The sequence below is a fragment of the Chitinibacter sp. FCG-7 genome (assembly GCF_040047665.1).
GTDB lineage: Bacteria > Pseudomonadota > Gammaproteobacteria > Burkholderiales > Chitinibacteraceae > Chitinibacter > Chitinibacter mangrovi.
The window spans coordinates 1721658-1775434 of record NZ_CP157355.1; the positions used below are offsets into that span (position 1 = coordinate 1721658).

General features: G+C 55.3%; 63 protein-coding genes and 1 pseudogene (2 of these 64 cut by a window edge). 34 read left to right on the plus strand and 30 right to left on the minus strand.

The features are described from left to right. Positions 1-6: the final stretch of a hypothetical protein gene (locus ABHF33_RS08195; protein WP_348946506.1), read on the plus strand. Its footprint begins 534 nt before the window's first position; 6 of the gene's 540 nt are visible here — the last part of the coding sequence; its start codon lies beyond the left edge, outside the window; it ends in the stop codon at positions 4-6. 106 nt (positions 7-112) lie between these two features. Here the strand turns inward: ABHF33_RS08195 and ABHF33_RS08200 are convergent, their stop codons facing one another. Together ABHF33_RS08200 and ABHF33_RS08205 are read right to left on the minus strand one after the other, a co-directional pair. Beyond that, positions 113-307, minus strand: a complete 195-nt coding sequence (locus tag ABHF33_RS08200; RefSeq protein WP_348946507.1) for a hypothetical protein — start codon at positions 305-307, stop codon at positions 113-115. Between the two features lie 11 nt (positions 308-318). Beyond that, positions 319-1086, minus strand: a complete 768-nt coding sequence (locus tag ABHF33_RS08205; protein WP_348946508.1) for a sporulation protein — start codon at positions 1084-1086, stop codon at positions 319-321. Positions 1087-1287: 201 nt separating this feature from the next. On the opposite strand from ABHF33_RS08205, the gene ABHF33_RS08210 reads away from it, so the two are divergent. The 9 genes from ABHF33_RS08210 to ABHF33_RS08250 all read left to right on the plus strand — a co-directional run bounded on the left by ABHF33_RS08210 (position 1288) and on the right by ABHF33_RS08250 (position 11398). Then, on the plus strand, positions 1288-1527 hold the full coding sequence (locus ABHF33_RS08210) for a sulfurtransferase TusA family protein (protein WP_348946509.1): 240 nt from the start codon (positions 1288-1290) through the stop codon (positions 1525-1527). A 1-nt stretch (position 1528) separates the two neighbouring features. Then, positions 1529-2578: a dihydroorotase gene (pyrC, locus tag ABHF33_RS08215; protein ID WP_348946510.1), complete on the plus strand. Its 1050-nt coding sequence runs from the start codon at positions 1529-1531 to the stop codon at positions 2576-2578. A gap of 488 nt (positions 2579-3066) precedes the next feature. Further along, entirely contained in the window at positions 3067-3564 is a 498-nt protein-coding gene (locus tag ABHF33_RS08220; RefSeq protein WP_348946511.1) for a hypothetical protein, read from the plus strand. A gap of 97 nt (positions 3565-3661) precedes the next feature. Beyond that, on the plus strand, positions 3662-4414 hold the full coding sequence (locus tag ABHF33_RS08225) for an SDR family NAD(P)-dependent oxidoreductase (protein ID WP_348946512.1): 753 nt from the start codon (positions 3662-3664) through the stop codon (positions 4412-4414). A 278-nt stretch (positions 4415-4692) separates the two neighbouring features. Continuing rightward, positions 4693-6282 (plus strand): cryptochrome/deoxyribodipyrimidine photo-lyase family protein, encoded by a 1590-nt coding sequence (locus ABHF33_RS08230; protein ID WP_348946513.1) that lies wholly within the window; start codon positions 4693-4695, stop codon positions 6280-6282. Positions 6283-6551: 269 nt separating this feature from the next. Further along, complete coding sequence (locus tag ABHF33_RS08235; RefSeq protein ID WP_348946514.1) at positions 6552-6923, plus strand: hypothetical protein; 372 nt, start codon at positions 6552-6554, stop codon at positions 6921-6923. A 177-nt stretch (positions 6924-7100) separates the two neighbouring features. Beyond that, entirely contained in the window at positions 7101-7964 is an 864-nt protein-coding gene (locus ABHF33_RS08240) for a hypothetical protein (RefSeq protein WP_348946515.1), read from the plus strand. Positions 7965-8213: 249 nt separating this feature from the next. After that, complete coding sequence (locus ABHF33_RS08245; RefSeq protein ID WP_348946516.1) at positions 8214-8681, plus strand: ASCH domain-containing protein; 468 nt, start codon at positions 8214-8216, stop codon at positions 8679-8681. Positions 8682-9886: 1205 nt separating this feature from the next. Then, the gene (locus tag ABHF33_RS08250) at positions 9887-11398 is read left to right on the plus strand and encodes an AAA family ATPase (protein WP_348946517.1); all 1512 of its coding nucleotides are present in this window, start codon (positions 9887-9889) and stop codon (positions 11396-11398) included. Between the two features lie 159 nt (positions 11399-11557). Here the strand turns inward: ABHF33_RS08250 and ABHF33_RS08255 are convergent, their stop codons facing one another. Continuing rightward, positions 11558-11944: a VOC family protein gene (locus ABHF33_RS08255; protein WP_348946518.1), complete on the minus strand. Its 387-nt coding sequence runs from the start codon at positions 11942-11944 to the stop codon at positions 11558-11560. 180 nt (positions 11945-12124) lie between these two features. On the opposite strand from ABHF33_RS08255, the gene ABHF33_RS08260 reads away from it, so the two are divergent. Further along, positions 12125-13012 carry a fructosamine kinase family protein gene (locus ABHF33_RS08260; RefSeq protein ID WP_348946519.1) on the plus strand — a complete coding sequence of 296 codons (888 nt, stop codon included), beginning with the start codon at positions 12125-12127 and terminating at the stop codon, positions 13010-13012. Here ABHF33_RS08260 and ABHF33_RS08265 read toward each other — a convergent pair. After that, entirely contained in the window at positions 13009-14178 is a 1170-nt protein-coding gene (locus ABHF33_RS08265; protein ID WP_348946520.1) for an alpha/beta hydrolase family protein, read from the minus strand. The genes ABHF33_RS08260 and ABHF33_RS08265 overlap by 4 nt on opposite strands. A 144-nt stretch (positions 14179-14322) precedes the next feature. Between ABHF33_RS08265 and ABHF33_RS08270 the strand changes: the two genes are divergently transcribed. Both ABHF33_RS08270 and ABHF33_RS08275 read left to right on the plus strand, forming a co-directional pair. After that, the gene (locus ABHF33_RS08270) at positions 14323-14856 is read left to right on the plus strand and encodes an ankyrin repeat domain-containing protein (protein ID WP_348946521.1); all 534 of its coding nucleotides are present in this window, start codon (positions 14323-14325) and stop codon (positions 14854-14856) included. Between the two features lie 150 nt (positions 14857-15006). Beyond that, complete coding sequence (locus ABHF33_RS08275) at positions 15007-16071, plus strand: bifunctional transcriptional activator/DNA repair enzyme AdaA (protein ID WP_348946522.1); 1065 nt, start codon at positions 15007-15009, stop codon at positions 16069-16071. Between the two features lie 110 nt (positions 16072-16181). On the opposite strand, the gene ABHF33_RS08280 is transcribed toward ABHF33_RS08275, so the two are convergent. After that, positions 16182-16826, minus strand: coding sequence for an NAD(P)-dependent oxidoreductase (locus tag ABHF33_RS08280; protein WP_348946523.1), 645 nt, complete (start codon positions 16824-16826; stop codon positions 16182-16184). 121 nt (positions 16827-16947) lie between these two features. Between ABHF33_RS08280 and ABHF33_RS08285 the strand changes: the two genes are divergently transcribed. Together ABHF33_RS08285 and ABHF33_RS08290 are read left to right on the plus strand one after the other, a co-directional pair. Further along, positions 16948-17829, plus strand: a complete 882-nt coding sequence (locus tag ABHF33_RS08285; RefSeq protein ID WP_348946524.1) for a LysR family transcriptional regulator — start codon at positions 16948-16950, stop codon at positions 17827-17829. Between the two features lie 134 nt (positions 17830-17963). After that, positions 17964-18212 carry a hypothetical protein gene (locus ABHF33_RS08290; RefSeq protein ID WP_348946525.1) on the plus strand — a complete coding sequence of 83 codons (249 nt, stop codon included), beginning with the start codon at positions 17964-17966 and terminating at the stop codon, positions 18210-18212. Positions 18213-18396: 184 nt separating this feature from the next. Here ABHF33_RS08290 and ABHF33_RS08295 read toward each other — a convergent pair whose 3' ends face one another. The 3 genes from ABHF33_RS08295 to ABHF33_RS17005 all read right to left on the minus strand — a co-directional run bounded on the left by ABHF33_RS08295 (position 18397) and on the right by ABHF33_RS17005 (position 19564). Further along, on the minus strand, positions 18397-18687 hold the full coding sequence (locus tag ABHF33_RS08295; protein WP_348946526.1) for a putative quinol monooxygenase: 291 nt from the start codon (positions 18685-18687) through the stop codon (positions 18397-18399). 111 nt (positions 18688-18798) lie between these two features. Further along, positions 18799-19395 (minus strand): SDR family NAD(P)-dependent oxidoreductase, encoded by a 597-nt coding sequence (locus ABHF33_RS08300; protein ID WP_348946527.1) that lies wholly within the window; start codon positions 19393-19395, stop codon positions 18799-18801. Further along, positions 19349-19564: an SDR family NAD(P)-dependent oxidoreductase gene (locus tag ABHF33_RS17005; RefSeq protein ID WP_432803977.1), complete on the minus strand. Its 216-nt coding sequence runs from the start codon at positions 19562-19564 to the stop codon at positions 19349-19351. Before ABHF33_RS17005 ends, ABHF33_RS08300 begins: the two co-directional genes overlap by 47 nt. A 97-nt stretch (positions 19565-19661) precedes the next feature. Here ABHF33_RS17005 and ABHF33_RS08305 point away from each other — a divergent pair, with 97 nt between their 5' ends. Continuing rightward, positions 19662-20540 carry a LysR family transcriptional regulator gene (locus ABHF33_RS08305; RefSeq protein WP_348946528.1) on the plus strand — a complete coding sequence of 293 codons (879 nt, stop codon included), beginning with the start codon at positions 19662-19664 and terminating at the stop codon, positions 20538-20540. Between the two features lie 319 nt (positions 20541-20859). On the opposite strand, the gene rpiB is transcribed toward ABHF33_RS08305, so the two are convergent. From rpiB to ABHF33_RS08365, 12 genes and pseudogenes are all read right to left on the minus strand, one after another. Continuing rightward, entirely contained in the window at positions 20860-21312 is a 453-nt protein-coding gene (gene rpiB, locus ABHF33_RS08310; protein ID WP_348946529.1) for a ribose 5-phosphate isomerase B, read from the minus strand. Between the two features lie 54 nt (positions 21313-21366). Next, positions 21367-22702: pseudogene (locus ABHF33_RS08315) on the minus strand (serine hydrolase domain-containing protein). A gap of 71 nt (positions 22703-22773) precedes the next feature. Beyond that, entirely contained in the window at positions 22774-23556 is a 783-nt protein-coding gene (locus tag ABHF33_RS08320; RefSeq protein WP_348946530.1) for an ABC-2 family transporter protein, read from the minus strand. A 102-nt stretch (positions 23557-23658) separates the two neighbouring features. Further along, the gene (locus ABHF33_RS08325; protein ID WP_348946531.1) at positions 23659-24108 is read right to left on the minus strand and encodes a GNAT family N-acetyltransferase; all 450 of its coding nucleotides are present in this window, start codon (positions 24106-24108) and stop codon (positions 23659-23661) included. A 1-nt stretch (position 24109) separates the two neighbouring features. Then, complete coding sequence (locus ABHF33_RS08330) at positions 24110-24703, minus strand: hypothetical protein (RefSeq protein ID WP_348946532.1); 594 nt, start codon at positions 24701-24703, stop codon at positions 24110-24112. 3 nt (positions 24704-24706) lie between these two features. Continuing rightward, positions 24707-25057 carry a hypothetical protein gene (locus ABHF33_RS08335; RefSeq protein WP_348946533.1) on the minus strand — a complete coding sequence of 117 codons (351 nt, stop codon included), beginning with the start codon at positions 25055-25057 and terminating at the stop codon, positions 24707-24709. Positions 25058-25070: 13 nt separating this feature from the next. Beyond that, positions 25071-25835, minus strand: a complete 765-nt coding sequence (locus ABHF33_RS08340; protein ID WP_348946534.1) for a class I SAM-dependent methyltransferase — start codon at positions 25833-25835, stop codon at positions 25071-25073. A gap of 12 nt (positions 25836-25847) precedes the next feature. Then, positions 25848-26633, minus strand: a complete 786-nt coding sequence (locus tag ABHF33_RS08345; RefSeq protein ID WP_348946535.1) for an ABC transporter permease — start codon at positions 26631-26633, stop codon at positions 25848-25850. Then, positions 26630-27655 carry an ABC transporter ATP-binding protein gene (locus ABHF33_RS08350; RefSeq protein WP_348946536.1) on the minus strand — a complete coding sequence of 342 codons (1026 nt, stop codon included), beginning with the start codon at positions 27653-27655 and terminating at the stop codon, positions 26630-26632. Before ABHF33_RS08350 ends, ABHF33_RS08345 begins: the two co-directional genes overlap by 4 nt. 204 nt (positions 27656-27859) lie before the next feature. Further along, entirely contained in the window at positions 27860-29221 is a 1362-nt protein-coding gene (locus tag ABHF33_RS08355) for an alpha/beta hydrolase (RefSeq protein ID WP_348946537.1), read from the minus strand. Between the two features lie 11 nt (positions 29222-29232). Continuing rightward, complete coding sequence (locus ABHF33_RS08360; RefSeq protein WP_348946538.1) at positions 29233-29535, minus strand: PQ-loop domain-containing transporter; 303 nt, start codon at positions 29533-29535, stop codon at positions 29233-29235. Then, positions 29528-30478, minus strand: coding sequence for a phosphotransferase (locus ABHF33_RS08365; RefSeq protein ID WP_348946539.1), 951 nt, complete (start codon positions 30476-30478; stop codon positions 29528-29530). Before ABHF33_RS08365 ends, ABHF33_RS08360 begins: the two co-directional genes overlap by 8 nt. 109 nt (positions 30479-30587) lie before the next feature. Between ABHF33_RS08365 and ABHF33_RS08370 the strand changes: the two genes are divergently transcribed. Next, positions 30588-31445 (plus strand): helix-turn-helix transcriptional regulator, encoded by an 858-nt coding sequence (locus tag ABHF33_RS08370; RefSeq protein ID WP_348946540.1) that lies wholly within the window; start codon positions 30588-30590, stop codon positions 31443-31445. A gap of 120 nt (positions 31446-31565) precedes the next feature. Here ABHF33_RS08370 and ABHF33_RS08375 read toward each other — a convergent pair whose 3' ends face one another. After that, a complete protein-coding gene (locus ABHF33_RS08375; protein ID WP_348946541.1) occupies positions 31566-32078 on the minus strand; it encodes a biotin/lipoyl-containing protein in 513 nt (170 codons plus the stop codon). A gap of 240 nt (positions 32079-32318) precedes the next feature. Here ABHF33_RS08375 and ABHF33_RS08380 point away from each other — a divergent pair, with 240 nt between their 5' ends. From ABHF33_RS08380 to ABHF33_RS08390, 3 genes are all read left to right on the plus strand, one after another. Then, positions 32319-33512 (plus strand): acetate/propionate family kinase, encoded by a 1194-nt coding sequence (locus ABHF33_RS08380; RefSeq protein WP_348946542.1) that lies wholly within the window; start codon positions 32319-32321, stop codon positions 33510-33512. A 172-nt stretch (positions 33513-33684) separates the two neighbouring features. Next, the gene (locus ABHF33_RS08385) at positions 33685-34464 is read left to right on the plus strand and encodes a BPSS1780 family membrane protein (RefSeq protein WP_348946543.1); all 780 of its coding nucleotides are present in this window, start codon (positions 33685-33687) and stop codon (positions 34462-34464) included. Continuing rightward, positions 34461-34832, plus strand: a complete 372-nt coding sequence (locus tag ABHF33_RS08390; RefSeq protein ID WP_348946544.1) for a diacylglycerol kinase — start codon at positions 34461-34463, stop codon at positions 34830-34832. The genes ABHF33_RS08385 and ABHF33_RS08390 overlap by 4 nt, the downstream gene beginning before the upstream one ends. Positions 34833-34927: 95 nt before the next feature. Here ABHF33_RS08390 and ABHF33_RS08395 read toward each other — a convergent pair whose 3' ends face one another. Genes ABHF33_RS08395 through ABHF33_RS08405 form a run of 3 tightly spaced genes read right to left on the minus strand, consistent with a single transcriptional unit; the run spans position 34928 to position 37098 of the window. Continuing rightward, positions 34928-35338, minus strand: coding sequence for a DUF2721 domain-containing protein (locus ABHF33_RS08395; protein WP_348946545.1), 411 nt, complete (start codon positions 35336-35338; stop codon positions 34928-34930). After that, complete coding sequence (locus tag ABHF33_RS08400; protein ID WP_348946546.1) at positions 35328-36101, minus strand: LytR/AlgR family response regulator transcription factor; 774 nt, start codon at positions 36099-36101, stop codon at positions 35328-35330. The genes ABHF33_RS08395 and ABHF33_RS08400 overlap by 11 nt, the downstream gene beginning before the upstream one ends. Next, the gene (locus ABHF33_RS08405) at positions 36070-37098 is read right to left on the minus strand and encodes a sensor histidine kinase (RefSeq protein ID WP_348946547.1); all 1029 of its coding nucleotides are present in this window, start codon (positions 37096-37098) and stop codon (positions 36070-36072) included. Before ABHF33_RS08405 ends, ABHF33_RS08400 begins: the two co-directional genes overlap by 32 nt. A 68-nt stretch (positions 37099-37166) precedes the next feature. Between ABHF33_RS08405 and ABHF33_RS08410 the strand changes: the two genes are divergently transcribed. After that, entirely contained in the window at positions 37167-38666 is a 1500-nt protein-coding gene (locus ABHF33_RS08410) for a YifB family Mg chelatase-like AAA ATPase (RefSeq protein WP_348946549.1), read from the plus strand. Between the two features lie 14 nt (positions 38667-38680). Here ABHF33_RS08410 and ABHF33_RS08415 read toward each other — a convergent pair whose 3' ends face one another. The 3 genes from ABHF33_RS08415 to ABHF33_RS08425 form a co-directional block, all read right to left on the minus strand. Continuing rightward, positions 38681-40738, minus strand: coding sequence for a putative bifunctional diguanylate cyclase/phosphodiesterase (locus tag ABHF33_RS08415; RefSeq protein WP_348946550.1), 2058 nt, complete (start codon positions 40736-40738; stop codon positions 38681-38683). Continuing rightward, entirely contained in the window at positions 40735-41649 is a 915-nt protein-coding gene (locus ABHF33_RS08420; protein ID WP_348946551.1) for an EAL and HDOD domain-containing protein, read from the minus strand. Before ABHF33_RS08420 ends, ABHF33_RS08415 begins: the two co-directional genes overlap by 4 nt. Before the next feature lie 178 nt (positions 41650-41827). Further along, a complete protein-coding gene (locus ABHF33_RS08425; protein WP_348946552.1) occupies positions 41828-42742 on the minus strand; it encodes a LysR substrate-binding domain-containing protein in 915 nt (304 codons plus the stop codon). A 102-nt stretch (positions 42743-42844) separates the two neighbouring features. On the opposite strand from ABHF33_RS08425, the gene yfcF reads away from it, so the two are divergent. From yfcF to ABHF33_RS08460, 7 genes are all read left to right on the plus strand, one after another. Further along, positions 42845-43474, plus strand: coding sequence for a glutathione transferase (yfcF, locus tag ABHF33_RS08430; protein WP_348946553.1), 630 nt, complete (start codon positions 42845-42847; stop codon positions 43472-43474). A 4-nt stretch (positions 43475-43478) separates the two neighbouring features. Then, complete coding sequence (locus ABHF33_RS08435) at positions 43479-43742, plus strand: DUF2917 domain-containing protein (protein WP_348946555.1); 264 nt, start codon at positions 43479-43481, stop codon at positions 43740-43742. Further along, positions 43739-44419 (plus strand): glutathione S-transferase family protein, encoded by a 681-nt coding sequence (locus ABHF33_RS08440; RefSeq protein WP_348946556.1) that lies wholly within the window; start codon positions 43739-43741, stop codon positions 44417-44419. Before ABHF33_RS08435 ends, ABHF33_RS08440 begins: the two co-directional genes overlap by 4 nt. Continuing rightward, on the plus strand, positions 44416-44937 hold the full coding sequence (locus ABHF33_RS08445) for a DUF3291 domain-containing protein (RefSeq protein WP_348946557.1): 522 nt from the start codon (positions 44416-44418) through the stop codon (positions 44935-44937). Before ABHF33_RS08440 ends, ABHF33_RS08445 begins: the two co-directional genes overlap by 4 nt. A gap of 118 nt (positions 44938-45055) precedes the next feature. Continuing rightward, entirely contained in the window at positions 45056-47029 is a 1974-nt protein-coding gene (gene parE, locus ABHF33_RS08450) for a DNA topoisomerase IV subunit B (protein WP_348946558.1), read from the plus strand. Between the two features lie 133 nt (positions 47030-47162). Next, positions 47163-47747, plus strand: a complete 585-nt coding sequence (locus tag ABHF33_RS08455; RefSeq protein ID WP_348946559.1) for an SIS domain-containing protein — start codon at positions 47163-47165, stop codon at positions 47745-47747. A 41-nt stretch (positions 47748-47788) separates the two neighbouring features. Beyond that, positions 47789-48025 (plus strand): DUF6500 family protein, encoded by a 237-nt coding sequence (locus ABHF33_RS08460; RefSeq protein ID WP_348946560.1) that lies wholly within the window; start codon positions 47789-47791, stop codon positions 48023-48025. Between the two features lie 112 nt (positions 48026-48137). Here the strand turns inward: ABHF33_RS08460 and ABHF33_RS08465 are convergent, their stop codons facing one another. The 3 genes from ABHF33_RS08465 to thiD form a co-directional block, all read right to left on the minus strand. Then, the gene (locus ABHF33_RS08465; protein ID WP_157314839.1) at positions 48138-48641 is read right to left on the minus strand and encodes a DUF1993 domain-containing protein; all 504 of its coding nucleotides are present in this window, start codon (positions 48639-48641) and stop codon (positions 48138-48140) included. 54 nt (positions 48642-48695) lie between these two features. Then, entirely contained in the window at positions 48696-49274 is a 579-nt protein-coding gene (locus ABHF33_RS08470; protein ID WP_348946561.1) for a chloramphenicol phosphotransferase CPT family protein, read from the minus strand. Between the two features lie 66 nt (positions 49275-49340). Next, positions 49341-50219, minus strand: coding sequence for a bifunctional hydroxymethylpyrimidine kinase/phosphomethylpyrimidine kinase (gene thiD / locus ABHF33_RS08475; protein WP_157314837.1), 879 nt, complete (start codon positions 50217-50219; stop codon positions 49341-49343). Positions 50220-50313: 94 nt separating this feature from the next. On the opposite strand from thiD, the gene ABHF33_RS08480 reads away from it, so the two are divergent. The 6 genes from ABHF33_RS08480 to hemL all read left to right on the plus strand — a co-directional run. Continuing rightward, positions 50314-50478, plus strand: coding sequence for a rubredoxin (locus ABHF33_RS08480; RefSeq protein ID WP_348946562.1), 165 nt, complete (start codon positions 50314-50316; stop codon positions 50476-50478). A gap of 360 nt (positions 50479-50838) precedes the next feature. After that, the gene (locus tag ABHF33_RS08485; protein WP_348946563.1) at positions 50839-51729 is read left to right on the plus strand and encodes a M48 family metallopeptidase; all 891 of its coding nucleotides are present in this window, start codon (positions 50839-50841) and stop codon (positions 51727-51729) included. Positions 51730-51913: 184 nt separating this feature from the next. Then, positions 51914-52336 (plus strand): CopD family protein, encoded by a 423-nt coding sequence (locus ABHF33_RS08490; RefSeq protein WP_432803968.1) that lies wholly within the window; start codon positions 51914-51916, stop codon positions 52334-52336. A gap of 58 nt (positions 52337-52394) precedes the next feature. Further along, entirely contained in the window at positions 52395-52781 is a 387-nt protein-coding gene (locus ABHF33_RS08495; protein ID WP_348946564.1) for a DVU_2496 family lipoprotein, read from the plus strand. Then, positions 52781-53242 (plus strand): CYTH domain-containing protein, encoded by a 462-nt coding sequence (locus tag ABHF33_RS08500; protein WP_348946565.1) that lies wholly within the window; start codon positions 52781-52783, stop codon positions 53240-53242. The genes ABHF33_RS08495 and ABHF33_RS08500 overlap by 1 nt, the downstream gene beginning before the upstream one ends. A gap of 110 nt (positions 53243-53352) precedes the next feature. Further along, positions 53353-53777 carry the 5' end (the start) of a glutamate-1-semialdehyde 2,1-aminomutase gene (gene hemL / locus ABHF33_RS08505; protein ID WP_348946566.1) on the plus strand. 862 nt of this gene lie beyond the right edge of the window, so only the first 425 of its 1287 coding nucleotides appear in the window; it begins with the start codon at positions 53353-53355; the stop codon falls past the right edge of the window.

Sequence of the window (53777 nt, forward strand, 5' to 3'; positions counted from 1 at the left end):
CCTTGATGGGTATATCGCTGTAGCTATTTATCAAAATGGCCTGTAGCGATATACCCGTCCCGGGCGTCTATTGACGCTGGGTTTACGGTCGTAAACCAAACGTCAAGCAAGCCTAATCAAACCAGCTTTTCTTTTTGTAGTACGGTTTTTTGCCGTACTGCTTTTTGTGGCCAAATGGAGAATGCCCATCGTGATATTGCTGGCCATAGCCACCAAAGTGAGAACCCGAATGGCCACCTTTTTTCTTCATCACCCATTTGAGCAATAGCTCAAGCGCGCTGTAGAACAGCTTGGATTTGATGCTCATGCGATTGATCCTTAGCCGATGATATTACGCAATTGGCTTTCCCAATCGACGCGTTGCCAGTCATGGCCCATAAACAGCGCGCGATAGCTGTCGCCACTAAAGCGGCGATCGACCTCAACCAAGACATGCACGCCTTCGGTGCGGGCGATGCAAGTGATTTCAACTTCTTGCACACGGCCAAAGCCGCCTTGGCTTGGGCGGAATTCAAATTCCTGATAGCAGCCAATCGAGCTGTAAATATCATTGGCCCGCACGGTGCCAACCTCAACGTCGGTGCTGACATGCGCATAGCCCAGATTACCCATCGCGGCGATCAGGCGTTGCATGGCCGGTAGCGGATGCACATCGAGAAAATCGCGATCTTTCGCATCCAGCGCCGACTCAATCGCTAGGTCGGTATGTACCCACACTGCAGCACGGACTTGGGGTTGGTAAGGATACCCCGGGGTAGATAGCGCGATGCCATTGTTGACTGGGGTTTCAAGCGGCAGTGTTAGTGAGAACGGCAGACGCTGTTCTTGGCCTGCTTTGGCCACCAAGCGGTTTGACGCGCGAAATTTACCAATCGGCTGCGCAACGCGGACTTCACTATCGCCTGCTTCCTGTTCGGCCTCGGCCATCAAGACCAGATCAACGTATTCGATATCCTGATCAACGCTGCCGCCTTTGATCAGCACGTGGCCACTGAGCGTGCCGCCGGGAAACACACTGGCATTATCCAAAACGGTATCGACCGTCGCGCCACCCACACCGACCGAAGCTAACAATTTTTTAAACATCTTGCTTAACTCATCACAGAAACAGGCCAAATGGCCGCAGAGCTTAAGATGGGGTTGCTCAGGAAAGGTTCAATGGCCAAGCGGCTAAGCGCCCCAAATGGCGGCGTTCGCCTCCGGCGCTGTGCGTGATTTGTGCGAAACAAGCGTTGACGGCCTTGGTACAATAGCGACTGTTTAATTGCCGCCGCCAGAGTCTGCCCGATGTCGACCCGTCCAGAACCCAACCTTGCTACCGATTTATCGGGGCTCAATTGCCCCTTGCCGATTTTGCGCACCAAAAAAGCACTCGCCGCGCTGGAAAGCGGGCAATTGCTGCAAGTGACGTGCACCGATCCGGCCACGCCGACTGATTTTGCGGCATTTTGTAAACAAACGGGCAACGAGCTGGTCGAACACTGGCAAGCCGACGCTAAATTTCTCTTTCTAATTCGGAAACGCTGACATGACCCAAACGATTACCATCGCTCGCCCTGATGATTGGCATTTACACCTGCGTGATGGCGCGGGTCTGGCCAGCGTATTGCCGCACACCGCGCGTGAATTTGGCCGCGCGATTGTGATGCCCAATTTAAAGCCGCCGGTCACCAATGCCAAACTGGCGGGCGAATATCGCGAGCGCATTTTGGCCGCGCTGCCAGCTGGGGTTTCGTTCCAGCCCTTGATGACGCTGTATCTCACCGACAATACCACCCCAGAGGATATTGTTGCCGCGAAAAACAGCGGTTTTGTCCACGGTGTGAAATTGTATCCAGCGGGTGCGACCACCAATTCGGATGCCGGCTGTACCGATGTGAATAAAGTGCTGCCGACGATCGCTAAAATGGCCGAAGTTGGCCTGCCATTTTTGGTACACGGCGAAGTGGTTGATGGCGAAATTGATATTTTTGATCGTGAAGCGGTGTTTATCGACCGGATTATGAAGCCATTATTGGTGAAATTCCCCGATCTTCGCGTGGTTTTCGAGCATATCACCACCAAAGATGCGGCTGAGTTTGTCGCCAGCGCAGGCCCGAATGTGGCCGCGACAGTGACGGCTCACCACTTACTAATGAACCGCAACGCCATGTTGGTCGGCGGCATTCGCCCACATCTGTACTGCCTGCCAATTCTGAAACGCGAAGTGCATCGCCAAGCCTTGGTGCGTGCAGTCACATCGAGCGACGTGGCCATTCGCAGCAAGTTTTTCCTCGGCACCGACAGCGCACCGCACGCCAAAGGCGCGAAAGAATCATCGTGCGGCTGTGCGGGGATGTACACCGCCCACGCCGCACTGCCGCTGTATGCCGAAGTGTTTGAAGCGGCCAACGCGCTCGACAAATTCGAAGCCTTCGCCAGCATCAACGGTCCGACTTTCTACGGCCTGCCCGTGAGCGAAGAAAAAGTGACCTTGGTGAAAGAGAGCTGGACAGTACCGGCCGAATACCAGTTTGGCGATAGCGTGGTGGTGCCGCTGCGCGCAGGCGAAACCGTCGCGTGGAAATTGCAGGATTAAGCGGGCAGGGCAATACGACGGTGTTGAGGGTTGGCTTGTGGCTGTTATTGCCTCTCCCCGATGTACTTGATGTGAGAAAAAGCTAGCGCAGCAATGAATCAAGCAGCTCAACACCTATCGAGCAGCCCGCTAGGAAATGGTGATGTTCTCAATACGTGTTGATCCGAGCTGCGCTGCTGGATCTGGGGCTTATAAGCCCCTGTCGCCCATCGCCGAGGGAGTGGAGCGAGACAAATGGCTTTATCGTTTGGCTCGCGACCGACCGAGGGTAGCCCGGAGGGCCGCAGGCGGGGGTCGCCTTCTCTTGCTTACTTCTCTTGGCGAAGCAAGAGAAGTAAGTCCCCGTCGCGGATTGCGACTGTAAAACATCGCGTCGAAGGCGCTAAAAACGATCAACACAAATTGAGAACATTGCCGGAAAAATCAGGGTATTACCCTGCAGAAAAACCCCAGATTAGCCTTCAAGCCAATACCCCCTAGGATAAATCATGATTATTCATCGCACGACCAGCAGCCCCGGCTGGTGGCTTTCTGGCGCAGTTCTGCTGGCGCTGGCCTGGTGGGGCAAACCACTGGTGCTGTCCGACCAGTTTGAAAACCATTTTTATGGCCTGTTCTACTACTCGATCCTGGCTGGCATGGCGCTATTCTGGGCTTTGCCAAGTGAGCAGCGCTTTGCCAATGGGATATTCGAGCGCCGAACCATGCTATTGGGCCTGATCACGCTGCGCACACTGAGCGCGCCAGCCAGCGCATTTAGCGAAATCCGCCTTGAGCAAGACCCGAATCTGTTTCGCAAAGACACCATCTGGCTGATGGTCTGCAGCCAAAAAGCCGACGATGAGCAGAGCGGGCAAGTCGAGCGCTTTGCCTTTGCCAACTGGCCCGCCACCGCCCGCAATCTGGCCACCGCCCAGGCCACCGCCGCCGCACTATCCCAAGCCAGCGGCCTGCCGGTGATCACCGCCGAAACCCGCGCCGAATAAATCACAGCTCCCCAAGCAGGCCACTCGACAAATACCAATCAGTAGCACAATATACCAATGGGTAACTATTCGCACTGCAAGGTATCGGGAGGTCTGTATGGCTCACACAGCTTGGATTACTGGCGCCAGTGGCGCTATGGGTAGCGCGCTGGCGCGGCGGCTTAGCCAGCAGGGCTGGCGGCTGGTGCTCACGGCGCGCGAAGAGGGCGCACTGCTGGCATTGGCCGATCAGCTACCCCAGCCCGCGCTGGTACTGCCTGCCGATCTCACGCTGGCAGGCGCTGCTGAGCAAACCATCCAGACCGCCATCCAGCTCGGGTTTATTCCAGATCGGCTGGCGCATTGCGTCGGCAGCACGCTGATCAAGCCGCTGCATTTAAGTAGCGCCAATGACGCACAGCAGGTGTTTGCCGCCAACTATTTCAGCGCCTTTTATACGCTAAAAGCCTTTATTGCCTTGCAACTGCGGCAAAAAAACCCCGCCAGTGCAGTATTGGTCGGCTCGCTGGTCGCCAGCGCCGGATTTCCCAACCACGAGATCATCGCCAGCGCCAAAGCCGCCGTCGCCAGCTTGGCGCAAACCAGCGCCGCCACCTATGCCGAGCGCGGCATACGGGTGAATGCGATCATGCCGGGGCTAACCCGTTCGGTACTGAGCGCACGCATGACTGGCACCGACGAAGCCTGCGAGCGCAACGCCAAGATGAATCCGATGGGGCTGATCGGCAGCGGCGACGACAGCGCAGCGCTGATCGCCTTTTTGCTCAGCGACGACGCCCGCTGGATCACCGGCCAGCAAATCGGCGTCGACGGCGGCCATGCGGTCTTGCATCCTTTGCCGAAGATCTAGGGTATTGGCTGATAGCCAAATAATATCAATGCATACAAAGCAATACCCACATCAACCTCGCAATATGTGATGGGGTGTTGATGTGGCCGACCATGGTGATTTAACGATGAAAAGCGGTATTCGTAGGGTGGATTAGGCGGTTTTATGCCGTAACCCACCGGGACGCAGTATTAATTAGAGTAGCGTCATGGTGGGTTACGGCCGAAAAGCCGGTGTCGCTTTTAGCAAGATAGTGGCGGGCTAACCCACCCTACGCGTGATCAACACAAAATCTGAACATGCCCATCAACACCCCCATCCATCTGGTCTGGTTTAAAAAAGACCTGCGCCTGCATGATCACTGGCCGCTGTGGCAAGCCAGCCAGCGGGGGCCGGTGTTGGCGCTGTATTGCATTGAGCCTAGCCAGCAAAGCCAGAGCGACTACAGCGCAGGGCATTGGGGGTTTGCGCGTGAATGTCTGCAAGAGCTGGCGCATGATCTGCAGCGCTGCGGGCTGCGGCTGTATCTGTTTCATGGCGAAATGCGCGATGCCTTGCAATGGCTGCACAGCCAGGTGCCGCTGGCCGGGCTGTATTCGCATGAAGAAACCGGCAATCTGGCCAGCTTTGCGCGTGATCGGGCGGTAGGCGATTGGTGTCGGCAGCAGGGCGTGCCGTGGCAGGAATGGCCGCAAAATGGCGTGGTACGTCGGCTGCGCAATCGCGACCACTGGCATGGCTACTGGAGCGAGCGCCTCGCTGCCGCCACAGCGCCCAAAGTCACCAGCGCCCAAGACGCTGCGCTGGCGCACTGGCCGCAGCCGACGATTGAACAAATCGATCAAATCCCGCTGCGGCTATGGGATAGCGACTTTGCCGCCCGCCAGCACGGTGGTCGGCGCGCCGCCGTGGCCACGCTGCAGGCGTTTTTATTCGAGCGTGGCGGGCAATATCGCGGCGGGATTTCCAGCCCGCTCAAAGCGGTGTCGGCCTGCTCGCGGCTATCGCCGTATTTGAGCTTTGGCTGCCTATCGCTGCGCGAAATTGTGCAAGCCACGCGGCGGCGCGTCGCGCAATTATCGCCCGAGCAAGCCGCCGAGCAGCGTTGGCGCACCTCGCTGCGCAGCTTTGAAAGCCGGCTGCACTGGCATTGCCATTTCATGCAAAAACTCGAAAGCGAGCCCGAGCTGGAAATCGCGCCACAGCACGCAGGCTACGCCGGGCTGCGCGAAGCCGACTTTAACCCCGCGCATTTTCAGGCTTGGGCCAATGGCGAAACCGGCTACCCGCTGATCGACGCCTGCATGGCCATGCTGCGCCACACCGGCTGGATCAATTTTCGCATGCGCGCCATGCTGGTCAGCTTTGCCAGCTACAACCTGTGGCTACACTGGCCGCAACCCGCCGCCCGGCTGGCGCGGCTGTTTCTCGACTACGAGCCGGGCATTCATTACCCGCAAGTGCAAATGCAATCGGGCGTTACCGGCATCAACACGCTGCGCATTTACAACCCGATCAAACAAGCCCAAGAACACGACCCACGCGGCGCATTTGTCCGCCACTGGCTACCGGCGCTGCGCCGCGTGCCCGACTGGTGCATCTTCGAGCCATGGCAAATGCCGCCGGCGATTCAATTAGAAGCCGGCTGCATCCTCGGCCGCGACTATCCGTGGCCGGTGGTCGAATGGCAAAGCTCGCTGCACGCCGCCAAGCAAAAAATCAGCGACTGGCGGCGCAGCCAGCCCCAACTGCGCGAGCAAGCCAAAGCCGTCTACCAAAAACACGGCAGCCGCAGCCCAGCCCGCCACGGCCAACGCCGCAGCACCAAACGCACCGCCCTGAGTCAAACCCAGCCGGATTTGTTTGGCGAGCTGGAGGCGGGGGAGTAATTCGGCAAGCAACTCAAAGGGTTTCGACCTAGAAAGCTTGCTAATACTTAACCTCAGACTGATACATAGCATGGTATTTATCAAAAGTAGGGTGCACTGAGCGCAGCGAATTGCACCGATGATCATGCTGGTATTGGCCCGCAGCAATTACGCCCCACGCCGTACCCTGCTAGACAGCCCGCAGCCGATGCGCTACTAATGTGCAGTCTCAAAGGCTCAATCAAGCCCCAAGCCTTACCCCGCTCACCGCCCAAATTGTGGACGCCATCATGACGCTGTATTTCACCTTTATCGGCTACGGCAGCATTGTGCTGGCGCTATGGCTATTGGCCTACCGGATCAGATTTGTCCTCACCGCCACCCGCATTACCGGCACGGTGCGTGCCGTGGTAACGCGCAATTCGCTCACCGAAGGCACGCAATCCAGACATCTCAAAATCGCCTACCGCTGCCCCGGCCAGCATGAAGCCGACTACATCGCCGACAACTCACTGCTGGTGTATCTGTATCGGGCGGGCGAGCCGATCAAGCTGGCGGTCAAAAACCAGCGCGTGATCGTCAACACCCCGCTCAACCTGCTGGCCGCGCCCACCGTCCTGTTTGCCATGGGCGCAATCACGCTGTATACGCTGGTGCCGTAAACCCAGAAAAGCAAGGCATCTTCGACGCGAAGCGGCAATACGCCAAGTGGCAGTGTGGTATACGGAAGTGGAATCTTTGCCTACGGCGTACCGTGGTAAACCCCACCGAAATATTTACCTATAGCTTTCAAAAAGACATCCGATACAGTAGGGATCAACGATAAAGGCGGCCCTGCGATGAACCCGATCCAATTCCAGCTCAAGCCCTTGCTGACCCAGCTTGCCCGAGCCGACAATCAGCGCGATACCCGGCAGCAGGGCGAAAGCAGCGGGGCCAAGCACATTGGGCTCGATTTTTTCTCGCGCGCAAAAGAGATCAACACCCAAGCCGTGCAAGACCGCAAAAGCGCCGCCAAAGCCCGCATGGCCGAACTCAAACAGCGGATTGAAAACATGATGCGCTTTGCTGGCATCGGCAAAGGCAATCCGCGCTTGGTGGCCGAGCTGGCCAAAGAGCTCAAAGCGCTGGTGGCGCAATACGGCGGCAGCACAGGCGCAGCCGTGGGCATGCCCGCCAGTGATAACGCCAGCAACACAAGTAATCCCAGCCAGGCCGCCACCGCCGGGCAAACTGGCAGCGAGCAAGCCAGCGCAGCCGCCGAGCTGGCAGAAAGCGCCACATCAGCCAGCGATAAAACCAGCAGCGACGAAAAAGCCAGCGCAGCGCGCACCGAACCATCCGCCGAGAAAACCGACGACCCACACCAGCGCGGCGATGGCATGCAATGCTCGGCAGAGCGGCGGCCAAGTGGGGCAGGTGATGCAGGCGATAAGGAATTTTTTGCCGAAGTGAAAAAGCTGAGCAGCAAACTGAAGCAATTGCTGGCCATGGAAAACCGCCAACTCAAAACCGAAATGGATCAACGCGAGCTGCGCGCCGCCAAAAAAAGCATCCAAGACGTCGCAGAAGCCGTGCAAAAAGCCGAAACCAGCGTGGCCGATGAGCAAGCACAAATTGCGATACAGCAAGGCGGCGCAATCTACAGCGCCAGCGGCGAAGCCAGCGTGAGCAGCACAGGCAATCTATCGGTGTTTGCCTAAGAACGGTAGGGCGCGGTTAGCCGAAGGCGTAACCCGCCAATCAGCATCCGAATCCACAAACATCAATCAGCGCGGGTCAAGACCCGCCCTACAAGGCTCATTGCAATAGAATGTCCTAACTTGGCAACTTATTTGTTCAAATATGCGCAGTGGACGCGATTGGTGAGCCGCCGAATTTAATCGCACGCGTTCAGCATCACAGACAGCAATAGATCGAAAAATATCAACCACGACATAGGGCAAGATACGATGCAGTCGTCAATTTCGGAATTGTGGAACCACTATCGCTCGCTGGACGCCGCGGCTCCTGCGGCTCTGCCGCTCTCATACTGCTTCAGCGACAATGCTGAGGAGGCGGACGCTCTTCTGGAGCTCATCTTGTCGGGCCGCAAATGTGCGACCGCGCCATCCGTCGCCGAATTACAGATCGCCGGCGACCCTATCCCCAAGCCGGGCGACTTCGCGATAGTGACGGACTGGAATGGCATGGCGCGAGCCATTATCCGAACACGGGCCGTTGAAATTCGACGGTTCGGCGATGTGGACGAGGATTTTGCTCGGATCGAGGGTGAAGGCGATCAGACATTGGGCTGGTGGCGGGAGGCTCACCGTAGCTATTACACCCGCGTCCTTGCCGGAACGGATCATGCCGTTGATGACGACCTTGAGATCGTCTGCGAACAATTCGATCTCGTCTATCCGGGATCAGCGGCGTAGGGCGTCATCGGCGAAGGTATTATGCCGTATGCGTGGCCGCTTACATTGCCGCCATCAGCAGCCATGTTGCTCCGGTTGAATGTTGTCGCCGACCGAAAATTGACCCACTTTAGCTAGTTGTGCCGATCCAAAATTGACTCAGGTGTTCTCCTTGTTCTGCTTAATGCTTAGGCAGCACAGGAGGGCGTATTCGACGCGAAGCGACAATACGCCAAGCGGAAGCGTGGCATACGTTAGAGAATGCCTTTGCATGCGGCGATTACGTACGCCGTACCGTAGCAATTAGAGCAGGGGTATATCAATCAAGAGCAATCTGAATATTATCTTCAGGGCAATACAACGGCAGGTATATGCTGACATCGTGGTATTGGCCTGCTGCGCAGGCGGTGAATCGGCGGTTTTTCCCACCAAACGAACAAATCAGGTTTTATGCGGCTACGCCGCAAGATTTGAATGCGCGTTCCGCCGCGCGGGCAGGTAGGGGGCTTTGCTTCTCCAAAGCCCCCTACACCCCAAAGGAGCCCCCCGCCTGCGGCCCTCCGGGCTACCCTCAGTCGGTCGCGAGCCAAACGATAAAGCCATTTGTCTCGCTCCACTCCTTCGGCGATGGGCGACAGGGGATTTCAAGCCCCAGACCAACGAGCGCAAACAGAATATGCATGGGGTATATCAGTAAAAACATGGCCTAAATTAACCTACAGAGCCACACCCAGGCATGTATATTCCCGAATCTTTGGTCTGCACCATCTCCCCTGCAGCAGCGCCGAGCGAGGAAGAAGCGGCAAGGGGTTTCGGCGGGCTCTGTTTTGTTAAAGCCCGCCGCCTTGCCGATTATCCGCAGCGAGGGCATCCCGCGTAGCGGGACGCAGATGCCGGGGTCGCCTTTCTTTGCTGACTTTCTTTGGCGAAGCAAAGAAAGTCAGTGCCGCGGCGCACAGCCGCCAATACCGCCCTAACGCAAAACCACCGCACACCATATCGTGGCCTTGAGTAAAGATTCGCTTTTCATCAACAAAGCTAACAATTTTCCATCAAATAGCTGACGGTGATTTTTCAATTGGATAAGATGTTATAACTCGACGAACGGTAGGGCGTATTCGACGCGAAGCGGTAATACGCCAGTCAATGACTCAATAAATGTACGTGGTAGGCATGCGGTGTAATGCCTTCTACGCAGCACCACGGCACTCAAAAAGGCGTATTCGATGACTGAAAGTAAAAAACTAGAATCAGTATTCACATTATCAGGGGTGCCCGACTTCACGTTTGTTGAGCCACAAGAATATACGCGATTATTTGTGGCATTAAGAACCAAAGGGCGAGGAATTGTAATCGAAGGCCCTTCTGGTATTGGTAAAACAACCTGCGTGTTAAAAGCTTTAGAACGACTTGGCCTTAATAGTGAAGAAGTAAGTATTTTATCAGCACGAAAAAAAAAGGATGTACAAAAAATACAAGATATTATTAACCAAGGAGAAGGCTTTGGAACAGTACTAATTGATGACTTTCATAAACTAGATGACAATAAGAAAACCAGCCTTTCTAATTTATTGAAGACACTTGCTGACGAAGGTGATGAAAATTCGAAATTGGTGATAATTGGCATCAACAAGACGGGGCATTCTTTGCTAACATACTCGTCCGACTTGAGAAATAGAATTGACATTATCAAATTCGAAGCCAATTCAGAAGAAAAGTTAGAAGAGCTTCTAGAGAAAGGAGAAAGCGCCCTCAACATTAAAATCAATGTAAAAAATGAAATAGTCAGCGAGTCGCAAGGAAGTTTTCATATTGCGCAAATGCTTGCTCATCATGCTTGTTTGAAAAGTGGAATCACAGAAGAGCGCGCCGAACTGACAGAAACTTCAGTTAGCTTTGAAACTTTAAAAGAATTTATTCTTGACGACCTGTCAATTAGCTTTGATGCTTTAGTAATTAACTTTTGCAAAGGCCAAAGGGTAAAAAAAGGCAGTCGAGCTCCATATTTTCATGTTTTATATTGGCTATCGAAATCAAGCACAATGGATTTGATAATCTCAGATGAGTTGAATAGAAATCCAAAACACAAAAATAGCGTAGGCCAAATTCTAACAAAAAACCATCTAATTGATCACTTTTTGAGCAACCCTAGCTATTCAGAAGTGATATTCTATAACAATGAAACCACAGGAATTTCAGTTGAGGATCCAAAATTTTTCTATTACATAAAGAACTTGGCTTGGGCCAAGGTTGCAAAGAAAATCGGATTTCATGCGATTGAGTTCAAATCAACCTATGACTTTGCATTATCCTTTGCTGGAGCGGAACGGGAGTATGCCGAATATCTATTCAAGAAATTAGCCGAAAATGAAATGTCCGTATTTTATGACTTTAATGAGCAATCAAGGATACTATCAAATAACGTCGAGGAGTATTTAGCTCCCATTTATCGCGCCGACTCTCAATTCATTATTCCAATTCTAAGTAGCCACTACCCAACACGGATTTGGTGCAAATTCGAAGCAGATCAATTCAAAATAAGATTTGGCGAAAATGCAATAATTCCACTCAGATTATCAGATTGCACAGTGGGAATGTTTGATGAATCAAATGGAGTAGGAGGATTTACTTTAGATGTGAATGCTGAAATTAATCCTCAATTAGATAAATTTGCAAATATTTTAGCAGATAAAATACACGACTTGAGGGCTGAAGAAATGGCAGAAGAAGGTTGCTGACGCCTTACACAACGCAATCCATATAGCCGTGTAGGGCGGTAGCGACCCGTGCTGATCGGTGTTGTTGAATCGCATGCTAATTGGCGGGTTATCCCCCAAGGAGACTTCCTGTGGGGCGCGCCCTCGGCTAACCCGCCCGTCGAGACTTTACGATCCAACCTATTGCATTGAATGAAGGCCAATCATATTGCCTTCGGTATCGACCACCATCGCGATAAAACCATGCTCGCCAATCGACATTTTGGGCTTAAAGATTTCGCCACCATTGGCTGCCGCTCGTTCGGCCTCCACGGCGCAATCGTCACACGCGAAATAGACCATCGTACTACCGCCAGACGGGCAGCCTGCCATTTTTACGAGTGCGCCAGCAGCACCCGTGCCTTCCATTGACATGGGAAACGCCCACATTTCCATATCAGCAAAACCCTCGGGATCAGGATTCTTTAGTTCCTCCAATGAGCCTTGGAATACCGCTTCGTAAAATGCCTTGGCACGGGCCATGTCTTGAACATAAATTTCAAACCAAGCAACTGGATTACTTTTCATTCGGCTTTTCCTTTTATTCGTTAATCAAACTGAGTCAGCGAGTGGTAATTATGAGTGGGCGCACGAGAGAAAAACAAGGCTTGCCGTGCGATTTATCCCCACAGCTTAGCCTGACGCAAAACCCGCTCAATGCCCTCGCACTACAATCAAGGCCTCCACCTTTTGTTGGTAGCGAATAGCATGCCCAATTTGATTACCGCTCTCGAATCCGCCATCACCGCCACCACCGGCCAGCCGTTTCACGTGAAACAGCAGCGTAGCGTCGGCGGCGGCTGTATTAATCAGGCCTTGGTGATTAGCGACACCACCGACCCGACGCGGCAATATTTTGTGAAGACCAATCGCGCGGCGCTGCATGGCATGTTTGTGGCCGAGGCGGCGGGGCTGGTGGCACTGGGTGAGGGGATGCGGGTGCCGTTGCCGATTGCGCATGGGGTGAGCGGCGGCACGGCGTGGCTGGTGTTGGAATATTTGCCGCTGGCCGGTTCGCCCGATCCAGCGGCGATGGGTGAGGCATTGGCGCGGGTGCATCAAATCATGCCAAGCGGTACGCCGCGCTTTGGTTGGGATATTGATAACACCATCGGCAGCACGCCGCAAAGCAATCGCTGGCACGCGAGCTGGATCGATTTCTGGCGCGAGGAACGCTTGCTACCGCAGTTCAAAATGGCGCGACAAAACGGCTGTGATTTTGGCGCGGCGGGCGCGAAGCTACTCGATAAAATCCCCGAATTTTTTCGCGATTACACACCACAGCCGAGCCTGCTGCATGGAGATTTGTGGGGTGGCAATGCGGCGGAGCTGGCGGATGGTACGCCGGTCGTGTTCGATCCCGCCTGCTATTTTGGCGACCGCGAGTGCGACTTGGCGATGACCGAGCTATTCGGCGGCTTCGGCCCGCGCTTTTTCGCAGCCTATCACGCGGCATGGCCGATTGATGCGGGCTACGCGCAGCGCAAGACGCTGTATAACTTGTATCACATCATCAATCATGTGAATTTATTCGGCAGCGGCTACGAGGGACAGGCGCGGCAGATGATGGCCAGTTTGCTGAGGGCGGTGAATTAATGACGCTTGAACACGCCGTTCAAGCGAGCGGCGACGGCCAGTGCCGTCCGCAACAGCCTGCCCAGCAGGCCAATACGGCACAGCCCCAGTATTAGCCGCCAGCGCAATGATGCCCACAGCCCGGCAGGTGCGGCCGCTAGCGTTGTGGGCACAGGGCACGCTGGCAAGCCTTGTCCGGCATCCAGCCACTGTAGCGCGGTGCTGATTTGCACGAGCACCGCACGGTGAACTTGCCCGCGCTCGACGCCTTGCGGGTCACAGGCAAATACGGGCAAGGTGGCACGGCCATGCGCGGTGGCTTCGGCCAGCCAGACATAGTGTCCAGCGCCGGGAACCCGCGTAAATGTGCTGTGCGGCAATTGGCTAAATAGCAGGGTGGCATTGATCAGCGGTGGAGTTTGCCCATCGTGCTGCCCGCAAAATATTTGCACAGGCTTTTCTATAGCGCGCAGGCTGGCGGGCTGCAAAAAAGGAATCATGGCGGGCGCAAGCACAATCGCACTGCGGATGCGTGGGTCGGCACAGGATTTGCCCGCCGTTGCAAAGTAGGCCTGATAGCGGGCATCACGCTTCATCTGCACGTAATTATCAAAAAAATTAGGCAGCTCCGGGATGGCCAGCTGGCGGGAAAACGGGCTGGCACAAAAATCATCGAACGCCTGCAGATTCAAACGGGCTCCCAGCATTGCCAGCGCGGTATAGCCACCAATAGAAAAACCCGCCGCGTCGATACGGGCAGAGTCGATGGTAAATTCAGCCATGGCCAGATCCAGCACGCAGGATAGATCAGTCGCCCGCGCCCACCAGATGGCAAACCCCGCCGCGTGATACGGCTCAGTAGCACAATGGCCGTGGTGATTCAGTGCTATCGCCAGATAGCCTGCCCGCGCGAGTGCAGTGCCCAGCCAGGCCATTTGCAAGGCCGAGCCACCCGTACCGTGCGATAGCAACACGCAAGGCAAAGCGCCAGCAATCGGCGCTGCATCACGCACCGCCATGCCTGCGTCAAAACATGGCGCTACCGGGTCACCAAAAGGTATGCGCTGCTCGCCGCTGGCCAGCGTGGGATACCAAATCTCGCATTGCAGCGGTCTGGCCGCAGTGTCATCCCAATTGCGGCGCTGATTGTCCTGCCAGCTGCGGCTGGTCCATCCGGCACGATACATGCAGCACATCACTGATGAGAAAGAAGGGTGCAAGCATAATGAAATACGCGGCAAATCGCTACGCACATTCGCGAGTGAGGGATTTAATAGGCTGGCGCGGCTGATTTGGATTTATGATGGGCGCAATTACATAAGGCAGACTTCATGATGACTTTACGACACCTGCTGCCCACTGGGCTGCTTACGCTTGCAACGCTATATCTGGCCGGGGCGGCTTATAACCTGCACCGGCTGGATATCGAGCAGGCGCTGGTATGCGCCGATGAAGGTGGGCTGCTGATTCCGGCAGCGGCGCAGGTGTGCCGCGCTTATGTATTTCAGCTGCGCGGCACAGCGGACGATATTGCCCGGCTGCAGGCGGGGGCGGGTATGGGCTTTGTGGTGCAAGGCCGCGCCAGTGCGCAGCATAAAGCCGAGCTAGTGGCTTTTTTTCAGGCGCGCGGGCTAGATATTAATCAGCCGGACGCGCAAGGCTGGCTGCCGCTGCATGCGTCCATTCTGGCGCGCCAGCCCGATGAAGTGGCGATCTTGCTAGCGCATGGCGCAGACCCGCTGCGCGTGAATAATCAGCAGCAAACGGCGCTGGCTTTGGCGCAAGCACTGCAACAGCGCAAGCCCGATACCAAGATGCAGCGCATTATTGCGCTATTGCAGGCGCGCCCAGCGGCGGGGCACTAAGCAGCACTGACCTGGCTTATGTGCCAGCACCGACGGCCACTCAAAAATACTCGTCCAGTTTTCGGTTGTTGTGCAGCGGGCGTTTTCCGTATTGTGGATGTATGCGCTGCACGTGGGCGGCGTGATGGTGATTCAGGCAGGGATTTAACGATGCGTATTGTGGATGAAGAGCAGATTGATCGCTTTTATCAGGCCCTGCTTGATCGCTCGCCCGAATATGTGGGCAGCTTTTTTGTTGGCGTGAAAACCACTTCGGTGTTTTGTATTGCGACCTGCCGGGCGCGCAAGCCCAAGCGCGAAAATGTCGAGTTTTATACCGGCTTTAAAGACGCGCTGGATGCAGGCTACCGCCCGTGCAAGATTTGCCGCCCCACCGAAAATGCGCATTCAGCACCGCCGCAGGTGGAGCAGGCTTTGCAGCTGCTGCGGCAGAACCCAAAGCAAAAACTCAGCGATTTTCAGCTACGCCAACTGGGGATTAGCCCGGAAGTTTTGCGCCGCTGGTTTGGCCAGCACTACGGGCTGACTTTTCAGGCTTTTCAACGCATGCTGCGCATCAATACCGCGCTGGAAGAATTAAAAACCGGCAAAAGGGCGCTGGAAACCGCATACGAATCCGGCTACGAGTCGCTCAGCGGCTTTGCCTACACCTATAAAAAACTCACCGGAGCCAGCCCGATGCACAATACCGATTCGGCCGTGATCCTGATTCACCGCTTTACCACGCCGCTGGGGCCAATGTTTGTTTGCGCCAGCGAGCAGGGCGTGTGTCTGCTGGAATTTGTCGACCGCCGCATGCTGGAAACCGAGTTTCAGGATTTGCAGCGCCGTTTGCAAGCAAGAATCATCGCCGGGGAAAACCAGCATACCCGGCAAGCCGAGCAGGAGATCAGCGAATATTTTGCTGGCACGCGGCAGACTTTTTCCGTGGCGATTCATGCGCCGGGCACGGCGTTTCAACAGGCGGTCTGGCAGGCTTTGCTGAATGTGCCGTATGGCACAACGGCTTCGTATCAGGCGCAGGCCAATGTGATCGGCAAGCCGCAAGCAGTGCGCGCAGTGGCATCGGCCAATGGCTGCAATCGCATTGCAATTATTATTCCCTGCCATCGGATTATCGGCAAAGATGGCTCACTGACCGGCTACGCAGGCGGGCTGGAGCGCAAACGCTGGCTGATTGCCCATGAGCTGGAGCACGCCAGCCAGCCCGGCTGAGTGCCACCAACCCAGCATTCAGCCCACCCCGGCTTGCGCTGCAATAAGGGAGCTATCCTTTTGGGTGACATCTGGATCAGGCTGATACCGTTCTGCCACCCTCAGGCGTTTTACACGCTGGCTACGGTAAAGCGTTGCTGGATGTGCTTTGGCGTTTCGATTTCATCCACAATCGCCACGGCCAGATCGGCGACCGAAATGCCAGCCGGTTGTTCACCTGCAAACAACACATCGTCACCGCCCAGGCGATACTGGCCGCTGCGCTCGCCGGGGGCGAGAAAAACTGGCGGTGATACAAAGCGCCATTTCAGGCTGCTCTCAGTGCGTAGCAGGTTTAGCGCTTCGCGTGCGCCCAGTGCGCCTTCTTTCCATTCCGCCGGAAATTCGGGCGTGTCGATCAGTTGCACGCCCGGTGCAATATACAAGCTGCCCGCGCCGCCGACTTCCAGAAAATCGGCCACGCCAGCGGCCTTCACGCCCGCCACAATCGCATTGTGGCCTTGCAAAAACAGCGCCTGAATATCGGGCTTGCCCCAGCCGGGGTTAAACGCCGAAATCACCGCATCGTGCCCCGCCACGGCGGCAGCCATATCGGCCGCATCATAGGCATTACTGGCGCGGGCGGTAACTAATTCATGGGCGGGTACTTTGGCGACATTACTCACTAGCGCCGTCACCTGATGGCCACGCTGGGTGAGTTCTTGCAGGATGGCCGAGCCGACAAAACCTGTTGCACCGATAAGAGCGATTTTCATATTGTTTCCTTTGCATTGATGAGTGATTGAACAGTGAGATCATCATAATCACTTGCTTAATGCGCGATAAGCCGCCAAAAATGGCATTCATTGTTTAGCAAAACTTAATAGTGGGTGCGAAATGGATACATTGCGACGAATGGCGATTTTTGCGCGGGTGGTCGAGCTGGGCTCGATGAACGCCGCAGCCAAGGCGCTGGGTATGACGCCATCGGCGGTGAGCCAGCATTTAAGCAAGCTCGAAGCGCAGCACAATGTCTCCTTGCTGCATCGCACGACGCGCAAGCTAACACTCACCGAAGCGGGCAGTGTGTTTTATCAGGGCTGCGCCGATATGCTGGCGGCGGCGCAGCTGGCCGAGCAGCGCATTAGCGAGCTGCGCGATGCGCCCGTCGGCGAGCTGCGGCTGTCTGCGCCCACCGGCTTTGCTGGGCCGCTCATCAGCCAGGCGCTGGCACCGCTGCTCAAATTGCACCCCAAGCTGTCATTACGGCTGTTTTTTCATGACGAAATGATTGATCTGGTCAGCCATCGTATCGATCTGGCGCTGCGCGCGGGTGAGCTGAAAGATTCCAGCCTGATCGCCCGCCATCTGGCCGACTGGCCGAATGTGCTGGTGGCCGCACCGCAATATCTGGCCCGGCAGGCGGCGATCAAGCATCCGCAGCAATTGAGCGCGCTGGACTGGATCACCATAGAGGCTGGCCGTAGCGATTATGCGTTTTTCCACCCCGGCGGCGAGGTCGCCAAACCGCCGATTACCCCGCGCATTATCAGCAATAACATCGTGTCGGCACGCGAATTTGTGCTGGCAGGCATGGGGCTGGCGATTCAGCCCGAGCCGGAAGTGCGCAACGCGATTCAGGAAGGCCGCCTGATGGTTGTGCTGCCCGAATGGCAGCTACCCAGCATCGCCATCTACGCCGTAACACCACGCCGCGAGGCGCAACCGGCCAAGGTGCGCTACGCAATTGAGGCGCTAAAAGCACAGCTGGCTTTGTAATTATTCTGTTGAAAAAGTCGGGCGCTTGCCGCTGTTCACGAAAATCGATGCAAAACTCTAGTAAATCTGCCTGTTATTTAAGCAAATTCATGTCGATTTGCTGAATTATTAAGCAATTTCTAGGTGTGTTTGTCATGGAGCAGGAGAGAAACCGACTTTTTCAACAGAATATAATAGCAGCGGCCAGACGCGCCATGGATCATCCCTGTTTCGACCCGAAAAATTCCGCTCAAAAACATAGCGATGAAATACCTGCCACCAGAAAAATTCTGGCGCTGCCGCGTCTGACTGGGACGATGGCCGCTAAAGCACTGGAAAAACAGTCATTTTTATCCACAACACTTATCCACATGCCTCAATCACCATCGAGGCAAACTCGCTAAATCAATTTTGACCGAATTCCACACCGGCCAAATCCGGCGTTTTACCCGCTCTGCTTCGCAGGCAGCGCGGCTATCGAGCAATGGCAGGCAGGTCGAGATGGCGCTGAGTGCTGGCGTAGCCTTGATCAGTGAATACTGAGTTCACAGCAGCAAACCCCGATACTCAACCTTGGTCGGTTTCTTGTTAGGCGGTATTGGTTTGGAAAAACTGAACCACCTCGGTTAAATCTTGCGCCATATACTCTTGCGTATGAGGCATTTCAAAATGAGCCTTGAAAGCGGCTTCATCATCAAAACGCTCCCAGAGTAGAAAGCGGCTTGGCGTCGTTTGGTCGTGATGCAGGGTAAAAACTGAGCAACCCGGCTCAGTCAGCGTCTTTTCGCAAAGCGTCATCAGCGCCTGTTTTGTTGTGTGAATTTTGCTGGCGTCTTTTACTCTCAGCTCCGCCGTAATGTAGTACCCGTTTGTGAACATCCAGATTTTCCTTTCACAAAGCCATTGAGCTTGATTAACAATTTGACGCTCTGGGGGTGTGGGGATGAGGCGTCAGCACAGCATGACCATGCCTTAGCCTCATGACGCGCTTTAAATTTGTGTAAATCCACCATCAACACTTAGCTCAATACCATTGATGTAGCTTGCTGCTGCTGAAGCTAAAAATAACACCGCAGCTGCAATCTCATCAGTGTGTGCCATACGACCAGCAGGGGCTGCATCAACTAAATACGCCGCAAATTGGGCAATTTGTTCCTCGCTCATTTTCAAGCCATTTTCCATAATCGGCGTTCTGGTTACGCCCGGACTGATTGCGTTAACCCGAATTTGTTGATTTTTTAAATCATTGGCCCAAGAGCGGGCAAATGAGCGAACCGCCGCTTTGGATGCGCTATACAAACTTAAATTAGGCATACCTTTATTGCTCGCAACCGAAGCATTGAGCACGATACTGCCGCCATCATTCAGTAGTGGCAGCAAGGTTTGCACGGTGAAAAAAACGCCTTTGACATTGCTATCAAAAATACGGCTAAAGTCGGCTTCGTGAGTTGTACCCAGACTGTTATTGTGCGCCACCCCTGCGTTGGCAAAAATAACGTCGAGTCGGTCGCCGCGCTCCAGAATGGCCGTTTTCAGTTGTTCAATTTGCGCCAAATCGGCTACGTCGGTACGTAACGCCAATCGCATTGTTCCCCAAGCCAGCAACGGCGCTTGCGAGTTTATCGGCGTCGCGCCCGGTCATATAGACGCGCTTAGCGCCTTGCGCCAAAAAAGCTTGGGCGCTGGCTAAACCAATCCCGGAAGATGCGCCGGTAACAAGGACAATTTTGTTATGGAAAGAGGGGACTGAATTCATGCTGAGACCACTGAAAAGTGAAAACCGTAGTATCACCGCCGTTGATTGATGCAACAATCTAGCCAATAATCACTACACTACTGAATATTTTTCAACAATGAAAATCGACCTGAATGATTTGAATGCCTTTGTGCGCGTGGCCCAATGCGGCAGCTTTCGCCAGGCCGCACGAGAATTACAGCTTACGCCGTCAGCGCTAAGTCATACCTTGCGCAAATTAGAACAAGCCTTGGGCGTGCGCTTACTCAACCGCACCACACGCAGCGTGAGCACGACTCAGGCTGGCGAACAATTGCTGCAGCGCTTAAACCCTGCATTGGGTGAGATTGCGCAAGCGATAGAAGGTCTGAATGACGTTCGGCAGCATCCTGCTGGCCGAGTAAAGCTGAATGTACCGCGTGCCGCCGCACAATTGCGATTAGCCCCCAAACTTGCTGAATTTAGACGGCAATATCCAGACATTGAACTCGAAATTGTCTGCAACGATGCTTTGGTTGACATTGTGGCCGAGCGATTTGATGCCGGGATTCGTTTCGGAGAGCGCGTACAGCAAGACATGATTGCCGTGCGGCTGGGTAAAGCAGTTTGTTTTAGCGTGGCAGCAGCGCCAGCTTATCTGGCCACTTACGGCCAACCTGCAACACCGGCAGATTTATTAACACATCAGTGTTTGCAAATTCGTTTTCCCAGTGGCGTACATTACCAGTGGGAATTCGCCAAGGAAGAACAAATCTTCACCGTCGCAACTCAGGGCACGATCATCAGCGATGATTTGGCCTTGCTATTGCGCGCCGCTGTCGATGGCGCGGGGATATGTTACAGCTATGACGAAATGCTCTCGCCGCTGGTTCAAGCCGGGCAACTGCAATACGTTTTAAGCGCTTGGGCACCTGCAGCTGAATATTTTTATTTGTATTACCCAAGTGGCCGCAATATGTCCGCCGCTTTGCGCGCAGTGATTGATTTTTTTAAGTGAGCGGTGGATTGCAAAGTGTGCTACGTGCTTGAGGCGCGAAACGCACAGCTGGCTTTGTAATGGGTGCTAAGGCCCTGGAAAATCAGCGATTTTTATCCACAATACTTATCCACGCCTCACATCCACCAGCAAGGCAAACTCGCTAAATCGATTTTGACCAAATTCCACACCGGCCAGATCCGGCGATTTGCCCACTCTGCTTACCAGCTAGCTTGGATTTCGAGCAGCGGCACGCGGGTGGAGGTTGAGTGCAATCAACCAAGGCATACCACTGCTCTAAATTTGTGGGCAAGATCCCCCAAGAAGGGATGGGGTGTACTTAACTTGGGCTAGTAGCAGACGGACAAACATTAGCACTCAGCATGTCAATTCGCTGTTGGTGACGCCCACCTTCAAACGGCGTACTGAGAAAAGCATCGACACATTCCTGTGCCACCTCGAATCCTATGATTCGGCTCCCAAGCGCCAACACATTGGCGTCATTGTGCAATCGACTCAGGCGCACCATGGTCGAGTTTGTGCACAAGGCCGCTCTCACGGCTGGAAAGCGATTTACAGCAATCGAAATCCCTATGCCTGAACCGCAGATCACAATCCCTCGGTCAGCTCTACCATCCGTAATGGCTTCACCCATGGCAAAGCCATAATCAGGGTAATGCACTGAATCCAGGTTATGAGCCCCCAGATCAAGCCAATCAATTTGCCCGAAGAATGTCTTCAACGCTTCCTTTAGCTCATATCCTGCATGGTCTGATGCTATGGCGATTTTCATTTTGCGTCTCTCATTTGTTAAACAAGGATCTGTCTTTTGGCTGCCATTACATCTTCAACCCACGGCCTGCACGCGTCGCATGGTTCGGCTGATGCCTTCGGCGTCGCGCCAGAGTAGCTCGCCGTTGTGCTGCACGGTAAATTGTTCCGGCAGAATGCTGGCCGTGGCGCACCATTGCTGATCGTTAATGGCCCACACAGGGTAGCTGACCGGCACGCCATAGCGCCGGGTGCTGCAGGCGTATAGATGGCCGCCGCGCCAGACCAGCGCGAGCGTTTTGCCGTCGTCGGCGCGGTATTCGCCGCTGGCAAAACGTGCAGCGTCGGGCGGCGTGCTGCTCAGTGGCGGCGGCGGGGCGATGGTTTCTCCGACGGCGATGCAGGCCAGCTCACGCGCCAGCCGGTCAACCGGCATGCCGAAGGCGTTGTTGAGTACCACCACATTGCCACCATCGGGCAGCAAGCTCATCATGGCAAAGAAGCCATTTACATCGCCAAAATGCTGCGCCAGCCGCTGCGGCTGGCCTTGGATTAGCCATTGTCCGGCGCAAAAACCAAACGCAAAGTCGCTGCGCTCGATGTCCAGCATGCGCGCGCTTAACTCAGCCCCTAGCAGCGCGCCGCTGCGCAAGGCGCTGAGCCACGTGCTGATGTCGCCGACGCTGGCGGCAATATCAAAAGCGCCAAAGGCCACGCTCATATCCAGCGCCTCGGCATATTGCATTCCGTAGGCGGGCAGCAGGCCGCGCGCGGCACACGGGATAATGCGCCTGCCGTCGTCGACAAAGGTGGCGGCAAGCCCCAGGCGATCGAATAGATGCTGCTGGCGGTAGCTGTGAAAATCCTGCCCGGCCACTTGCTCGACAATGGCAGCCAACAGGGTATAGCCGCTATTGCTATATGCATGTTGGCCTGCAGGGCAATACTCCGGCTCCAGCGTGTGAATCCACGCAATCAGCTCTAGCCGGACTATGCGGCAGGCGCATTTTTTGCGTCCAGTATTCGGGCTGGGCGGTGAAGTTGGCGACGCCGGAACGATGGCGCAACAAGTCTTCCAGCGTGATCTGCGCGGCGTTGGCCAGCTGCGGATAAAACCGCGCCAGCGGCGTATCCAGCGCGATCTTTCCTGCGGCGATTTGCTGCAAGACGGCGGCAGCGGTAAAGCTTTTGCTCAGCGAGCCGACGCGGAAGACCGTATCAATGCGGTTTTCCAGCTGGTGCGCAGGATCGGCCAGCCCGCCAGCCCCGACGATCTGCTGGCCATCGGGTAAGGTGATGGCCACCGCGCCTTGCAAATACCCGGCGGCGCGCCAAGCGTCGATATGTTGCTGCAGCCGCGCTGCCCATGGGTGAACGTGTTCGTGTGCGTGTGTTTTCATGCTCAATACCATGCCGATCAGCCGTGCTTGCCTGCCGATGGCTCACTTACCCAAAAATAATCCACAGGTTTTATCCACAAGCTTTAACCGCCTGCGCCCGCCCAATGCCGCATCCCCAGCTTCCATTGCCAGTGCAAGGCATACAGCGAACCCGCAGCAATCAGCCCCATCAGCGCAATCGTGCTCCAGACATTGGCATCGCGCAGCAGCGCCAGGCTAGGCCACCAGACTATGCCCGCCAGCGGCAAAGCCATAAAGGCGTAGCGCGCCAGCTTGGGAAAAAGTTCGAGCGGATAGCGCGACATATCGGTGAGCTTGCCCACGGTGACTTGCATGGCAAAAGATTCGCCAAACCAGAAGCAGCTCGATACCGCCATCATATTGATTGATAGCAGCACAATTGCTGCAAATGGCAGCATAATGGCGAATTTTAGCCAGAACAGCACGTCGGTTAAATAGGGCGTATTCCACAGCCCAAACACGCAATAAGCCAGGCCGGTGAACAGGCAGATAAAGCCCTGTGGGTGAAATTTTTCCAGCATCAGCAGCAAGAGTGGGTGGCCGGGGCGGGTGTAAAAGCGCGTGAAATTGCCATTTTTCAGCCAGACTTCAACCCAGTACATGGCGTTAAAACAGCTGCTTTGCGGAGCAAAAATGGTAAACATAAAGCCCTGCATAAAGATGATTTCACCCCGACTCCAGCCCATCACCGAGCCCGAAGCGCCCAGCATAAAGTACACCGTGAGCATGCTAGCGAGCGACGTTGAGATCACGCCGAGCATAATCAGGCCAAAATCAGCGCGATTTTCCATTTTTGCCGCTGCGTCGGCGCGCGCCATACGCAGGTAGGCGGTGGCAAAAGTCATACTACCCTTCCTGTGGATAAATTTGTGGGCAAGTACTTAGCAAGCTGTGAGCCTGCTGTTAGCCCAGTCTGTATAAGCGATGAATAAATCGGTATAAGTTGCTTAAGCGGGTATCCGGCTGAAATCGATCCCGCCCGGATTTTCCCGCACCATCATGCGCTCCGGGCTGGGGTAAAGCTGAAATCCAAACTGCTCATACAAACCATGCGCGTCACCCGTGAGCAAAAAGCAGCGAGATACCTGAGCTAGTATTGGCTCAGAGAGCAATCTAGTAATGATTTTCTTCGATATACCCTTGCCTCGATACATCTCATCAACATACACATCCGCCAGATAGGCAAAGCGCACCGTATCGCTGATCACCCGCGCATAGCCCACTTGCACGCCATCAATAAACGCGCCGATCACCACCGTTGAGGCACGGGCGGCTTGCTCGACGTAATGCTGGCTAATCCCCGGCGACCAGTACGAGCTGGCCAGCCAGCCCGTAATCCGCGGCCAGTCCATCGTGGATAAGTCGGTGCTGAGCATGATATTCGCGGCGTTTTCCATCTCAGGCCTGCACCGTCTCTGCCGCAAACAGCTGCGGCCAGCGCGCGATAATCTGCTCGGCAGCCTGCTCGGGCTGATGCTGCTCGGTATCAATCAGCATCCAGTCGTCCGGCCAGGGAAACTGCCCCAGACTTTGATCCTGATATTGCGCCGCGGCCTGCTGCAAATAGCTGCGCGCTGAGGCCACATCGTGCTTGGCGGGCTTCATCTGCAAGCGCTGCGGCGTGCCTTCACGCGCTAGGCGAGTGGGCAAAGCAGCGCTCAGCTCGACAAAACGCACGCGGCGACCATGCGCCAGAAACAGATCGCGCAAAGCGGCCATACACTCGCCATCCTCGGCCACATTGAATGCCCAGACAAAAGTAAAAATCACGCCCGGGTGAGCAGCATCAGCGAGCGCCGCGCGAAAGAGCTGCATGCGCAAATCCCAGGTGAGCGCAGCAAACTGCGGATGATCCCAGCCCAATAGCTGCGCCACCGGATCGGCCGTTAGATGATTATGAAACAGGCGAAAGCCGGTTCTGGCCGCCAAAGCCTGCCCAACGCTGGCTTTGCCCACCGCACCGGGGCCAAAAATCACAAGCAAATCGGCCATGCATCAAGCTCCGATTTTGCGCCAGATTTCATACTCCACCTGCCGCCCATCCTCAAAACGGCGGTTGTGCCACAGATCGCCGTCGATCTGATACTCAAACACATACGCTTGGCCAACCATCGGCGCGTAGGACGCCATATCCGGCTGCTCGGTATAGCACAGTCCGTCAAACGTGTACGCACCGCTGGCCGACGAATAAAACGCGCCGTCTTTCAGCGTTAAGAACATAAAATGCCGCCCACCAATCACCTTGCGCGAGCTCAACAAGCTCATGTCATACGCTTCAACCGCCTGCCCCGGCTCGCCACATTCGCCGGAAACCAGTTGCCAGACCCCAATAAATGGATTGCTCATTACTTGCTCCTGTTTAATATTTGCGGGCATACACCATCAATACCCGGTGCGGAATGCACAGTGGATCATCGTGAAAATCACGCGCCAGTAGCGCGGCCAACTCTTGGTCAAACACTGCAACTGCGGCGGGGCTAAGGCTGGCGGCTACGCCTGCACTGGCGCGAATTCGCCCGCGCCAGGCTTCGTGGCTGTAGCTCACCGGAACATCAAAGGAAAAAGACTCCAGCCCGACAAAACCGGCCTGCGCCAAATCGGCAAAATGCGTCGCGTGAATGCCTGTTCCACCCGCGCCTTGCCAACCGGGGTTGTGCTGCAAAATCAATTGCTCGGTCGCTTCAACTACATTGCCGCTGAGCGGCAGCCAGTCAAAATGCGCAATCGCCATGACGCCACCACGGCGCAACACCCGATACGCTTCCTGCGCAGCTTTAGCGCGATCAAACCAGTGCCAGCATTGCCCGGCACTGAGCACATCAAAACTCTCGTCGCCAAATGGCAGCGCTTCGGCTGTGCCCTCGTGATATGCAATCTGCACACCTGCCTGCTCATCCAGACTGCGTGCCTGCTCTAGCAGTGGCGCAGCCGGATCCAGAGCCGTCACCTGCGCACCGCGCAGCGCAAAACCCCGCGCTAAGGTGCCGGTTCCCGTACCTACATCCAGCATCTGCTGCCCGGCGAGCCCCACCCCCAGCGCAGCCGCCCGAGCAAAAAATGCCTCGGGAAATCCTGCCCGATGCTGGCGGTAATCCTGCGCGGTTTTACCAAAATCAACCTTCATTGCGACTTCCTTTTAAGCGCCAAAAATCACCAGCTTGCGCTGGATGATGCGGCTGGCCATGTGTGCTGCCAGCACAAACAGCACGGCCCAGACCGCTTGAATCAGTAGCGGCGTAATGTCGCTGCTTTGTCCGGTGAGGTAAGCAACTGGCGTATTGAAAAAATGCGCAAACGGCAGCCAGTGCAGGGCGGCTTGCACGCCAGCGGGCAGGAAGGCGAGTGGGATCAGTGCGCCGCCGAGAAACTGCACCACCACATCCTTGCTGGCGGTAATGCCCCATAAATCGGTGGCGATAAAGCCCGCCAGACCAACGACAAAATCAATACAGAACAGCAGCACAAAGGACAAGGCGATTGACGCAATCGGCAGCAGCCACGAGCTGGGCGTCAGGCGCAAATCGGCCCACAGCAGAAACACGCCAAAAGCGGGCAGAAAGTAGGCTGCCTGCGCCAGCACGCGCCCGAGCGACATAGCGGCGTGACGCAGCGGCAGCGAGATAGGTTGTGTCAAGGCGGTTGCCACTTCTCCCGAACGAATCTCTCGTGCCAGCCGCCAATCGCCAAAGGCCTGCAAGACGGCAAATAGCGTTTGCGCCGTCACGACATGCAGCAAGGCGGTCGCAAAATTCATCCCGGCGTGCTGATTATTCCCGGCGTACAAAGCCTGCCACAGGTAATACAGCAACCACATGCCCAGCAAATAACCCAGGGTGAGTATGGCCCTACCGCGCTTATCTGTAGCGACGATGCGGGCATTACCCCATGCCAAAGCGGTACAGGCTTTCAATCTGTGCTTCATACAGCAGCTTCCTCCACCACATCGGAGCGCAGCTGTTTGCCGACATAAAACCCATGCAGAAGGTCTTCAAAGCTCTGCTCAACCGGCTTGATTTCATGCACGGTAAATGGGGCAAGCGTCTTGACCAAATCAGCAAAGGGCAGGGCGTCGTCGTGGCGGGCGATTTCTAGCCAGTCGCCGCGGCTGCGCACAGCCAGAGCCGCCGGATGCGCGGCGAGCACTTCATTCGCCGCAGCAATCTGGCTGGCGTCAACACGCGCCGCCCACCAGCGCCCGTCTCCGGCGTGAGCACGGAAATCGCTCAAACTGCCGTCAAAACGCAGCGTACCGTGGTCGATCAGCAGCAAACGGCGGGTAAGTCGCTCAATATCGCCGACATCGTGTGAGGTAATCAGCACCGTCGTTCCGGCTTCCTGATTGAGCTTGCGTATCAGCGCACGCATCCGTGATTTCATTTCCAGATCGAGACCTATCGTTGGTTCGTCGAGAAAAACCACTTCCGGCGCGTGCAAAAACGCGGCGGCGATTTCACACAACATGCGCTGGCCGAGGCTCAGCGTGCGCGCAGGTCTATCCCAGAATTCATCCATGCCGCCGTCAGCGCGGAATAGTTTGAGCTGCTGTTGATACACGGCATCGGGCACGTCAAACAGCGCCTGCAAAATGGCAAAAGAGTCACGCACCGGCAGGTCTTGCCACAATTGCGAGCGCTGACCAAACACCACGCCAATACGCTTAACGTATTGCTGGCGCTGTCGCATCGGGTCAAAGCCCGCCACCGTCACACGACCACTGCTCGGCGCTAAGATGCCAGTGAGCATTTTGATCGTCGTCGATTTGCCCGCGCCATTGGGGCCAACCAAGGCCACACATTCGCCGCGCGCGATGTCAAAACTCACGTCGCTAACGGATTTGTTTTCGTCGTATTGCGGCTGCAATAGCTGGGTAAAGCGCTCCTGCCAGTTGCTCGCGGCGCGCGGGGTTTTGTAAATGCGGCTGAGGTTTTGGGCTTGGATGAGCATTACTGGTCCTGTTTATCATTCAATGCGGCGTTCAAAAGTCACCGCCGGATTTACAAAAATATTGATTGTTCAGCGCCTTACCTCCCCCTTTGTAAAAGGGGGAGGTAAGGGGATTTGGCTCTATCTCGGTAAAACAAATTGCCCAAACCGTGCAGAAATCCCCCCTAGCCCCCTTCGTCGAAGGGGGAACTTGGTGCGTGCGCCTTAAATCCCGCCATAAAAGCGCAAATAGCGATTTAAGCGTTCTTCATTCCAGTAAAAGCTGTCGTGCCCACCCGCGCCGCTGCTGAATTGATATTGAGCGCCGCGCAGTTTGAGTTGGGCGGCGAAGTCTTTGCTTTCTTTAAGGATTTCAAAATCCTGCTCACCGGCATCGAGCCAGAATTGCATACCATCGAGCGGGGCGTTTTTGACCAGCAACATCGGGTCGCGCACCGAGCGCGTTGCGGCGTCGGGGTAGAGCCAGTTGAGGACAAATTCGCCAAAACGGTAGTTGGCGCGCCCTGCGCCCAAAATCGCCGGGCTGTGGCCACCGACGCGGCTAAACGTCGTCGGATGGCGCAGCGCCAGCGCCACTGCGCCGTAGCCGCCCATCGAAATCCCGCCTATCCAGCGCGCAGCGGGTCGTGCGTCGACGGCAAACTGCTTTTCAGTCCACGGAATCAGCTCATCGAGCAGGTAATCTTCGTAGCGGCCTTCGCCAAAACGGTCGCTGCGGAAAGTGCGCTCGGACGGCGCGCTGGCGGTATTGGTGTACCAGCTATTGTCGGCCTGCGGCGCGACGATGATCATCGGCTGCAGCTGGCCCTTTGCAATCAGTTCGTCGGCAAGGCCACCAAGGCCGGTGTTATATAGTGCGTCGCTTTCGCTGTTATTGAACGCAGGCAACCAGTACAGCACCGGGTATTTTTTCTTCGCGTCGTAGCCTTGCGGTAGATAGACCTGCACGCGCATTGGCTTTTGCAGCACCTTGCTCTCGAGCGTGAGATTGCGGTAATCGGTGCTCGCGCCCGCCGCCATCACACCGCCTTTTTCATCGAGCGCAGCCAGCTCGATGCCCGCAAAATGCACGGAGCCAACCGCGCCAGCCGATTCGACCCAATGCTCGAGCACCAGATGGAAATTGAACGCTGCATCGACCGTTAGATCGTAATGCTGCCACTGATGACTATCGCGCAAGGTGTGCGGAAAACCCGCCGCAGTACCTGCCAGCCACGTCGTCCGGCCTGGAAAATCGGACGAAATACCGATCACACCGCCACAGTTTTTGGCCGGGCAAGTGCCGAGATAATCAAACGACAGGCGATACTTGCCTGCTTTGAAACGCGCTTTCGAGAAGAAGTCGCCACCCATGACTTTCTTGTCAAAGCGCAGCACTTTTTTATCGCTACCCAGCGGGTCAGCGATAAATTGCCCAAACAGCGGCACGCTGCCATCGCCTTTTTGGCCTATCCACTGGCTGGTGTCCGAGTCCATATTCTCGCGCAGCAGCACGCGCTCGGCGGCGAAGAGGTGGGCGGCAACAAAGTTGAGCGCGAAAAAAGCTAAGAGTGCAGATCGTTTCATTTCATATCCTTTTATTCACCAGCGCGGCGGCGGTAGAACAGCACCAGCGCGACCGTCGTTAAAACACAGAGCACTGTCGCACTGCTCGAGATCAGCAGCGGCCACGTTTGCTGATTAATCAGCCATTGCACGGCGGCGTAGCACAGCGCAAATAGCGATGAGACCGTCCAGATCAGCCAGGCACGCAGCGAAATATCGTGCGCCGAGCGGGTTCGGAGAATTTTTTTCCATTGCGGCAGATAGGCACTGAGCGACAGCAGCGGCACACAGATTTGCAGCAAATTGGCGGTTTTGAGTAGCCACGGTTCAGGCATGGCTGGCTTCTTTGCTGCCGAATTCGGCAAAAGCGGCGTCTTCGACGGCCAGCTTGGCTAGTTTGTCGTCAAACCATTGCGCGTCGTACCAGCGCAAATTGCGGCTGTGCTTGACGTCGTCCCACAAGGAAAAAAACCAGCGACGCGCGGTAAAGCCTTTGGGTGCGTCGTAATGCTGTAAATAGGTTTCAAGTAATTGCAGCTCAGGAGCGACATCGGCGAGGTGGAAAATATCTTGTTCACGATGACGGAAAGCGACGTCGCACGGGTCGAGCGCAGCGAGGAGTTCGCCACTGTGCGCGTCAAACAGAAAATTGCCTGCGTGCGGATCGTCATGCACCAGGCTCGACGGCATGCCCGCCAGCGGCGCGAGAAAGCGTTGGCGCTGCTGCCACAACAGCGCATAGGCGCGCTTCTGTTGCTGCGTAAACGGCGAAGCATCGCTTTGCACATAGTCGTGCAAGGGCAAAGTCCACGCGTCGAAAGCGCTCAGCAGATCGCCAACAAAACCGCCATCGGGCAGCTCGAAGCCGCGCTCGTCGCTGACGGCATGCCAGCCGAGCAAAACATCGACCACTTGCTGCGCGGTGTGCTCAGGATTCGCCCACGGCTTGGCCACATCCCACGGGGCAACGCCGGGCAGGCGACTTAAAATCAGCACATCGCGCTGCGCACCGAGCACCATCATCGTGCCGCGCCAGATCACATCCGGCATGGCGACGCGGCAATGCGGGGCCAGCCGGGACAAACCGATCACTTCCTGCTCAGCGCGGGCGGGTTGCCAGCCAAACTTCACCACCACATCACCCGCACTGCCGCTCAGCAGCAGGGCACAGCCATAAAAGCCGCTAATTTCACGGTCCAGCGTAGCCACACCGCCGCATTGCGCCTGATAGCAGGCCAGTGCGGCGGTGGCGTATTCAGAGATTGCTGACTTTTCCATCTTGATCACTTACTCATGGCTGATGAATTTACATTTAATCAGCTTGCAGATTGGATGGGAATGCTCGAAGATTACCTGCTATTTGTCTAAATCTCTCATAGAAACCGCCATGGCACTGATTTACTACGAACGCTTCGATTGCGACGAACAGGGCTGGAATCGTCAGGTGGGCGCGCATGTGTTTCACAAGGCCTCGCACCCGGCGATCCGCGAAAAGGCGATTTTTATGTGCGGCGTCTCGCAAGCATGGGGCCAGTGCGAAATCGAGCGAATCGACTCCAGTTTTCATGTGCTGGTGTTTTGCCTGAGCGGGCAGGGCGAGCTGTTTGAAGGCGAAACCCGCTGGCCTTTCAACGCCGGGCAAATGGCTTTTCAGCCCGCGCGCGGGCAGCGCGGTTATCGGCGCACCGGCGATCAGCCGTTGCATATTGCGTGGCTATTGCTCAGTAACGATATCCGCTGGGCGCATCTGGTGCAGCCACATTGCTATGTCAAAGACAGCGATGCAGGCTGGCATATTCACGATGCCATCTCCCTGTATCAGCGTGAAGCCCAGCTGCACAATGACGGACAGCGCTATACCCTGGTGATGCAAGCACTGGAAATGCTCAGCCTGCAGCTACAGCGCGCCGTGGGCTCGAGCGAAATGCGATTGGGCTGGCCGCAGCAATTGCACGCGCTATTTAGCGAAGTGGCCAAAGCGCCAGCGCAAGACTGGTCGGTAGAAACACTGGCACGACAGTTGCAGATCACCACCGCGCATTTGCACCGGCTCTGCCTGACGCATCTGGGGCAAGCGCCGGGGCAGCAGGTGTTCAACCTGCGCATGCAGCACGCCCGGCAATTGCTGGGACAAGGCCTGAGCGTGGGCGAGGTGGCCAGCGCGGTGGGCTATCAGGAAGTGGCAAGTTTTTCACGTCGCTTCAGACAACACTTTGGTGTATCACCCAGCAAGATTAAAACCTGAAATATTGACTAATGGGTATAACACTGGAGAGCATATATAGATTTTCCTACAGCCACATACCCCAGCCATGCATATAACAAACAATAATCAGATTTGAATTCACCGAAGACAGGCTTGCCACTAAGCCAGCAATTTGCGGATTTTGCCCAGAGTGAGCAATTCCTGACGGGCAAATTCGAGGACGGCATCTTCGTCGATCAGGGTCTCCGTGCTCAAGCGATTCAGATCGACCCCCAGCCTGGCGGCCAGTGTGGCAGCAGCAGAGCTGACGGCCAATTGCCCAGCAGCGGGAACCGGCTCGGTGATCGGCGGTGGCGCGGCCACGATGGTGTGGGCTGCTGACGTGTCTTCCGCATCGAAATCGAGCAAAGCAAAAGCCGATGGTTTTTCGGCAATCTCCATGAGCAGCAGCAAATCATTGCTGTTCACAAAATCGCCATGTTCAACCATCAAACTGCCAATCTGGCCATCGTCGGGCGCATGCACTGGCCATTCCTGATCGGCGGCCAGCAAGGTCATGAGCAAAGTGTCAGAGCCGACAAACTGCCCCGGTTTCACGTGAAACACCAGCACCTCGGCCGCTTCGGGTAAATCGGGCGCACAGATCAGATGCGTGGTATAGCTGATTGTCATTATTTACGATCCAAATAGTATCCAAGCATTGATATTCGCCAATAAGATGTGCGCCCACGCAGACTATGCTGCGTAGCATAGCGAAAAGAAACCTTTTTCACGCAGCGCTAGCACACCATGTACGGCCTTCGGCCTGATGCTGGCGTGTGATAAATTTTGCTTAGTATTATTTAAACACCGCACCACAAGCAAGGCACACGCTGGCGCTGCGGCGATTTTCCATGAATTGAGGAGTTTTCCATGAGCGATCTGGTCTTGGTCATTAATGCAGGGTCTTCCAGCATCAAGTTTTCTTTGTTTGAAACCGCTGGCTCGGCCGACCCACAGGTGCTGTTCAAGGGGCAAATGGAAGGCCTGTATGTAGAACCCAAATTCACCGCCAAGGACGCCGCCGACCAGAAAGTGGCCGACGAAGTGCTGCCTGCCGATGTGCCGAAAAATCACGATTACGCACTGCGCCATATGCTCAGCTGGCTGGAGCAACGTCTGGGCGGGCGCGAAATCAAGGTGGTGGGCCACCGCGTGGTGCATGGCGGAACCAAATATTCGCATCCGGAGCGAGTGACGCCCGAACTGATCGCCGGGCTGGAAGCGCTGATTCCGCTGGCGCCTTTGCACGAGCCGCACAATATTGCGCCGATCAAGATTTTGCAGGATCTGCTGCCCAATGCGCCGCAAGTCACCTGCTTTGACACGGCCTTCCACACCACACAGCCCGAGCTGAACCAGCTGTTTGCTCTACCCTATGAATTTGCGCAGAAAGAAGGCATCCGCCGTTACGGTTTCCACGGCTTGTCATACGAATACATCGCCAGCGTGCTACCACATATCGACACCCGCGCAGCAGAAGGGCGCACCGTGGTGGCGCATCTGGGCAATGGCTCGTCCATGGCGGCTTTGCTCGGTGGCGAGTGTCAGGCGACCACCATGGGCTTTACCGCGCTGGAAGGCCTGCCGATGGGCACGCGCTGTGGCAGCATTGATGGCGGTGTTTTGCTGCACCTGATGAACCATCTGCAGATGGACGCCAAACAGATTGAAACGCTGCTGTATAAAGAATCAGGTCTGCTGGGCCTGTCTGGCGGCATTTCCAGCGATATGCGCGCGCTGCAATCATCTAGCGAGCCTTTGGCCAAATTTGCCATCGACTACTTCGCCCGCCGTATTGTGCGGGAAACCGCGTCGCTGGCCGCGGCGATTGGCGGCCTGGATTGCCTGGTGTTCACCGCCGGGATTGGTGAAAATGACGCCATCACCCGCGCCAATGTTTGCCACCAGCTACGCTGGCTGGGCGTGGAAATCGACGAAGCGGCCAACGCCGTCCGCTCGGGCGAACCACGCCGCATCAGCCTGGCCGACAGCAAAGTGGCAGTGTATGTGATTCCAACCAATGAAGAGCTGATGATCGCACGTCAGGCACTGGCCACCATTTAAGGGCGCTTTGGCCAATCGGGCCGCTGCACGATCTCATTGGTCGGCAGCGGTTTTTTATTTGTACGTGCAGATGCCAATGCTTAATGCGCCCTTAATACTGCCATTGAAAAATGTCCGCAAGCCCAAACGAGCTGCTAGCATTAGGGCATTTTGTCATTACTCTGGATTTAGCATGTCAGAACACAATCCGATGATTGATCTTGACGCCGTGATTGATAGCGCCATTGAGCCGCGCAGCGTGGCCACAGCGCAAGGCTGGGCGTGGATCGTGCAATCATTCCGGCTGTTTCGTCAGGCACCAACGGCATGGGTGGGCATGACGGGGCTGTTTATTGTCATTATGCTGGCCAGCAGCCTGATTCCGTTCATTGGCGGCTTTCTCAGCACTTTGCTGGGGCCGGTTTTGCTCGGTGGCCTGATGCTGGCGGCGCAGCGCACCGATCTGGGTGAGCAGCCCCCCATCGCGACACTGTTTGCCGGTTTTCAAAGCTATACGATTGATCTGATCAAGGTGGGGGCTTATTACATGCTGGGTACCATTACGCTGATGTTTCTGCTCTCTGCGGCAATCGATGGTCTGGCGCTGATCGGCGTGATTGACGCGCTGCCCAAAGAAATCAGCGAATTTAGCCAGATCAGCCATCTATGGCCGCTGGGTCTGCTGATGCTGGGCTGTTTTGCTTTGGTGTATAGCGCCTATTTTTATGCGCCTGCGCTGGTGATGCTCAATCAGATGAGCGCGACTGATGCGATGAAAATGTCATTTTTAGCCTTCTGGCGCAACTGGTCGCCCATCTTGCTGATGTCCTTGCTGGGCGGGCTTCTGCTTTTGCTGCTGATGCTGCCCTTCTTTTTAGGTTTGCTGATCGGCTTGCCAGTCGCGCTAATCAGCAGTTATGTATGCTATGCCGATGTATTTTCCAACCCAGCAGTAACAGGAGAGCAAGCGTGAGTGAGAGCCCATTTAAAGGCAAAACAGGCATCAAGCGGGTATTCAATGCACTGGGTTATTCAATTGATGGCCTGCGTGCAGGCTGGCAAAACGAGGCGGCTTTTCGCCAGGTGTTGTTACTGGCCGTGGCCGGCATTCCGGTGGCCCTGTATCTGCCCGTACCAATCTGGGGCAAAGCCTTGCTGATTGGTAGCCATCTGGCCTGTGTGATTGTCGAATTGCTCAATTCGGCGATCGAAGCGGCAGTGGACCATACTTCGCTGGAAAAACACCATCTGGCCAAACGCGCCAAAGATCTGGGTAGTGCAGCACAGCTGATCGGCCTGATAAATCTGGCTATGATGTGGGGGCTGGTTTTACTGGCATAAAGAAAAAGGCCATGGGTATATCCCCATGGCCTTTTTCTTATTAACTTTCAGGTAAATACCACATAGGGTATCTTGGTATTCCAATACCCTTCAGCTCAATGCTGCCGTATCTCGTCTTCAATATCAGCCAGCAGAATTTTCAGCGCGGCATCAGACACCATCACTTCCAGCAGACACAGCACCAGCGAGCCCACCATCAGAATCAGGCTGCCGATAAACAGCAGCTGAGCCCAATCGGCATGCGAGATCGAAACCAGCACCATCGAGACAATACACAGCAACAGGCTGCTAATCCCCAGCGCCTGCATATAGCGGATCAGCCAGACCCGCATTTTCAGATTATTCAGCTGGCGCAAGATGTTTTCGTGGGGATTGGCGCGGTGGTGTTCGTATAGCTGGCGGATGATGCCGGAAATCGCCAGAAAGCGATTGGTATACGCCAGCATCAGCAGGGAAATGGCCGGAAACAGCAGGGATGGGGTGTTGATACTGAAATTATCCATCATGGCCTTTCTTGAATTCTTTGATCACGTGTTGCTGGCGCCGGCTCACTGGCAAGCGCTCGGGCACATCGCGCAGAATCACCACCCAATGCCCGTCACTACCATTAATCGTCGCCCGCTCGAATCCGGCAATACTATCGCGGGAAACCAGACAGTTGCGGTGTATTCGCACAAACTTTGATCCAAATTCATCTTCCAGCTTGGTCAGCGAGTCTTCCAGCAGATATTCCCGGTCGTGCGTACGCAATGTGATGTACTTTTGCTCCGCTTTCAAAAAGCGCGCTTCGGACACCGGAATCAGGTGTACGCGGCCACGCTCGGACACGCTGAAGTGACTGCGGGCACCATCATTCACTGGCGCAGCGGCGCTGGCTTCGCCAGGGTTATGCCGCAATTCAAGAACACGTTTTAATGCCGCCAGTAAGCGCTCGGTGCGGATCGGTTTAAGCAGGTAATCAACCGCACGAACATCAAACGCAGCCACGCCATAATCTTCAAATGCCGTAGCAAAAATCACCATCGGTGGGCGTGACAGATTCAGCAGCTTGCGGGCGACTTCGATGCCGCTCATTTGCGGCATCTGGATATCCAGAATCACCACGTCGATTTCGTGTTCGGCAATCTGCGGCAAAGCAGTAATGCCATTGGTGGCCGTGCCAACAATGACGTGCGGGCACTCTTGCGCGCAATCCCCCAGCAGGTCTTGCAAGCGCATCAGGGCTGGCAATTCATCATCAACTAAAAACAGGCGCAACGGTTTGTTCATTGTTTAGCTCCCGATAAGGCAGCACGATATGTACTTGATAATAGTCATTTCCACGCTGAATGCTCAGATTTGCCTCGGCATCGAAATATAACAACAACCTTTCTCTCACATTATCCTGAGCCATGCCATTACCGATTCTCTGTACTGCGTGATTAATCATCGGATTACGAATATCAATATGCACTTCATTGCGTGACCGGAAGATATTGATCTGAATAATGCCGGTTTCAATACTGGGCTCAATACCATGGTAGACGGCATTTTCCAGCAATGGCTGCAAAATCAACGGCGGAATCGATGCCTTGCCCGGCATTTTGTCGACATGCCATTCAACATGCAGCCGCTCTCCCAGCCGGACTTTTTCAATTTCCAAATAGCCTTGAGCCAGCTCGACTTCACGCTGCAAAGTGGACAGTGCCGACTGGTTGCCCATGGCCACGCGGAATAATTCGGATAAATTTTGCAACAGCTGTTCGGCCAATCTGGGCTGGCTGCGAATTAAAGATAGCACTGCATTGAGGCTGTTGAAGAAAAAATGCGGCCGGATACGCGCCTGCAAAGCCAGCAGCCGTGCTTCAGCCAGACGTGGCGACAGCGTCTTGAGCCAGAGCTGGTAGTGCCACATCATAAAGCTGGTCGTCATCAACGCCAGCAGCTGCATCTGGAGCAAATCGGCCCGCAAGGCATCGAGCATGATGCTGCTAAAGACCTGATAAATCACCAGCGTCCAGCCCATAACCAGCGCATAGACCAGCATCAGGCTGCGCCGGTAAGGCCAGCGTCGCAGCAGCGGCGCGCACAGCGCCAGCAAAGCCATCGCGCCCATCAGTACCGGCTCGACCCAGAACGCGGCATCGGTCAGCCTGAGCGCCCATTCCGACCAAGCATTCATCCCAGCCAGCGCATAGACCAGCATACCCAGATGCACCAACATCAAAGCCCGAAATATAACGCCAAAATTACGAAAATCCGGCATCACTGGTTTGTTCTGTTCCATCTTTCCATTCAATCCTTGCCAAAGCTTCATACACTGTAAATTCAGCATAGCATCGGCAAGGGTCAAACATGTCATTGGCAGTGGTGTATTCGCGCGCTTTAGACGGTATGCACGCTCAATTGGTGACGGTTGAAGTGCATCTGGCCAACGGCCTGCCTGCTTTTAATCTGGTCGGGCTGGCCGACACCGAAGTGCGCGAGGCCAGAGAACGGGTGCGTGCCGCCATTCAGGTGGCTGGGTTTGAATTTCCGGCACGGCGCATTACGGTCAATCTGGCACCAGCCGATTTGCCCAAAGGCGCAGGGCATTACGATCTGGCGATTGCTATCGGTATTTTGGCGGCCAGCGAGCAAATGCCGATTGATCGGCTGACTGAGTTTGAATTTGCTGGCGAGCTGGGCTTGACCGGGCAATTGCGCGCAGTTCGTGGCGGTCTGGCGCTGGCTATTGCCGCCCGGGACGCCCAGCGCACGCTGATTATCAGCCAGTGCAGCAGCGCGGAAGCGGCACTGATTAGCGATGCCAGCGTACTGGCTGCCGAGCATTTACTGCAAGTATGCCAGCACTTCAGCACCCAGCAACACGAATCCCTGATGCCAGCCAGCGCTCCCGAATCACGCCCGCCAGCCAGTTACCCTGATCTGGCCGATGTTAAAGGCCAACTGGCAGCAAGGCGAGCACTGGAAATCGCAGCGGCGGGCAATCATTCGCTACTGCTAATCGGCCCGCCAGGCACTGGCAAATCAATGCTGGCGCAACGCCTGCCCGGGCTATTGCCGCCACTGACCGAACACGAAGCGCTGGAAGCGGCCACGGTACAATCACTGGCCGCCAAAGGGCTAGACCCCAGCCGCTTTGGTCAGCGCCCCTTTCGATCGCCGCACCATACCGCATCCAGCGTCGCGCTGGTTGGCGGTGGCAGTGTGCCGCAACCCGGAGAAATCTCGCTGGCGCACCATGGCATTCTGTTTCTTGACGAGCTACCCGAATACGATCGCAAAGTGCTCGAAGTGCTGCGCGAGCCGCTGGAGAACGGCAAAATCCATATCTCGCGCGCCGCGCATCAGGCGGAATTTCCGGCTCAGTTTCAGCTGGTTGCCGCGATGAATCCCTGCCCGTGCGGCTATCTGGGGCATCCGAAAAAAGCCTGCCGCTGCACACCCGAACAGGTAGCGCGTTATCGTGGCCGCATCTCCGGGCCGCTGCTGGACCGGATTGATATGGTGGTCGAAGTCGGGGCACTGGCCGATGATGTGCTGCTAAGCCGAGATGCGGGCGAAGCCAGTGCGCCGGTCAGGCAGCGGGTGACTCAGGCGCGCCAGCGTCAGCTGCTGCGCCAGCACAAACACAACGCAGCGCTATTGAGTCAGGCCGTTGACGAGCATTGCCAGCCCGACACCGCTGGCTTGGCCTTGCTGCAAAATGCCGTCAATCGCCTGGGCTGGTCAGCGCGCGCCTATCATCGCGTTTTGCGTGTAGCGCGCACCGTCGCCGATCTGGCGGGCAGTGATTCGATTGGCAGCCAGCATATTGCCGAAGCCATTCAGTACCGGCGCGGGATTGAATAGCCAGTCATATCGTTTCAGGCGGCTTTGGGTTCAAACAGGATGCGGGTGGGCGGCAGCGCTTCAAATTCATGCACTGGCAACGGTCGGGCCAGATAGTAGCCCTGCAATTGATGGCAATCGAGGCTGGCCAGAAACTGGGCTTGCTCGTCGTTTTCAACGCCTTCGGCGATCAGTTGCAAATCCAGATTCTGGGCAATCCCGATAATCGCCCGCACAATCGCCACATTGCTGCTGTTCTGTGGCAGCCCGCGGACAAAGCTCTGGTCAATTTTCAAATAGTCGAGCGGAAACGAGCGCAAATAGCCAAGATTTGAATAGCCGGTGCCAAAATCATCCAGCGCCAGCGTGAATCCGGCCTGATGCAATTGATCCAGAATGGCCGAGATGTCTTCGTCGGCCTTCATCAGCAAAGTTTCGGTGATTTCCAGCTCTATCCATTCCGCGGCAATCTGGTACTCGGCCAGCACGGCGGTCAATTCGGCGACCAGACGATGGCTAAATTGCCGTGGCGACAGATTGATGGCAATCCGCTCCAGCAGCAGCCCCTGTTGTCGCCATTGTGCAAGCTGTCGGCACGCCGCCTTGAAAACCCAGCTGCCAATCGCCACGATCAGGCCGGTTTCCTCGGCGAACGGGATAAATTCATTCGGCGGCACCAAGCCGCGCTGCGGATGTCGCCAGCGCACCAGTGCTTCGGCACCACAAATCAGCCCGGTTTTGGCGCTGACCTGCGGCTGGTAGTAAAGCTCGAATTCATCGCGTTCAAGCGCATGGTGCAGATCGGTCGATAATTTAAGCCGCGCCAGCGAGCGCTGATTCATTTCGCTGGAATAAAACAGCGCAGATTGCCGCCCCTGCTTGGCCCTGTGCATCGCAATCGCGGCCAGATTGATCAGTTTGTCGGCATCGCGGCCATCCTCGGGAAACACACTCATCCCGATATGCGCCTTGATCACGATTTCTTCCTGCTGGATATAGTAGGGCAGCGCCACGGCGGCCATGATCCGTTCGGCCACAATGGCGGCATCTTCGCGCTGGCGGATATCAAATAGGCCGATGCAGAATTCATCGCCGCCAAAACGCGCCAGCACGTCTTCATCGCGCAGGCAACTGCGGATGCGCTCGGCAACCACCACCAGAATCTCGTCACCGCCGCGATGCGTGAACGAATCATTAATCGCCTTGAAACCGGCAATATTAAAACACAGCAATGCCCCGCTACTTTGCTGACGCCGCGCCTCGCTCAGCGCTTGCTCAAGCAGGGAAAACAAATGGCTGCGGTTGGGCAAGCGGGTTAGCGTATCAAAATAAGCCAGCCGGAAAATCTGCTCCTCAGCGGCTTTGCGCTCGCTAAGATCGGCCATCACGGCAAAATAATTGAGCAGCGATTTTTCTCGGCCATGCACTGCGCTTAAGCTGAGCCAGGCGGGAAAAACATCACCATTGCTGCGGCGCAGCCAGAGCTCGCCTTCCCAGTGCCCCATGGTTTGCAAGTGCGCATCTATCGTTATTTTGTTTGCACCTTTGCGGCCAATTTCTTCGCGCATAAAACCGGGCACTTTGCCCAACAGCTGGGGCAACTGATCGCCCATCATGCCCAGATACGCCGGGTTGCATTCGATCAGCCTGGCATTTTCATCGGTAATCACAATGGCATCGGGCGTGTGCTTGAAGACCGATGCCAGCAGACGCGAGCGGATCTGGTCGCTGATCTGGTCGCTAATATCATGAATAAAACCCACCATGCGCAAAGGTCGGCCGGCTTCGTCGCGCACCACATTCAAATGAATCTGCACCCAGAATTCACGGCCATCCTTATGCCGGCGTTTGACTTCCAGCGTGGTTTCGCCCGCGCTGATCACGTGGTTGAATAAATCGGCCTCGTCCTCAGTTTCTTCGGCGTACAGCGTCAGCACATGCTGGCCGAGTATTTCATCGCTGCCGTAGCCAAACAATCGCTCGGCACCGCCATTCCAGCCGGTGATATAGCCTTCCAGATCCAGCGCAATCAGCGAGGCGTTGATATCACCCAGAATACGGATGGCCGGTTCAAGCTCGTTACCGGGTGTCATCGCTGCAAACCTTCGGCCAGTAGAGCCACCCAACGATAAGCATCGACCTCGGCTTTGATCCAGCTTTGCTGCTGCAGCGGATGGATAGCCCAGACAGCATCATCAAGGTATGTCTCCATATGGATTGCCTGGGCTAGCGCCTGGCCCAATACCCCCTCTTTATCTAGTAATGCTGCTTTCATATTGTCGCTGAGCGGCAAGCTGGTCAGCAGTTGTGCCAGCGGCTGCTGGAATAATTGCTCAAGCAAGGAAAGCATGCCCAGCAAAAAGGCCGAATCCGGGCTGGCTGCGAGCCAACCGTGTTCGGCCCATCCTTCCAGTCGGCGCGCGCGCAGCAGCGCAGCAATCAATAGCGGTGAGATGGCTCCCGATTCGGCAAACTGTTCGGCGTACATCAGCAACTGCACCCAGCGCTGTAGCTGGTTGCGCCCCAGCACGGTAATGGCATGACGAATGCTGGCTATTTCCACCCGTGAACGCATCCCCACCGAGTTCACCAGCTTGAGCAGGCGAAAGGTCAGATCCGGTGCGCGAGAGAAAACCAGCTCCAGCTGATCAATCTCGGCGTCCGAGGTCACCAGCGCCACCAGCTCGAGCAATTCGGGCTTGGCAGGCGCGCAAACCGTCGGGCCTGCTTGCGTGTACCAGCCGCCAAACGCCAGTTGCTGCTCGCCCAGCCTGGCCAGTGCACTGACGTCATTCACGGCCAGCACCAGCTGCTGCGGGTCAAAAGGGCGAAGGGCTTGCGCCGATGTCAGCGCCAGCTGGCTGTAGCAGGGCAGGTGGGTGGAAATGGCAAATTCGGCCAGCATACGGTCAAGCTCGACCAGCTGCTCCTCGGGGCCACAGGCCAGAATGCCTTGCCATTGCCGGGAGTGATGCCAAAGCGGGGAAAGTTGCAGCAGTTGCATGAATTAATCTCACAAGACGTCATACCAAACTAGACTGCGACAAGCCCGGCAGCAAGATTTAAAACGCACCGCAACAACGGCTTATGCCTGCTTGCAACACAGGCCCGGAAACCGCACTTTCATATCCAATCCGCCTTAAATACCTGGCCAGGTATAAGCCCACAGAGCATATTTAATATTATTCAGCTGAATATACCCCATCGATATACACCTGCATTTGCTGCTGGCTTTGCGCGGCGCGCTGTGTAATCCACTGCATAAAGTGATGCAGCTTGGCGCTGCCATCAACGCGTGGCGCCCACACCAGCCAGTAGCGATTGGGATGAGGCGCAATCACATTGCCCACCAGTTGCAGGCGGCCATCGACCAGCTCGTCCAGCACCAGCGACAGCCGCGCCAGCGCAATCCCTTGCCCCAGCCGCACTGCGGTGAGCGCCAGATTATTGTCATTGCAAAACAGCCCGAATGTGGGCGACCAGTCGCCCAGCTGCGCCGCTTTCACCCAGCTACTCCACTTTTCCAGCGTGCCGATAATTTGCGCTTGCTCCAAATCGGCCAGTGTGCGCGGCAGGTGCGGGTAGTCAGGCGCGGCCACCACGACCAGATAATCATCGAGCAAATGCTGCGTTTTCAGCCCTTCCCAGTCCCCCGCGCCCATACGGATGGCCAGATCAAGCTGGCCGGTATGCAGATCGTCAAAACCCAGGCTGGCGCGAATATCAATGCGGTATTGCGGAAAAAGCGCCTGAAACTCGGGAATCCGCGGAATTAGCCAGCCCAGACCAAACGACGGCATCGTCGTCAATTTGATTTCATTGGGCTTGGGTCTGGCGCGCACCGTGCGCGTCGCCTCGGCCATATCATTGAGCGCCATACGGATTTGCAACGCGTAATTGCGCCCATCTTCGGTCAGCGCCAGCTTGCGGCCGCTGCGCTCGAATAGCGGCAGGCCCAGATAGTCTTCCAGCGCGTGAATCTGATGGCTGATCGCGCTGTGCGTCACCGATAGCGCGTCGGCAGCTTTTACCACGCTGCCTAGGCGGCTAACCGCTTCAAAGGCGCGTAATGCGGGGAGGGGCGGTAAGGGATTCACGGTAGCCTTGTGTAAATTTTATTCACATATTCAGATAGAAAACGTCAGCGATCAAAGTGTAATCATTCGATATAGTGAATGCAAATGACATAGGAGAGCGCAATGGGCACCAATTCCTTACACCTTTATGTGGATCAACTCTACACCAGCCCATACGCGATGTCGGTGTTTGTGGCGCTTACCGTCAAGCAAATTCCATTCACGCTGCATACCGTCGATCTGGCTGCTGGCGCGCAGCACGCGGCGCAATTTGCGCATGATTCGCTGTCGGCACGCGTTCCTATGCTCCAGCATGGCGATTTCTGTTTAAGTGAATCTTCAGCCATTACCGAATATCTGGACGAAAACTGGGGCGGAACACCGCTATACCCGCGCGATGCCCAGCAAAAAGCCCGCGCCCGGCAGATTCAGGCCTGGCTGCGCAGTGATTTATTGCCGATCCGGCTAGAGCGCTCCACCGAAGTGGTTTTCATGCAGCCTAGCGATCAGCCTTTAAGCGCCGCCGCGCAGCAGGCCGCCAGCAAGCTGTTTGCCGCCGCCGGGCAACTCATCGGCGACGAGGGTAGGCCGATTTTTGGCGACTGGTGTATTGCCGATGTGGATTTGGCGCTGATGCTCAATCGTCTGCTGAAAAATGGCGACGCCGTGCCGGATAAACTCGCCCATTACGCACAGCAACAATGGGCTCATCCGGCCATCGCCCAGTGGCTACAGTTTCATCAGCGGGGATAAGACCATGGAACGCTATCTGAAATTGCAGCTGGAACATCACGAATTGCTGCTCGCCCGCCTTGGGCGCGACGCCCGGCTGTGTTGCGACAGCGGTCAGGTCTGGCTAGCGAGCAATCGCCACCCGCAGGATGTGGTGCTGCAGGCAGGCGAACAATACCTGCTGGGCGCCGGGCAGATTCTGATCGAGGGGCAGGGCGAGCTGCGCTTTTGTGCCGATGAACTGGATATCCGGCCATATTTCCAAACTTTGCCGCACCGGGAGCAATGATGTACCACCTTTATATTGGCTATCAAAACTACTCGTCCTGGTCGCTGCGGCCTTGGTTATTGCTCAAGCACTTTAATATCCCGTTTACGCAAACCGTGGTGCGCGTAGACGGCAAGGGCATCAAAGCCAGCCATCGCGCTTATTCGGATAATGGTCTGGTTCCATGTCTGCATGATCAAAACTTCAGGGTATGGGACTCTATGGCAATCTGTGAATACCTTGCAGAGCAATACCCTGCCATGTGGCCAGCAGATCGCCAGGCGCGAGCCAGAGCCCGCAGCATCTGCGCCGAAATGCACTCGGGCTTTGGCGCGCTGCGCAGCCAGCTGCCGATGAATGTGCGCCTGCGCGCCAAAGGCAAAGCCAATACACCGGAAGTTGCCGCCGATCTGGCCCGGATTTTTGCCATTTGGCGCAATGCACGCGACATGACCGCCAGCAATCAGGTAGCGGGCGATTACCTGTTTGGCGAATTCTCGATTGCCGACGCCATGTACTCGCCCGTGATCTGGCGGCTTTACAGCTATGGCGTGCAGCTACCCGATGATATTGCGCGCTATGTCGATACCATGCTGGCGCATCCGGCCATGCAGGAATGGGAGCAAGCGGCGCAGCAAGAAGACGTTTTTTTATCGTTTGACGAATTGATCGAACAATTTGGCGGAGTCCGCGCATGAATCACTGGCAACTAGCCCAACTCAATATCGCCCATGCCATCGCGCCGCTGGACGACCCGCTGATGGCGGGCTTTACCGAACAGCTGGACGCCATCAACCAGCTCGCCGAACAAAGCCCCGGCTTTATCTGGCGGCTGCAAAGCGACAGCGGCAATGCCACCGACATCAGCTACGACGCCGATCCGCTGATCATTGCCAATATGTCGGTCTGGGCATCGCTGGAAGACCTGCAGCGCTACGTCTACACCGGCGAGCACCTGGCCATGCTCAAACAGCGTAAAGCCTGGTTTGGCAAAATCGACGGCCCAGCGCTGGTGTTGTGGTGGATACCCGCAGGGCACATCCCCACACTGCTTGAAGCCAAAGCCGCGCTGGAATTGCTGCGGCTCAATGGCTCAAGCGCCTGTGCATTCAGCTTTGCCAAACCGTTCGGCCCACCGTCAATCAATCCGCTTGAACAGCCCGGCGTGCGAGCTGACACAGCCGCTTGGAACCCGGCTCGCGTATCGGTTTCGTAGCCGTGGATCACTGTGTTTTGGCGCAATGGTGCAATCGCCAAGCGCAGATGCCAATCTCCTTCAGCGCCGATCTCTGCTAGACTTAGCCGCAATTCATCATCTGGTTTCACGTGAAACAATGGCTGCTCCTAAATACGACGAATCCTCGGTCAAGGTCCTCAAAGGCCTTGACCCTGTCCGCCACCGTCCGGGCATGTACACCCGCACCGATAATCCACTGCATATTTGCCAGGAAGTCATCGACAATGCAGCTGACGAAGCACTCGGCGGCTACGCAACACAGATCGAGGTGACGCTGTACCGCAATCAATCCATGCGCGTGATCGACAATGGCCGCGGCATTCCGGTGGGTTTGCACCCGGAAGAGGGCGTGCCCACGGTGCAAGTTGTTTTCACGCAGCTGCACGCGGGCGGTAAATTCGATAAGAAAGACGGCGGCGCGTATGCGTTTTCCGGCGGTTTGCACGGCGTTGGCGTCTCCGTTACCAATGCCTTGGCGACTCGGCTTGAAGTTGAAGTGCGCCGTGAAGGTCAGATCAATCAACTGGTGTTTGCGGGCGGTGAAGTAATTTCACCGCTGACGGTTTTGGGCACCACGACGAAGAAAGACACCGGAACGCGCGTCTTCGTGCAGCCTGATGCACAGTATTTTGATAGCCCAACCATTCCACAGGCCGAGCTGGAGCATCTACTTAAATCCAAAGCCGTCCTTTTGCCCGGCTTGGTGGTGATTTTGAATGTCGAGCAAGCCAATGGCGAATTACTGGAAAAACGCTGGTGCTATCCCGATGGCCTGCAAGGTTATCTGAACGAGCAAGTCACCGGCTATACGCAAATCGTACCGATTTTGCAGGGCGAGAAATACATCGAAGGCGAAGACGACACCTTCAGCCGCGGCGAAGGGTGCGCATGGGCGCTGACGTGGACCGAAGATGGCCTCGTTAATCGCGAATCATACGTCAATCTGATTCCAACGCCAGCGGGCGGCACGCACGAAAGCGGCCTGCGCGATGGCGTGTTCCAAGTCGTCAAAACCTTTATCGATTTTCACAATCTGCTGCCCAAGGGCGTGAAGCTGCTGCCGGAAGACTTGTTCAGCCGCTGCTCGTTTGTCCTCTCGGCCAAAGTGCTCGACCCGCAATTCCAAGGCCAAACCAAAGATAAACTCACCAGCCGCGACGGCCTCAAACTCGTCTCAGCGATGGTGCGCGCGCCGTTTGAATTGTGGCTAAACGAACACGTTGATCTGGGTAAAAAACTCGCCGAGCTGGCGATTCGCGCCGCGCAATCGCGGCAGAAAAATGCACAGAAAGTCGAAAAGAAAAAATCCTCTGGCGTCGCGGTATTACCGGGCAAGCTAACCGATTGCGCGTCGGACGAAACCGAACGCTGCGAATTATTCCTCGTCGAGGGTGATTCGGCCGGCGGTTCGGCCAAGCTGGGTCGCGATAAAGACTTCCAAGCCATTTTGCCGCTGCGCGGTAAAGTGCTGAACACGTGGGAAGTCGATAAAGACCAGATTTTCGCCAATAACGAAGTGCACGATATGGCCGTCGCCATCGGCGTTGACCCGCACACACTCGACAGTACCGTCGATTTATCCGGCCTGCGCTACGGCAAAGTGATCATCATGTCCGATGCGGACGTCGACGGCTCGCACATTCAGGTACTGCTGCTCACGCTGTTTTACCGCCATTTCCCACAGCTGATCATGAATGGCCATATCTACGTTGCGCAGCCGCCGCTCTACCGCGTTGACGTGGCGGGCAGCGGTAAAGCCAAACCACCGCGCAAATTCTACGCGCTGGATGAGGGCGAGTTGACCGCCATTCTGGATAAGCTACGCGGTGAAAAAATCCGCGAAGGCGCGTGGAGCATTTCGCGCTTCAAGGGTCTCGGCGAGATGAACGCCGAGCAATTGTTCGACACCACGATGAACCCCGACACCCGCCGCGTCATGCGCGTATCGATCCCGCAGGATGTCAGCACCAATACGCGCGATCTGATGAATATGCTGATGGGCAAGGGCGAAGCGAGCTCACGTCGCGCATGGCTGGAAGCGCGGGGGAATGAGGTGGAAGCAGACCTATAATACCCACATGTGTATTGCCATATAGAATCTATCCCGAATAGTTTTGAAAGCAATACCCATGCAAGAGCAGTCACCTTCTCTCAGTAAAGCCCTAAATCAGCAGCAATCGCACGCAAACCCAGAGAAATAAGCAATGAAAGAATTTATTAATGCCAGCTTGCTCGAAGCTCAAACTGGCTTAACGCAACTAATCAACAATCCAGAAGCTCTGGTAAACATTGAATCTACGGCACAAATTCTAATTGAAAGTTTTACCAGCGGCGGACGCGTTTTTTCTTGCGGTAATGGTGGTTCGATGTGCGATGCGATGCATTTTGCTGAAGAACTCACTGGCCGCTATCGCAAAGATCGTCGTGGTTTGCCCGCTAATGCAATCTCCGATGCTGGACACATGAGCTGTGTAGCAAATGATTTTGGCTATGATTTTATTTTCTCACGCTACATTGAAAGCCACGCTCGCGCAGGCGATGTATTAATTGGCATCAGCACCAGCGGTAATAGCGAAAACATCGTTAAGGCCGCTACCGTGGCTCGCGAAATGGGGGTTAAAGTAATTATTTTGACTGGTCGCTCCCCCTCGAAACTCGAAGCACTGGCCGACGTTTATATCAATACACCTGCAGGCCAATTTGCAGATCGAGTACAGGAATTACATATTAAGGTTTTGCACATTTTGATCGAGCTGATTGAACGCCATTTTTTCCCTGAGAATTATTGATCAAGTCAATTTTTCTTTATCCGATAGCAATCAAGGACAATATGCGTGCTTCACTCCAACAAAAAATCCTCGCCGTCTGCGAGCAGAAAATCGCGCAGAAAGGCGAGGGCGTGGGTTTGTCGTTTTATGCTTTTTTCGCCAATAAAAATGACGATCCTGAGCTGCTAATGGAAGCGGCGACATGGTGGATACAGACGCACAAGCTGGATCATTTTGAGAAAGCACTGAAAATCAGGCACATGGTGCTGGCCGAACAAAGCCAGGGTATAGCTCTCTAGCCTAGATACACAAAGTGCTATACGCACATACCCAAACCCCCGTAATGGGGGTTTTGTTTTGAGCTGCGTTCCTGGCCAAACGTATTTCTGCCGATTGGCTGATCCGCCACAATCAGCCAATCGGCCCCAGATAATCGTTTTTACCCAGCTCGACGCCGTTGCTGCGCAGCAGTGCGTAGGCGGTGGTGAGATGGAAATAGAGATTTGGGGCAACGAAGGATTGCAGGTAAAAATCGGCCTTCATCGGTTTGTCCGGCATATACGACAGCGTGATGATTTTGCTATCGGCTTGCGCAAAATCGTCGGGCGGGATGCTGTTGATAAATTCGAGAGTGGCAGCGATGCGGTTTTTGAGTTCGGCCAGCGTTTTTTCGCTGTCGTCGTGTTTGGGCGCGGTATTGCCTGATAAGCGCGCAACGCCGAATTTGGCCGTGTCACAGGCAATCTGGATTTGCTTGACCAGCGGCAGCATATCGGGAGCAAGGCGCAGACCCAGCATGGTTTCGTCGCTGACTTTTTTACTCAGCGCAAAATCGGCGGCTTTATCAAGCAGGTGCGCCAGCTGCGTGAGCGCGCGAGTGTAAACAGGAACGGTGAGTTGGTAATAACTGAACATGGCAGGCTCCAGGGTGGGCGATAATTCGCGTGAATTCCCCACTAGCATTGGCGCTTAGCCCAGCATATTCAAGTGCGCCAGCGTATCGATTGCGCCATTCAAGATACATCCATCCTGTATATGCTTGTAGATCAATTTCGCGTTATCTTCTGGCGATATACCCTCGGTATTAATTTCCAGATCGTAGCTGATTTCCTGATGCACGCGAGTCAGCTCCCAGGCGGCCAGCCCGGCGGGACGATTTCTCCGCAGTTGCTCACGGCGGTTTAATTCGGCTAAATCGCAGTGCACCCCCACCAGCAGGACACGATAGCCAGCCAGCTCGGTCAGCAGCTCGCGCTTCTCGGCGCGCTCGCACCAAGCGTTGTCGATGATTAGTTGGCAGCCAGCCTGCAGCAAACCGGGCAGGGCGTAATGATAGGCGCGCACCAGCTGCGCAAAATCATGCCCGCTACGCTGTACCGCTGCGCCACTTTGCAGCTGGGCCAGATCGCTGCGCGGCAGGCCATCGAGCAGCGTATCAAGGCTGAAATGAAGAAACTGCTGCGGCAGCAATTCCTGCAAGGCACGCGCAATGCTGGTTTTGCCCGCACTGCTGCAGCCGTTCAAAATAATGATTTGGGGTAGGGACATCACTCTTTCCAGCAGCGGCCATCAGCAAGCGCACTGCGCCTCACTCCGGCTCAGGCTCAATGTGGTTTATTGCACCGATTTGGGCTCGGCATCATCGGTGGCGTCAAACTCGATCACCGTTGGCGGGATTTCATCGGCCGGTGGGCGGGCCCAGAATAGCCGGTCGGGAATCATTTGGCCCATGCCGGGGCGATAGCCGTTGGAAATGGCCTGGAAGGTGTATTCCTGCGCTTCCTGCATGGCGGTGGCCACATCGGCACCATTGGCCAGCGCGCCAGCCAGCGCCGAAGCCAGCGTGGCACCCGCGCCATGGAAGCTGCCGGGCAGGCGTTCCCAGTTATCGCTGCGCACACGGCCTAGCGTGCTGTACAGGGTGTTGACGACTTTGGGCGTTTTTTCATGCGTGCCGGCAATTAGCACATACTCGCAACCGCATTGCAAAATGCGCTGGGCAGCGGCGTCCAGCGGCAGATCTTCCTGTTCTTCCGGGTCGTCCGAACCCAGCTTGCGGGCATCATCGCTATTGCAGCTGACTAGAAAGCTGTGCGGCAGCAATAGCTCACGCATGGCGCTATACAGATCTTCATCGGCCAGCTCTTCGCCACGGCCCATACTGAATACCGGCTCCAGAATCAGCGGAATATCCGGGTAATCCGAAGCAATTTCGGCAATCACCGCCAGATTTTCCACCGTACCTACCATGCCCACTTTGATAGCGTCGATTTTGATGTCTTCCAGAATAAAGCGTGCCTGCTCATCCAGAAATTCGCTATCGACAGACTGAAAGCTTTGTACCCCTGCAGTGTCCTGCACCGTCATCGCAGTGACCACCGGCAAGCTGTGGCAGCCCAGCGAGGCCAGCGTCAGTACATCGGCCATCAGGCCAGCGCCACCCGATGGGTCGTTGGCGGCAAAAACCAGTACAGTCGGCGGAGTAGAAATCATAAGTGGAAATAGCCCAGAATAAGTTTAAAATCCGGGGGCGCTGTTTCTAGCCCCAGAACCCGAATTCTAAACCACTCTGTATAGGTTTACGCTGATGAAAAAATATATGTGCCTGATTTGTGCGTTTATCTACGACGAAGCCGAAGGCCGTCCCGAAGACGATATTCCCGCTGGTACGCGCTGGGAAGATGTTCCCCCCAATTGGACCTGTCCTGATTGCGGTGCACGCAAAGATGATTTTGACATGGTAGAGATCTGATCAGCCCAGTTGCCATGGTTTTAAACCGGGCTCAGGTTTTTTCTGCTTTATCAGCATGGTGGCGTGGATTGATGATCTTGATCAATCCTTTAGCCATCATTCATGCATAGGCCTTAAAGGCTGGCCAAGCACACGATTAAGTACAGGGACTATGTGCTAAATCACAATGTTGCATAGATAACTTCCCCCATTATTCTCACGCATTTTTTTCGTTATTTGTCAGTTTAAAATCAGTACAATAGGGTTTTTCAAACCAGAAATCCAACTGGCTCTGCCTATGCAGTTATCGCTATGGCTAGGTGAGCAGGATGCTTGGATTGGTCTGAATTACCAATATTTCTTGAATTTAGAAGGTCAATAATGAAAGTTTCTGTACTGATTACAGCACTCAGCTTGTCTCTGCTTGCAGGTTGCCAGCAAGTCAACACAACCCAGGGTGGCGCCATTGGCGCTAATCGCAAGCAAAATATGAGTACTTTGCTACCTAGCGAGCAAGTAGAAAAAATGGCTGCTGCAGCCTATAGCGAAACAATCGATGAAGCGCGCCAAAGACGCGTATTGCTGCCAGCAAACCACCCAACCAGCGTACGGGTTAAAAAAATTGCCAATAAACTCATCCCGCACACTAGTGTATTCCGACCGGAAGCCGTGAACTGGAAATGGGAAGTCAATGTCGAGCAAAATGACCAGCTCAATGCCTACTGCATGGCGGGCGGCAAGATCATGTTTTTTACCGGCATTATTGAGCAGCTCAAACTCAGTGATGATGAAATTGCCCAGATTATGGGGCATGAAATCAGCCATGCCTTGCGCGAGCATAGCCGCGAGCGTATGAGCGAGGAATACAACAAGCAAATGGGCATGCGCGGTATTTCTTTAGCCGCATCGATCCTGAGTGGCGGTAAGTATTCGGGCTTAACGGATACGGCCTTGGGCGTGGGTAGTCAGGCTTATGATCTGGCACTGGCACTGCCCAATAGCCGCACCCATGAATCAGAAGCCGATGTCATGGGCTTGGAGCTGGCTGCCCGTGCTGGATATAACCCGCAAGCTTCGGTAACACTATGGCAAAAGATGGCTGCGGCCAGCAAGGGTTCAACCCCGGAATTCTTGTCGACTCACCCGGCCAGCCAAACCCGGATTGCCGAATTGCAATCTAAAATCCCGCTAGTCCAACCTCTGTATGAAGCAACACAAAAGTCTGCACCGGCAGCTCCAGCCAAAAAAAGCGGCAAAAAGAAAAAGAGCTGATTTCATCTGAATTCAATATCAGTACAGTTTGATGCCCACCACGCATGTAGCGAAACTCCCTTCAAAACAAGCGTGGTGGGCATCAACATCAAAGACAACTGACACCACATGCGGTATGGTTTTACGTTTTGGCGCTGCCAGCTACAGTGCAGCTATCTCACCCAATCGTCGGAATTAAATCATCATGCTGTGGGTTAAAGCGTTTCATCTGATCTTTGTGATTAGCTGGTTTGCCGGACTATTTTATTTGCCACGGCTGTTTGTCAATCAGGCCATGGCCACCGAGCCAGTAGAAATCGCACGGCTCAATTTAATGGCAGGCAAGCTGTACCGCTTTATGACGCCGATTGCCGCATTGGCGCTGATTTTTGGCATCTGGACCTGGGCGTATTACGATTTTTACATCGGGCCGGGCTGGGTATGGATGCACATCAAACTCACACTTGTAGCGTTCTTAATTGCTTATCACGCCTGGTGTGGCAAAATCTATCGCGATTTTGCCGCAGGCAAAAATGCCCGCAGTCATGTCTGGTACCGGGTGTTTAACGAAGTACCCGTGCTGGTGCTGGTTGCCGTGGTGATTCTGGTTATCGTCAAACCATTTTAATCGCCGTGTTGTGTGCACAGGCCTTGATTGACTTCACTGATATGTACTTGAGAACCCTATGAAAACCATCATTCTGGCCGCAAGCTTCGCGGCACTCTTGTCGGCCTGTGGCGAACCCAAAGCCCAATGCGGCGTGTATGCGATTGGCCCCAACCAGATCAAGGAATTTCTCAAAGAAAACAAAGCCGAGCCTGCACCTGGCCGCACCGAAAAAGCCAAGCTGCCCGCCGATTTTCCAGCGCAATTGCTCGATAAAGACGGCTATTACCGTGGCATGCAGGTTTTTTGCAAAGTTGACGAAGCTAAAGCGGCCATCAGCAGCCAGGGGCATCAGGATTGGGGCGTGTATGAGCTCAGTACCGAATGGGATAAAGGCGTTTATCTGTCCGATGATCAGGCTTATCACTTGAAGGATGTGACGATTATCAAGCAGGCCGTTGAATAATGGCGATTGAAATCGAAAGAAAATTCCTGCTCAAGAACAGCAATTGGCGAGATTTGGTGAGCAACAGTACGCGTATTGCGCAAGGCTATCTCAATGCCGAACCAGCCCGTACCGTTCGCGTGCGTGTTAAGGGCGAAGTCGGTTTTTTAACCATCAAAGGCAAGAATGACGGGATTAGCCGCCTGGAATTTGAATACCCCATTCCCGCTAGCGACGCGCTGGACATGCTCAAGCTCTGCCCGAATGTGCTCGATAAAACCCGGCATTTGGTCGCAATCGAAGGATACACCTTTGAAATCGACGAATTCCACGGCGCAAACAGCGGCCTGATTGTGGCTGAAATTGAGCTGAGCAGCGAAACCGAGGCTTTCCCGCAGCCCGCTTGGCTGGGTGCAGAAGTCTCGGGAGATGCGCGATATTACAATAGTGCGCTGTCGGAAAAACCTTTTTCAAGCTGGTAAAATATCAATATCACAGGGTCAGCAGCGCTGACCCTGATTCATTTACAGGGGTATATTAATGCAGAGCTCATTAATATTAACCTGCCAAGCTATACAAGCCAGAGGTATCTATGACAAGTCGCAATGAACAACTCTTTGCCGCTGCACAGCAACACATCCCCGGTGGTGTCAATTCACCAGTACGTGCTTTTGGCTCGGTCGGCGGCACGCCGCGCTTTTTCAAAAAAGGTGAAGGCGCGTATGTCTGGGATGCCGATGGCAAAAAGTATATTGATTACGTTGGCTCCTGGGGCCCGCTCATTCTGGGGCACGCCCACCCAGCCGTGATCGAGGCTGTGACCCGCACGGCCCACAATGGCATGAGCTTTGGCGCGCCCACCGAAGGCGAAATCGACATTGCCGACCTACTGTGCCAAATGCTGCCTTCGCTGGAACAAGTTCGCCTCGTTTCCAGCGGCACCGAAGCCACGATGAGCGCCATTCGCCTTGCCCGTGGCTTTACCGGCCGCGACAAACTGATCAAATTTGAAGGCTG

What these genes read in the sequence shown, in the direction of transcription:
- ABHF33_RS08200 (WP_348946507.1), bottom strand. Translation starts at nt 307, where the DNA reads ATGAGCATCAAATCCAAGCTGTTCTACAGCGCGCTTGAGCTATTGCTC.
- ABHF33_RS08205 (WP_348946508.1), bottom strand. Translation starts at nt 1,086, where the DNA reads ATGTTTAAAAAATTGTTAGCTTCGGTCGGTGTGGGTGGCGCGACGGTC.
- ABHF33_RS08210 (WP_348946509.1), top strand. Translation starts at nt 1,288, where the DNA reads ATGTCGACCCGTCCAGAACCCAACCTTGCTACCGATTTATCGGGGCTC.
- pyrC (WP_348946510.1), top strand. Translation starts at nt 1,529, where the DNA reads ATGACCCAAACGATTACCATCGCTCGCCCTGATGATTGGCATTTACAC.
- ABHF33_RS08220 (WP_348946511.1), top strand. Translation starts at nt 3,067, where the DNA reads ATGATTATTCATCGCACGACCAGCAGCCCCGGCTGGTGGCTTTCTGGC.
- ABHF33_RS08225 (WP_348946512.1), top strand. Translation starts at nt 3,662, where the DNA reads ATGGCTCACACAGCTTGGATTACTGGCGCCAGTGGCGCTATGGGTAGC.
- ABHF33_RS08230 (WP_348946513.1), top strand. Translation starts at nt 4,693, where the DNA reads ATGCCCATCAACACCCCCATCCATCTGGTCTGGTTTAAAAAAGACCTG.
- ABHF33_RS08235 (WP_348946514.1), top strand. Translation starts at nt 6,552, where the DNA reads ATGACGCTGTATTTCACCTTTATCGGCTACGGCAGCATTGTGCTGGCG.
- ABHF33_RS08240 (WP_348946515.1), top strand. Translation starts at nt 7,101, where the DNA reads ATGAACCCGATCCAATTCCAGCTCAAGCCCTTGCTGACCCAGCTTGCC.
- ABHF33_RS08245 (WP_348946516.1), top strand. Translation starts at nt 8,214, where the DNA reads ATGCAGTCGTCAATTTCGGAATTGTGGAACCACTATCGCTCGCTGGAC.
- ABHF33_RS08250 (WP_348946517.1), top strand. Translation starts at nt 9,887, where the DNA reads ATGACTGAAAGTAAAAAACTAGAATCAGTATTCACATTATCAGGGGTG.
- ABHF33_RS08255 (WP_348946518.1), bottom strand. Translation starts at nt 11,944, where the DNA reads ATGAAAAGTAATCCAGTTGCTTGGTTTGAAATTTATGTTCAAGACATG.
- ABHF33_RS08260 (WP_348946519.1), top strand. Translation starts at nt 12,125, where the DNA reads ATGCCCAATTTGATTACCGCTCTCGAATCCGCCATCACCGCCACCACC.
- ABHF33_RS08265 (WP_348946520.1), bottom strand. Translation starts at nt 14,178, where the DNA reads ATGTATCGTGCCGGATGGACCAGCCGCAGCTGGCAGGACAATCAGCGC.
- ABHF33_RS08270 (WP_348946521.1), top strand. Translation starts at nt 14,323, where the DNA reads ATGATGACTTTACGACACCTGCTGCCCACTGGGCTGCTTACGCTTGCA.
- ABHF33_RS08275 (WP_348946522.1), top strand. Translation starts at nt 15,007, where the DNA reads ATGCGTATTGTGGATGAAGAGCAGATTGATCGCTTTTATCAGGCCCTG.
- ABHF33_RS08280 (WP_348946523.1), bottom strand. Translation starts at nt 16,826, where the DNA reads ATGAAAATCGCTCTTATCGGTGCAACAGGTTTTGTCGGCTCGGCCATC.
- ABHF33_RS08285 (WP_348946524.1), top strand. Translation starts at nt 16,948, where the DNA reads ATGGATACATTGCGACGAATGGCGATTTTTGCGCGGGTGGTCGAGCTG.
- ABHF33_RS08290 (WP_348946525.1), top strand. Translation starts at nt 17,964, where the DNA reads ATGGAGCAGGAGAGAAACCGACTTTTTCAACAGAATATAATAGCAGCG.
- ABHF33_RS08295 (WP_348946526.1), bottom strand. Translation starts at nt 18,687, where the DNA reads ATGTTCACAAACGGGTACTACATTACGGCGGAGCTGAGAGTAAAAGAC.
- ABHF33_RS08300 (WP_348946527.1), bottom strand. Translation starts at nt 19,395, where the DNA reads ATGCGATTGGCGTTACGTACCGACGTAGCCGATTTGGCGCAAATTGAA.
- ABHF33_RS17005 (WP_432803977.1), bottom strand. Translation starts at nt 19,564, where the DNA reads ATGAATTCAGTCCCCTCTTTCCATAACAAAATTGTCCTTGTTACCGGC.
- ABHF33_RS08305 (WP_348946528.1), top strand. Translation starts at nt 19,662, where the DNA reads ATGAAAATCGACCTGAATGATTTGAATGCCTTTGTGCGCGTGGCCCAA.
- rpiB (WP_348946529.1), bottom strand. Translation starts at nt 21,312, where the DNA reads ATGAAAATCGCCATAGCATCAGACCATGCAGGATATGAGCTAAAGGAA.
- ABHF33_RS08320 (WP_348946530.1), bottom strand. Translation starts at nt 23,556, where the DNA reads ATGACTTTTGCCACCGCCTACCTGCGTATGGCGCGCGCCGACGCAGCG.
- ABHF33_RS08325 (WP_348946531.1), bottom strand. Translation starts at nt 24,108, where the DNA reads ATGGAAAACGCCGCGAATATCATGCTCAGCACCGACTTATCCACGATG.
- ABHF33_RS08330 (WP_348946532.1), bottom strand. Translation starts at nt 24,703, where the DNA reads ATGGCCGATTTGCTTGTGATTTTTGGCCCCGGTGCGGTGGGCAAAGCC.
- ABHF33_RS08335 (WP_348946533.1), bottom strand. Translation starts at nt 25,057, where the DNA reads ATGAGCAATCCATTTATTGGGGTCTGGCAACTGGTTTCCGGCGAATGT.
- ABHF33_RS08340 (WP_348946534.1), bottom strand. Translation starts at nt 25,835, where the DNA reads ATGAAGGTTGATTTTGGTAAAACCGCGCAGGATTACCGCCAGCATCGG.
- ABHF33_RS08345 (WP_348946535.1), bottom strand. Translation starts at nt 26,633, where the DNA reads ATGAAGCACAGATTGAAAGCCTGTACCGCTTTGGCATGGGGTAATGCC.
- ABHF33_RS08350 (WP_348946536.1), bottom strand. Translation starts at nt 27,655, where the DNA reads ATGCTCATCCAAGCCCAAAACCTCAGCCGCATTTACAAAACCCCGCGC.
- ABHF33_RS08355 (WP_348946537.1), bottom strand. Translation starts at nt 29,221, where the DNA reads ATGAAACGATCTGCACTCTTAGCTTTTTTCGCGCTCAACTTTGTTGCC.
- ABHF33_RS08360 (WP_348946538.1), bottom strand. Translation starts at nt 29,535, where the DNA reads ATGCCTGAACCGTGGCTACTCAAAACCGCCAATTTGCTGCAAATCTGT.
- ABHF33_RS08365 (WP_348946539.1), bottom strand. Translation starts at nt 30,478, where the DNA reads ATGGAAAAGTCAGCAATCTCTGAATACGCCACCGCCGCACTGGCCTGC.
- ABHF33_RS08370 (WP_348946540.1), top strand. Translation starts at nt 30,588, where the DNA reads ATGGCACTGATTTACTACGAACGCTTCGATTGCGACGAACAGGGCTGG.
- ABHF33_RS08375 (WP_348946541.1), bottom strand. Translation starts at nt 32,078, where the DNA reads ATGACAATCAGCTATACCACGCATCTGATCTGTGCGCCCGATTTACCC.
- ABHF33_RS08380 (WP_348946542.1), top strand. Translation starts at nt 32,319, where the DNA reads ATGAGCGATCTGGTCTTGGTCATTAATGCAGGGTCTTCCAGCATCAAG.
- ABHF33_RS08385 (WP_348946543.1), top strand. Translation starts at nt 33,685, where the DNA reads ATGTCAGAACACAATCCGATGATTGATCTTGACGCCGTGATTGATAGC.
- ABHF33_RS08395 (WP_348946545.1), bottom strand. Translation starts at nt 35,338, where the DNA reads ATGATGGATAATTTCAGTATCAACACCCCATCCCTGCTGTTTCCGGCC.
- ABHF33_RS08400 (WP_348946546.1), bottom strand. Translation starts at nt 36,101, where the DNA reads ATGAACAAACCGTTGCGCCTGTTTTTAGTTGATGATGAATTGCCAGCC.
- ABHF33_RS08405 (WP_348946547.1), bottom strand. Translation starts at nt 37,098, where the DNA reads ATGGAACAGAACAAACCAGTGATGCCGGATTTTCGTAATTTTGGCGTT.
- ABHF33_RS08410 (WP_348946549.1), top strand. Translation starts at nt 37,167, where the DNA reads ATGTCATTGGCAGTGGTGTATTCGCGCGCTTTAGACGGTATGCACGCT.
- ABHF33_RS08415 (WP_348946550.1), bottom strand. Translation starts at nt 40,738, where the DNA reads ATGACACCCGGTAACGAGCTTGAACCGGCCATCCGTATTCTGGGTGAT.
- ABHF33_RS08420 (WP_348946551.1), bottom strand. Translation starts at nt 41,649, where the DNA reads ATGCAACTGCTGCAACTTTCCCCGCTTTGGCATCACTCCCGGCAATGG.
- yfcF (WP_348946553.1), top strand. Translation starts at nt 42,845, where the DNA reads ATGGGCACCAATTCCTTACACCTTTATGTGGATCAACTCTACACCAGC.
- ABHF33_RS08435 (WP_348946555.1), top strand. Translation starts at nt 43,479, where the DNA reads ATGGAACGCTATCTGAAATTGCAGCTGGAACATCACGAATTGCTGCTC.
- ABHF33_RS08440 (WP_348946556.1), top strand. Translation starts at nt 43,739, where the DNA reads ATGATGTACCACCTTTATATTGGCTATCAAAACTACTCGTCCTGGTCG.
- ABHF33_RS08445 (WP_348946557.1), top strand. Translation starts at nt 44,416, where the DNA reads ATGAATCACTGGCAACTAGCCCAACTCAATATCGCCCATGCCATCGCG.
- parE (WP_348946558.1), top strand. Translation starts at nt 45,056, where the DNA reads ATGGCTGCTCCTAAATACGACGAATCCTCGGTCAAGGTCCTCAAAGGC.
- ABHF33_RS08455 (WP_348946559.1), top strand. Translation starts at nt 47,163, where the DNA reads ATGAAAGAATTTATTAATGCCAGCTTGCTCGAAGCTCAAACTGGCTTA.
- ABHF33_RS08460 (WP_348946560.1), top strand. Translation starts at nt 47,789, where the DNA reads ATGCGTGCTTCACTCCAACAAAAAATCCTCGCCGTCTGCGAGCAGAAA.
- ABHF33_RS08465 (WP_157314839.1), bottom strand. Translation starts at nt 48,641, where the DNA reads ATGTTCAGTTATTACCAACTCACCGTTCCTGTTTACACTCGCGCGCTC.
- ABHF33_RS08470 (WP_348946561.1), bottom strand. Translation starts at nt 49,274, where the DNA reads ATGTCCCTACCCCAAATCATTATTTTGAACGGCTGCAGCAGTGCGGGC.
- thiD (WP_157314837.1), bottom strand. Translation starts at nt 50,219, where the DNA reads ATGATTTCTACTCCGCCGACTGTACTGGTTTTTGCCGCCAACGACCCA.
- ABHF33_RS08480 (WP_348946562.1), top strand. Translation starts at nt 50,314, where the DNA reads ATGAAAAAATATATGTGCCTGATTTGTGCGTTTATCTACGACGAAGCC.
- ABHF33_RS08485 (WP_348946563.1), top strand. Translation starts at nt 50,839, where the DNA reads ATGAAAGTTTCTGTACTGATTACAGCACTCAGCTTGTCTCTGCTTGCA.
- ABHF33_RS08490 (WP_432803968.1), top strand. Translation starts at nt 51,914, where the DNA reads ATGCTGTGGGTTAAAGCGTTTCATCTGATCTTTGTGATTAGCTGGTTT.
- ABHF33_RS08495 (WP_348946564.1), top strand. Translation starts at nt 52,395, where the DNA reads ATGAAAACCATCATTCTGGCCGCAAGCTTCGCGGCACTCTTGTCGGCC.
- ABHF33_RS08500 (WP_348946565.1), top strand. Translation starts at nt 52,781, where the DNA reads ATGGCGATTGAAATCGAAAGAAAATTCCTGCTCAAGAACAGCAATTGG.